This is a genomic window from Viridibacillus arvi, assembly GCF_001274945.1.
Taxonomy (GTDB): Bacteria; Bacillota; Bacilli; order Bacillales_A; family Planococcaceae; genus Viridibacillus; species Viridibacillus arvi.
Map to the genome: position 1 here is coordinate 453,977 of NZ_LILB01000001.1, position 57,671 is coordinate 511,647.

The 57,671-nt window shown below is 36.4% G+C and carries 58 protein-coding genes and 1 riboswitch (1 of these 59 cut by a window edge); of the genes, 10 read left to right on the top strand and 48 right to left on the bottom strand.

The features are described from left to right. Window positions 1-131 precede the first annotated feature (131 nt). The 8 genes from dut to AMD00_RS02165 all read right to left on the bottom strand — a co-directional run bounded on the left by dut (window position 132) and on the right by AMD00_RS02165 (window position 7,198). Window positions 132-569 carry a dUTP diphosphatase gene (gene dut, locus AMD00_RS02125; protein ID WP_053415449.1) on the bottom strand — a complete coding sequence of 146 codons (438 nt, stop codon included), beginning with the start codon at window positions 567-569 and terminating at the stop codon, window positions 132-134. 12 nt (window positions 570-581) lie between these two features. After that, on the bottom strand, window positions 582-1,550 hold the full coding sequence (gene nrdF / locus AMD00_RS02130) for a class 1b ribonucleoside-diphosphate reductase subunit beta (protein ID WP_053415450.1): 969 nt from the start codon (window positions 1,548-1,550) through the stop codon (window positions 582-584). After that, the gene (gene nrdE, locus AMD00_RS02135) at window positions 1,538-3,631 is read right to left on the bottom strand and encodes a class 1b ribonucleoside-diphosphate reductase subunit alpha (protein WP_053415451.1); all 2,094 of its coding nucleotides are present in this window, start codon (window positions 3,629-3,631) and stop codon (window positions 1,538-1,540) included. Before nrdE ends, nrdF begins: the two co-directional genes overlap by 13 nt. Further along, a complete protein-coding gene (gene nrdI / locus AMD00_RS02140; protein ID WP_053415452.1) occupies window positions 3,628-3,987 on the bottom strand; it encodes a class Ib ribonucleoside-diphosphate reductase assembly flavoprotein NrdI in 360 nt (119 codons plus the stop codon). The genes nrdE and nrdI overlap by 4 nt, the downstream gene beginning before the upstream one ends. Then, window positions 3,984-4,208, bottom strand: coding sequence for a glutaredoxin family protein (locus tag AMD00_RS02145; RefSeq protein WP_053415453.1), 225 nt, complete (start codon window positions 4,206-4,208; stop codon window positions 3,984-3,986). Before AMD00_RS02145 ends, nrdI begins: the two co-directional genes overlap by 4 nt. A 118-nt stretch (window positions 4,209-4,326) precedes the next feature. Next, a riboswitch (cobalamin riboswitch) is annotated at window positions 4,327-4,504 on the bottom strand. Window positions 4,505-5,030: 526 nt separating this feature from the next. Then, window positions 5,031-5,921: an aminoglycoside phosphotransferase family protein gene (locus AMD00_RS02155; RefSeq protein ID WP_053415455.1), complete on the bottom strand. Its 891-nt coding sequence runs from the start codon at window positions 5,919-5,921 to the stop codon at window positions 5,031-5,033. A gap of 18 nt (window positions 5,922-5,939) precedes the next feature. After that, window positions 5,940-6,569, bottom strand: a complete 630-nt coding sequence (locus AMD00_RS02160) for a hypothetical protein (RefSeq protein ID WP_053415456.1) — start codon at window positions 6,567-6,569, stop codon at window positions 5,940-5,942. A gap of 62 nt (window positions 6,570-6,631) precedes the next feature. After that, window positions 6,632-7,198 (bottom strand): hypothetical protein, encoded by a 567-nt coding sequence (locus AMD00_RS02165; RefSeq protein ID WP_053415457.1) that lies wholly within the window; start codon window positions 7,196-7,198, stop codon window positions 6,632-6,634. Between the two features lie 215 nt (window positions 7,199-7,413). Between AMD00_RS02165 and AMD00_RS02170 the strand changes: the two genes are divergently transcribed. Then, window positions 7,414-7,860: a hypothetical protein gene (locus AMD00_RS02170; RefSeq protein WP_083446172.1), complete on the top strand. Its 447-nt coding sequence runs from the start codon at window positions 7,414-7,416 to the stop codon at window positions 7,858-7,860. A 93-nt stretch (window positions 7,861-7,953) separates the two neighbouring features. Here AMD00_RS02170 and AMD00_RS02175 read toward each other — a convergent pair whose 3' ends face one another. From AMD00_RS02175 to parE, 4 genes are all read right to left on the bottom strand, one after another. Next, a complete protein-coding gene (locus tag AMD00_RS02175; RefSeq protein ID WP_053415458.1) occupies window positions 7,954-8,388 on the bottom strand; it encodes a hypothetical protein in 435 nt (144 codons plus the stop codon). Between the two features lie 92 nt (window positions 8,389-8,480). Beyond that, the gene (locus AMD00_RS02180) at window positions 8,481-9,689 is read right to left on the bottom strand and encodes an MFS transporter (protein ID WP_053415459.1); all 1,209 of its coding nucleotides are present in this window, start codon (window positions 9,687-9,689) and stop codon (window positions 8,481-8,483) included. A gap of 63 nt (window positions 9,690-9,752) precedes the next feature. Continuing rightward, window positions 9,753-12,179 (bottom strand): DNA topoisomerase IV subunit A, encoded by a 2,427-nt coding sequence (gene parC / locus AMD00_RS02185; protein WP_053415460.1) that lies wholly within the window; start codon window positions 12,177-12,179, stop codon window positions 9,753-9,755. After that, the gene (parE, locus tag AMD00_RS02190; protein WP_053416754.1) at window positions 12,176-14,128 is read right to left on the bottom strand and encodes a DNA topoisomerase IV subunit B; all 1,953 of its coding nucleotides are present in this window, start codon (window positions 14,126-14,128) and stop codon (window positions 12,176-12,178) included. The genes parC and parE overlap by 4 nt, the downstream gene beginning before the upstream one ends. A 255-nt stretch (window positions 14,129-14,383) precedes the next feature. Between parE and plsY the strand changes: the two genes are divergently transcribed. Together plsY and AMD00_RS02200 are read left to right on the top strand one after the other, a co-directional pair. Then, the gene (gene plsY / locus AMD00_RS02195) at window positions 14,384-14,986 is read left to right on the top strand and encodes a glycerol-3-phosphate 1-O-acyltransferase PlsY (RefSeq protein WP_227752069.1); all 603 of its coding nucleotides are present in this window, start codon (window positions 14,384-14,386) and stop codon (window positions 14,984-14,986) included. Window positions 14,987-15,007: 21 nt separating this feature from the next. Next, window positions 15,008-15,304 (top strand): HesB/YadR/YfhF family protein, encoded by a 297-nt coding sequence (locus AMD00_RS02200; protein ID WP_053415461.1) that lies wholly within the window; start codon window positions 15,008-15,010, stop codon window positions 15,302-15,304. Between the two features lie 43 nt (window positions 15,305-15,347). On the opposite strand, the gene AMD00_RS02205 is transcribed toward AMD00_RS02200, so the two are convergent. From AMD00_RS02205 to AMD00_RS02240, 8 genes are all read right to left on the bottom strand, one after another. Continuing rightward, complete coding sequence (locus tag AMD00_RS02205; RefSeq protein ID WP_053415462.1) at window positions 15,348-15,644, bottom strand: hypothetical protein; 297 nt, start codon at window positions 15,642-15,644, stop codon at window positions 15,348-15,350. After that, window positions 15,644-16,069 (bottom strand): acyl-CoA thioesterase, encoded by a 426-nt coding sequence (locus AMD00_RS02210; protein WP_053415463.1) that lies wholly within the window; start codon window positions 16,067-16,069, stop codon window positions 15,644-15,646. Before AMD00_RS02210 ends, AMD00_RS02205 begins: the two co-directional genes overlap by 1 nt. A gap of 143 nt (window positions 16,070-16,212) precedes the next feature. Further along, window positions 16,213-18,222, bottom strand: a complete 2,010-nt coding sequence (locus tag AMD00_RS02215) for a M14 family zinc carboxypeptidase (RefSeq protein WP_169786297.1) — start codon at window positions 18,220-18,222, stop codon at window positions 16,213-16,215. Window positions 18,223-18,380: 158 nt separating this feature from the next. Continuing rightward, on the bottom strand, window positions 18,381-21,086 hold the full coding sequence (gene acnA / locus AMD00_RS02220; protein ID WP_053415465.1) for an aconitate hydratase AcnA: 2,706 nt from the start codon (window positions 21,084-21,086) through the stop codon (window positions 18,381-18,383). 255 nt (window positions 21,087-21,341) lie between these two features. Beyond that, entirely contained in the window at window positions 21,342-22,052 is a 711-nt protein-coding gene (locus tag AMD00_RS02225; RefSeq protein ID WP_053415466.1) for a LutC/YkgG family protein, read from the bottom strand. Then, the gene (locus AMD00_RS02230; RefSeq protein ID WP_053415467.1) at window positions 22,049-23,479 is read right to left on the bottom strand and encodes a LutB/LldF family L-lactate oxidation iron-sulfur protein; all 1,431 of its coding nucleotides are present in this window, start codon (window positions 23,477-23,479) and stop codon (window positions 22,049-22,051) included. The genes AMD00_RS02225 and AMD00_RS02230 overlap by 4 nt, the downstream gene beginning before the upstream one ends. An 11-nt stretch (window positions 23,480-23,490) precedes the next feature. Continuing rightward, window positions 23,491-24,207, bottom strand: coding sequence for a (Fe-S)-binding protein (locus tag AMD00_RS02235; protein ID WP_053415468.1), 717 nt, complete (start codon window positions 24,205-24,207; stop codon window positions 23,491-23,493). 139 nt (window positions 24,208-24,346) lie between these two features. After that, entirely contained in the window at window positions 24,347-25,069 is a 723-nt protein-coding gene (locus AMD00_RS02240; RefSeq protein ID WP_053415469.1) for a FadR/GntR family transcriptional regulator, read from the bottom strand. Window positions 25,070-25,549: 480 nt separating this feature from the next. On the opposite strand from AMD00_RS02240, the gene AMD00_RS02245 reads away from it, so the two are divergent. From AMD00_RS02245 to AMD00_RS02255, 3 genes are read left to right on the top strand one after another with little or no spacing between them, the layout of a single operon-like run. Then, window positions 25,550-26,089, top strand: coding sequence for a TetR/AcrR family transcriptional regulator (locus AMD00_RS02245; RefSeq protein ID WP_053415470.1), 540 nt, complete (start codon window positions 25,550-25,552; stop codon window positions 26,087-26,089). A 12-nt stretch (window positions 26,090-26,101) separates the two neighbouring features. Further along, window positions 26,102-26,431, top strand: a complete 330-nt coding sequence (locus tag AMD00_RS02250; protein ID WP_053415471.1) for a DMT family transporter — start codon at window positions 26,102-26,104, stop codon at window positions 26,429-26,431. A gap of 26 nt (window positions 26,432-26,457) precedes the next feature. After that, on the top strand, window positions 26,458-26,805 hold the full coding sequence (locus AMD00_RS02255) for a DMT family transporter (RefSeq protein ID WP_053415472.1): 348 nt from the start codon (window positions 26,458-26,460) through the stop codon (window positions 26,803-26,805). Window positions 26,806-26,857: 52 nt separating this feature from the next. On the opposite strand, the gene AMD00_RS02260 is transcribed toward AMD00_RS02255, so the two are convergent. From AMD00_RS02260 to AMD00_RS02320, 13 genes are all read right to left on the bottom strand, one after another. After that, the gene (locus tag AMD00_RS02260) at window positions 26,858-27,259 is read right to left on the bottom strand and encodes a thiol-disulfide oxidoreductase DCC family protein (protein WP_053415473.1); all 402 of its coding nucleotides are present in this window, start codon (window positions 27,257-27,259) and stop codon (window positions 26,858-26,860) included. Between the two features lie 303 nt (window positions 27,260-27,562). After that, entirely contained in the window at window positions 27,563-28,099 is a 537-nt protein-coding gene (locus tag AMD00_RS02265; RefSeq protein ID WP_053415474.1) for a GNAT family N-acetyltransferase, read from the bottom strand. A gap of 114 nt (window positions 28,100-28,213) precedes the next feature. After that, complete coding sequence (gene leuD, locus AMD00_RS02270) at window positions 28,214-28,801, bottom strand: 3-isopropylmalate dehydratase small subunit (protein WP_053415475.1); 588 nt, start codon at window positions 28,799-28,801, stop codon at window positions 28,214-28,216. 14 nt (window positions 28,802-28,815) lie between these two features. Continuing rightward, on the bottom strand, window positions 28,816-30,225 hold the full coding sequence (gene leuC / locus AMD00_RS02275; RefSeq protein ID WP_053415476.1) for a 3-isopropylmalate dehydratase large subunit: 1,410 nt from the start codon (window positions 30,223-30,225) through the stop codon (window positions 28,816-28,818). A gap of 16 nt (window positions 30,226-30,241) precedes the next feature. Next, window positions 30,242-31,342 (bottom strand): 3-isopropylmalate dehydrogenase, encoded by a 1,101-nt coding sequence (gene leuB / locus AMD00_RS02280; RefSeq protein WP_053415477.1) that lies wholly within the window; start codon window positions 31,340-31,342, stop codon window positions 30,242-30,244. A 21-nt stretch (window positions 31,343-31,363) separates the two neighbouring features. Then, window positions 31,364-32,905 (bottom strand): 2-isopropylmalate synthase, encoded by a 1,542-nt coding sequence (locus tag AMD00_RS02285; protein ID WP_053415478.1) that lies wholly within the window; start codon window positions 32,903-32,905, stop codon window positions 31,364-31,366. Next, window positions 32,892-33,923 carry a ketol-acid reductoisomerase gene (gene ilvC / locus AMD00_RS02290; protein ID WP_053415479.1) on the bottom strand — a complete coding sequence of 344 codons (1,032 nt, stop codon included), beginning with the start codon at window positions 33,921-33,923 and terminating at the stop codon, window positions 32,892-32,894. Before ilvC ends, AMD00_RS02285 begins: the two co-directional genes overlap by 14 nt. Window positions 33,924-33,968: 45 nt before the next feature. Then, window positions 33,969-34,484 carry an acetolactate synthase small subunit gene (ilvN, locus tag AMD00_RS02295; protein ID WP_053415480.1) on the bottom strand — a complete coding sequence of 172 codons (516 nt, stop codon included), beginning with the start codon at window positions 34,482-34,484 and terminating at the stop codon, window positions 33,969-33,971. Next, complete coding sequence (ilvB, locus tag AMD00_RS02300) at window positions 34,481-36,235, bottom strand: biosynthetic-type acetolactate synthase large subunit (RefSeq protein WP_053416756.1); 1,755 nt, start codon at window positions 36,233-36,235, stop codon at window positions 34,481-34,483. The genes ilvN and ilvB overlap by 4 nt, the downstream gene beginning before the upstream one ends. Window positions 36,236-36,565: 330 nt before the next feature. After that, window positions 36,566-38,233 carry a dihydroxy-acid dehydratase gene (ilvD, locus tag AMD00_RS02305; RefSeq protein WP_053415481.1) on the bottom strand — a complete coding sequence of 556 codons (1,668 nt, stop codon included), beginning with the start codon at window positions 38,231-38,233 and terminating at the stop codon, window positions 36,566-36,568. A 15-nt stretch (window positions 38,234-38,248) separates the two neighbouring features. Continuing rightward, entirely contained in the window at window positions 38,249-39,148 is a 900-nt protein-coding gene (gene ilvE, locus AMD00_RS02310) for a branched-chain-amino-acid transaminase (protein ID WP_053415482.1), read from the bottom strand. A 300-nt stretch (window positions 39,149-39,448) separates the two neighbouring features. Then, entirely contained in the window at window positions 39,449-40,795 is a 1,347-nt protein-coding gene (locus AMD00_RS02315; RefSeq protein WP_053415483.1) for a D-arabinono-1,4-lactone oxidase, read from the bottom strand. Next, on the bottom strand, window positions 40,783-41,958 hold the full coding sequence (locus AMD00_RS02320; protein WP_053415484.1) for an alanine racemase: 1,176 nt from the start codon (window positions 41,956-41,958) through the stop codon (window positions 40,783-40,785). Before AMD00_RS02320 ends, AMD00_RS02315 begins: the two co-directional genes overlap by 13 nt. 381 nt (window positions 41,959-42,339) lie before the next feature. Here AMD00_RS02320 and AMD00_RS02325 point away from each other — a divergent pair, with 381 nt between their 5' ends. After that, window positions 42,340-42,900: a cysteine hydrolase family protein gene (locus AMD00_RS02325; protein ID WP_053415485.1), complete on the top strand. Its 561-nt coding sequence runs from the start codon at window positions 42,340-42,342 to the stop codon at window positions 42,898-42,900. 64 nt (window positions 42,901-42,964) lie between these two features. After that, window positions 42,965-43,213, top strand: a complete 249-nt coding sequence (locus tag AMD00_RS02330; RefSeq protein WP_053415486.1) for a GlsB/YeaQ/YmgE family stress response membrane protein — start codon at window positions 42,965-42,967, stop codon at window positions 43,211-43,213. Window positions 43,214-43,314: 101 nt separating this feature from the next. On the opposite strand, the gene AMD00_RS02335 is transcribed toward AMD00_RS02330, so the two are convergent. The 3 genes from AMD00_RS02335 to AMD00_RS02345 all read right to left on the bottom strand — a co-directional run bounded on the left by AMD00_RS02335 (window position 43,315) and on the right by AMD00_RS02345 (window position 46,301). Continuing rightward, window positions 43,315-43,875: an AAA family ATPase gene (locus AMD00_RS02335; RefSeq protein ID WP_053415487.1), complete on the bottom strand. Its 561-nt coding sequence runs from the start codon at window positions 43,873-43,875 to the stop codon at window positions 43,315-43,317. A 248-nt stretch (window positions 43,876-44,123) separates the two neighbouring features. Further along, window positions 44,124-44,819: a lytic transglycosylase domain-containing protein gene (locus tag AMD00_RS02340; RefSeq protein WP_053415488.1), complete on the bottom strand. Its 696-nt coding sequence runs from the start codon at window positions 44,817-44,819 to the stop codon at window positions 44,124-44,126. 42 nt (window positions 44,820-44,861) lie between these two features. Further along, entirely contained in the window at window positions 44,862-46,301 is a 1,440-nt protein-coding gene (locus tag AMD00_RS02345; RefSeq protein WP_053415489.1) for an MDR family MFS transporter, read from the bottom strand. Between the two features lie 207 nt (window positions 46,302-46,508). On the opposite strand from AMD00_RS02345, the gene mscL reads away from it, so the two are divergent. After that, window positions 46,509-46,883, top strand: a complete 375-nt coding sequence (gene mscL / locus AMD00_RS02350; protein WP_053415490.1) for a large conductance mechanosensitive channel protein MscL — start codon at window positions 46,509-46,511, stop codon at window positions 46,881-46,883. 45 nt (window positions 46,884-46,928) lie between these two features. On the opposite strand, the gene AMD00_RS02355 is transcribed toward mscL, so the two are convergent. The 4 genes from AMD00_RS02355 to AMD00_RS02365 form a co-directional block, all read right to left on the bottom strand. After that, window positions 46,929-47,525: an SCO family protein gene (locus AMD00_RS02355; RefSeq protein ID WP_053415491.1), complete on the bottom strand. Its 597-nt coding sequence runs from the start codon at window positions 47,523-47,525 to the stop codon at window positions 46,929-46,931. 94 nt (window positions 47,526-47,619) lie between these two features. Next, window positions 47,620-47,745, bottom strand: a complete 126-nt coding sequence (locus AMD00_RS22680) for a YvrJ family protein (protein WP_083446074.1) — start codon at window positions 47,743-47,745, stop codon at window positions 47,620-47,622. Window positions 47,746-47,817: 72 nt separating this feature from the next. Next, window positions 47,818-48,039, bottom strand: coding sequence for a DUF2922 domain-containing protein (locus tag AMD00_RS02360; RefSeq protein WP_053415492.1), 222 nt, complete (start codon window positions 48,037-48,039; stop codon window positions 47,818-47,820). A 23-nt stretch (window positions 48,040-48,062) separates the two neighbouring features. Beyond that, the gene (locus AMD00_RS02365) at window positions 48,063-48,284 is read right to left on the bottom strand and encodes a DUF1659 domain-containing protein (protein WP_053415493.1); all 222 of its coding nucleotides are present in this window, start codon (window positions 48,282-48,284) and stop codon (window positions 48,063-48,065) included. A gap of 116 nt (window positions 48,285-48,400) precedes the next feature. Between AMD00_RS02365 and AMD00_RS02370 the strand changes: the two genes are divergently transcribed. Beyond that, on the top strand, window positions 48,401-48,829 hold the full coding sequence (locus AMD00_RS02370) for a DUF2621 domain-containing protein (protein ID WP_053415494.1): 429 nt from the start codon (window positions 48,401-48,403) through the stop codon (window positions 48,827-48,829). A 49-nt stretch (window positions 48,830-48,878) separates the two neighbouring features. Here AMD00_RS02370 and AMD00_RS02375 read toward each other — a convergent pair whose 3' ends face one another. From AMD00_RS02375 to AMD00_RS02420, 8 genes are all read right to left on the bottom strand, one after another. Beyond that, window positions 48,879-49,370: a CcdC family protein gene (locus AMD00_RS02375; protein WP_053415495.1), complete on the bottom strand. Its 492-nt coding sequence runs from the start codon at window positions 49,368-49,370 to the stop codon at window positions 48,879-48,881. A gap of 22 nt (window positions 49,371-49,392) precedes the next feature. Beyond that, window positions 49,393-49,755, bottom strand: a complete 363-nt coding sequence (locus AMD00_RS02380) for a response regulator (RefSeq protein ID WP_157059155.1) — start codon at window positions 49,753-49,755, stop codon at window positions 49,393-49,395. A 60-nt stretch (window positions 49,756-49,815) separates the two neighbouring features. Continuing rightward, window positions 49,816-50,526: a cytochrome c biogenesis CcdA family protein gene (locus tag AMD00_RS02385; RefSeq protein WP_053415496.1), complete on the bottom strand. Its 711-nt coding sequence runs from the start codon at window positions 50,524-50,526 to the stop codon at window positions 49,816-49,818. 1,053 nt (window positions 50,527-51,579) lie between these two features. Next, window positions 51,580-53,367, bottom strand: coding sequence for an ABC transporter ATP-binding protein (locus AMD00_RS02400; protein WP_053415499.1), 1,788 nt, complete (start codon window positions 53,365-53,367; stop codon window positions 51,580-51,582). Beyond that, window positions 53,360-55,120: an ABC transporter transmembrane domain-containing protein gene (locus AMD00_RS02405; protein ID WP_053415500.1), complete on the bottom strand. Its 1,761-nt coding sequence runs from the start codon at window positions 55,118-55,120 to the stop codon at window positions 53,360-53,362. The genes AMD00_RS02400 and AMD00_RS02405 overlap by 8 nt, the downstream gene beginning before the upstream one ends. Before the next feature lie 234 nt (window positions 55,121-55,354). Then, a complete protein-coding gene (locus AMD00_RS02410) occupies window positions 55,355-56,467 on the bottom strand; it encodes a Ger(x)C family spore germination protein (RefSeq protein ID WP_053415501.1) in 1,113 nt (370 codons plus the stop codon). Then, window positions 56,464-57,519, bottom strand: a complete 1,056-nt coding sequence (locus AMD00_RS02415; RefSeq protein ID WP_407701109.1) for a GerAB/ArcD/ProY family transporter — start codon at window positions 57,517-57,519, stop codon at window positions 56,464-56,466. The genes AMD00_RS02410 and AMD00_RS02415 overlap by 4 nt, the downstream gene beginning before the upstream one ends. Before the next feature lie 53 nt (window positions 57,520-57,572). Further along, on the bottom strand, window positions 57,573-57,671 hold the end of the coding sequence (locus AMD00_RS02420; RefSeq protein WP_245639418.1) for a spore germination protein. The gene runs 1,356 nt beyond the window's last position; 99 of the gene's 1,455 nt are visible here — the last part of the coding sequence; its start codon lies beyond the right edge, outside the window — the gene reads right to left on this strand; its stop codon occupies window positions 57,573-57,575.

Sequence of the window (57,671 nt, forward strand, 5' to 3'; positions counted from 1 at the left end):
TGTTCAACTCGTACTTTTGCCATAAAAAAACCCCCGTAAAAGTTAGAATGGTGTCTAACTTTTACGGGGCAGTTCAATGACCTTTTGTGCTTTTACTTTTCTTGCTTTGGATTGTATGTTATATATTAATCCTATTTGGTACCACTGGCTCCAAAGCCAGATGCTCCACGGACCGTTTGAGATAATTCATTTACTTCAAGTAGTTGAATTGAAGGGACAAACTGGATAACCATTTGAGCAATACGCATTGATTTTTCTACTATAAATGTTTCTTTACCATGATTGATTAAAATAACACCGATTTCTCCTCGGTAGCCTTCATCAATTGTGCCTGGACTATTAAGAACAGTTACACTATGTTTTAATGCTAATCCACTTCTCGGACGAATTTGAGCTTCCGTTCCTTGTGGTAATTCAATTTGCAAACCTGTTTTAATTAGTTTGGCTTCTCCTGCTGGAATTTCTACTGCTTCAATTGAGTAAAGATCCATTCCTGCATCACCAGGATTGGCTTGCATTGGAAGCAATGCATCAGTGTGTATTCTTTTGATTTTTACGTCTAAATTCATTATTATTCATCCTTAACGATTAAAATTAAATGTGTCATCTGTAATAGGTGCTACTTTTGCTTTTGCATAGGTAGAACCCTTTTGTGAAAAGAAGTCATATGTGGAGCCTTCATTACGAATACCATTCATAACAATTGGATTAACTTCTTCTTCTGGGAACATTGATTCAAATCCGACATTCATTAACGCTTTATTGGCGTTATAGCGTACATATGCTTTTACCTCAGGAGATAAACCTGTTTCAGCATAGACATCATCGGTATAATTCATTTCATTTTGATATAAATCTAGTAATAATTCATATCCCCATAATTTTAACTCTTCTTGTTTTTCTTTTGAAAACTGCTTATATAAATTTTGAGCAAAGAATCCAACTGCCACACCATGAATAGATTCGTCGCGTAAAATAAGCGAAATGATTTCTGCACTATTTCTCAAGAAACCTTGTCCACCTAAATACAATGGGTAGAAAAAGCCAGAGTAAAATAGGAAAGATTCGAGCATTACGGACGAGAACATAGCTTTCCATAAACTCTCTGAATCTCCTTCTTCAATACTGTTATAAATATCCCCAATTTTATTTGCCTTATATTGTAGATATTCATTTTTCTTTACCCATTCAAATAGCTCATCTATTTCTTCGTTCGTACAAAGCGTTGTGAATATATAAGAATAGGATTTGGCATGTATCGCCTCAAAAGCATCAAAAACGGTTAGAACAGCCTTTTCTTGTAAATCAGTTGTATAAGCAGCAACACGATTCATCCCGATATTTGTCTGAACTGTATCGAGTAACGTTAATCCTGCAAATACTTTTTTATAAGTATCCTGATGCTCAAAACTTTGCCACTGTTTGACATCTTTACTTACTGCTATTTCTTCAGGAAACCAGATTTGCTTCCATTGCTGGTCCCAAAATACTTGTGCAAGTTCACTCGTTGGCTTATTCCAATTGACCGCCTCGTAGATTAAATTTGACATGCTACACACTCCTCTAAGCTTTGTAATCGTTGACGAACATAGTAAACGGACTTAATCCCTTTTGTCCATGCATAAATGTAAATTTTCGCTAATTGTTCTGTTGTCCAATTGTCAGTTACATAAAGCGTCATCGAAATACCTTGGTCTACGTGTTTTTGAGAAGCTGCGTATAAGTCGATTAGGTCATATGGATTAACATCGTATGCTTCTACATATAAATGACTATTTTCATTTGTTAAATGTGGCATTGGATAAATTGTTCGGCTATCCGCATAATCACGTACCTCTACACGCTCTGTACTTGGAGAAATTGAAGCCGTACAACTACGAATATATGAAATACTACCAGTTGGAGCAATGGCTAAGCGATATGAATGGAATAAACCGTATTGCATGACATCTTGCTTTAACGTTTCCCACATCTTTGTCGTAATAATTGGTACATTTCCAAGTGCTTTTAACACAGCAGGTGATACTTCTTCTTCGATTTTATTTACATATTGATCGAAATAGATACCTGAAGCGTAATCACTATCCTCAAATCGGTAGAATGATTCGCCATTTTCTTTGGCAATCTCCATCGATGATTTAAGAGAATAATAGTTCATCGCTTCCATAAAGCAATCCATAAAATCTACAGATTCCTTCGAGCCATACATAATTCCCTCGGTAACAAGATGGCCATGTAGATTCATGCAACCAAGCCCTACTGAATGCATTAATTTATTTGCTTTTGCAACAGAAGGTACATTCTTTATGTGAGTCATTTGAGACACATTCGTTAATAGGTGCATAGCTGTATCAACTAACTTTTCAAAATCCTTTACTTTACTCGCTGCATGGATATCAATTGAACCTAAGTTACAAGATACATCTAGACCGTATTCATTTGGTTTATCTTGGTCAGTTATAATACTTGTTTCCTGTACTTGTAAAATTTCTGTACATAAGTTTGACATTTTCACTCGACCGATATTTTTGAGTGGATGCACTTTATTAACATTATCATCAAAAATTTCAAACGGATAACCAGATTCAAATTGCGCTTTTTTTACTTCTGTATAAAGTTTACGCGCATTCAAACGTTTAATTTTACGTATATTTGGATTATCTAGTAACTCATAGTACATTTCTGTAATTGAAATCTCAGACATACGTTTACCATATTCTTTAAAAATATCGTACGGACTAAACAATACAATGTCTTTATCACGTTTCATAAGTTCAAAGAAAATACTTGGAATAATAATGCCTGTTGATAGAGTTGCTAGACGAATTTTATCATCCGCATTCGGTTTTTTTGATGAAATGAAATTTTCAATGTCTGCATGGAAAACATTTAGATAGACAACTCCCGAACCATTTCGTTGCCCAAGCTGATTCGAATAACTGAATGAATTTTCTAGTAGTTTGGCTACTGGAATTACACCGCTTGCACGATTTAAAATCTCTTTAATTGGATCCCCTAATGGACGTAAATCCGTTAAGTTCACCCCAACTCCACCACCTAGGCGTGAAAGTTCTAAACAATAACCAATATTTTCAGAAATACTATTCATGGAGTCATCCATTGATAATTTAAAACAGCTGACTAATTCGCCACGTGCTTTCTTCCCACTATTTAATGCTGTTGGCGTTGCAGGTTGATATGCTTCCATCATAGCTTCGACGGAACGTTCTGCTAGGACAGTGTCACCTTGTGCTAAATACAATGCAATAATAACAATGCGGTCCTCATATTTTTCTAAAATTTCTTCCCCGTCACGACTTTTCATTGCATAGCTATCGTAAAACTTGCTTGCACTCATGAAGGACGGGAAACGGAAATTATAATCGTATGCTTTTTTGTACAGCTGTTTAATAAATTCCATATCATACATATCGATAAATTCTTTCTCATAGTAACCTTCATCGACTAAGTAACGAATCTTTTCTTCGATATCAATAAAGTAACGTAAACGCACATTTACATATTCTAAAAAGTAACGGCGTGTTGCTTCACGATCTTTTTCTAACTCTAATTGACCTGTTGTGCTATAACTATTCAGTACATCATTATTAAGCTTTAAATATGTTTTCATCCCATCACCCTCGTTTCATAAAACGTTTGTATTGCTTCATAATCAGCTTGATATCCCCTTAAGTCTAATTTACGCACTAAGGGAACGTGATAAGTTGCTGCGATTTTCTCACCAGCACCTCCAAATACCGCATGTCCGAAGTTACTATTGCCACTGACGACTACTCCCTTACACAATTCCTTGTTTTCTTCTAAAAAACGAGTCACTTTTACAGGGATATCACCTAAACCGTCAGTATATGTAATTAATAGATAAGGCTCACTCAATAATAATCCCTCAGAGATTTCAATTGATTCTACCTTTAGTTTGGAGACTATATTTCGGACATTGCCAGTACGACTTGCATAAACAATCATTGTGCAATCAGCTCAATTTGAGAAACAATCTCCGTTACATCTCCTATAAATGTTTCGTTATATTCAAGAACAGGCACGCTTAAAAAGCCTGCATCAATAATTGTTTGCTTTGCTTGTTCATCGTGATCAATGTTCACAATTTCTGGTTCAAGTCCTGCACGTTGTAGTTCAGATTTTACCCAAAGACATTTAGGACAGATTGTTTTCGTATAAAGTTTCATATATATACCTCTTTTCATTATATAAAAAGGCTATCTCTAAGAGAGACAGCCTAAGATGGGAACGTTAAAAATATCTAAGAATGATTACGTTCCCACTTCTTATTCCCCGAAGAAATGATTGATTTGTTTTATATAGGCAGGTCTCCTGGCTTTGCTTCATTCTCTGATTCCCTTCCCATGCGAACGCACAGTGGCTTTAATCATCGTCAGCTTAACAGTTGCGGGGACAGCGTCGGTATTGCACCGAACTTCCCTTTTAAACTACATATAGTAGTACCTTAATAAAACGAACACAATATATTGTTATTCAACAGAACTAAGTGTACCATTCTTCAAATAAAAAGTAAATCTAGAATTGGGAATTTCTCAAAGTGAGATTATTCAATATTATCAGCTGAACAATTCGTCCTTATATTAGATATTCTAAGCAATAAACTGTTAATTCGTTGTTCTTATGTGAATACTTTTACACTCTAACTTTATTTTTTATTACTACTTACTAAGTGTTTTAAAATAAGGCTTAATATATTTTTTTATCAATATAATAATAAAAGCACATAATATGGTAATACCTATAAACCAGATGCCTAAAAAGACTAGTGGGGAACCATAACCTATAAAAGCGAATACCACATTCGTTTGAACAACAGGGTCGTATTCGTTTGTTATATTAGACTTGTAAAATTTTGCTTTAATATATCCCCATCCAAAGGTATAGCTGAAAAATATTATATGTATTAACAATGAACAAAAAAATGCTTGTATAATTGTCTTCATTACATCCCTACTTCTATTCGATTGATACTTAGGAAGGAAAGAAATTTAACGGTTTTTCTCTCTTTCGTAATCGTCTACGATGATATTAATAACATTATATGACTCTTCTGATATAGCTTTGTTAGAATTATCATGGCCATTATATGTTATTAAAGCCTTCCAGAGAGCCCAACCTCTTGCTCTATTCCACGTTTCTTTATCCATATTCAATGCATTTTTGAATGTCTTTCTACTCTTTTCATCAAAAAATGTCCAAGCCATTGCAGCATCACAAGCAGGATCTCCCACACCTAATATTCCAAAATCAATGACTGCGCAAAGCTTCCCGTCTTTAACTAATAAATTACCTGGCGCTACATCACCATGAACCCAAACTGCTTTTAAATTCCATTTAGTAGCCAAGGCCAGATTCCAAATCTCTATTAACAAGTGTTCATCAAAAACATCTTTATTACGCTCAATAGCATCTCTAGATTCTTCATCGTAAACAGCTAAAGATCCACCTCTATAAAAATTATGCTCGCCAGCTATAGGGCCTTTACTAGCATCAATCGATTGTAATTCAATTAAAAATGCTCCTAAGTCCTTTGCCAATTGATTATTGTCATGAATGTTTTTGTGAGTCAGTGACTCTCCCTCTATCCACTCATTGATAGACCATGGCCAAGGATATTCTTCACTAGGATTACCTTTAGCTAATGGTGTAGAAATTGGTAAAGAAAGATCTTTGCTTAAGATGGGTAGCCATTTTTGTTCTTTCTCCACTTGAGGAACATAGCTGGCCGCACTTGGCAACCTTACACTCATATGTTCACCTAAATGAAAAGTTCTATTGTCATGCCCACTAAATTTTACAGGTTTTATTGCTAGATTAGACCATTTGGAGAATTGTTCATTTATTAATTTTGCAACTAAATTCACGTTAATATTTTTCATTAAATACCTCTCCAAATGTTATTCAGAATAAGTTTGTTCAAACATTCTAAGTTTGTTTGACAATTCTTTTCCTTCTCCTTCAAGCCCTAGTTGTCTTTGTAAATGGTTTGGAAGTATACAAGTCAAATTTTTAACAATTTTAACAGTTATCTCTTCTTGATTTGTGTAACATGTAATTTCTTCACCTATCATTGCCAAATCAAATGGTGAATTGGCGAAAATGGTTTCTGCTAATCGCGTATATATCTCATCAATTTTATTCAACCATGGGTTTAACTCATATGTAAGGGGATATTTATATGGAAATAACTTTTCAAATGACGCTTGTGGTATAGCGATGTCTAACCAATCTGACTCATTCTCTATTCTTGTAACAAAAATAACACAAGGTAACTCAATACCATTTGAAAGAGATAATGTTCCGTAAAATTGGCTATTACTTTGATTTTCTATATGTACAGGTAAAGATATTGATTGGTTTGGGTAATCCCCTTTTTCTTTCCATAGACCTTTAACTAATGCATTTTTACATAATGCTTCGAGAGCTATATTGAGCCTTTTACTATCCCCTGAAGGAAAATATTCCATCGAAAGCTCATAAAAACCACCAATCCAAGTTTCAGGGTTATTGTAGTAATCATACTCCACTTTATTCTCAACTCCATTTAGATCTTCTCCTCCATTATATCATGATGCCTTCATCCAAATGGCTACTTTTCTAGCAAATAGCTTTTATATGATTGGTAGAAGGAAGTATATAAATCGAAGTTAGATATAAACTCCCCTTGGATGTTTCTAAATTGTCTAGTTAAAATACTCCTAGAATTATTTTGAGAATTTTGCAAATATCGAATCCTTTCTTCAAGATCTAAGCAACTTTTTATACTTGCTTTCAGATAATCCTTTGTTTCATGAGAATAGGTTTCTCGGAAAGCTAGTTCAAGTAATATCTCTCTTGTTTCTTTTACCTCCATTATGATGGCTTCTAAGTCATTCATTTTCAACTTTACAGGCTTTTTACTTATTAACCATTCCTGTTCATACATTTGAAGAATATATTGTGTGCGTTCTGTAGTTAAATTAAACTCAGGACTAAACTCATAGTTTTTCGCAAAATCATTTAATTCTTCCGTATATGCCTCAACAACAATATTATCAGCATCAAATGAAAGTGCCTTTTGAACGCTAAGAAAAGAATAAGGATAAAACCAATTTACACCTATTAGAAAAAGGATTGCCACACATACCCAAACATTAATTCTTGTTTTTTTCTGCATATAAACCTCTCTTTATAAATATTTTATTATCTTTAACAATAATTTCATAGTTAGAAAAATTATTCAATTATAATTTCAGAAGAGAGATTTTTAAAAGTGATAAATTGCACTATTAATTCCCGACTATACAAGTTCTGTTTATATATAAATGGAAATTAAAGGTTTTTATAAATTAGAAGAGAATATAATTATCAAATGAGGGAGGTGGAATATTGGTGCTAAAAAAGAGTTTAATTATGATCTTTGTTATATTTACTATCTTAACAATCATTGGTTGTAATAAGAAGGATGTTTGGAAAGAAAGTTCTTTATTTGAGTCTGGTGGATATACGATGATTGGCGAAAAAGAAAAACTGGGCTTTATATACGATGATAGTGAAGTAGTTAAGTTTTATCCAGATAAAATTCAAAAGTATATGTGGCATTTTTGGGGAACAAAGGAAGAGCTAGAACGTCCATTAAAAGTATTAGCTACCCATGAAGATGGTGGTGATCCAATTGTATTAATTGGGGGCAAAAATTCTGTAGAACCTCATAACGGTGCTGATATGAGTATGCCATCGAATATGTCGCTACCGGAAAGTGGTATGTGGAAAATGGATGCTTATTTTGATGACAATTTGTTTGGTACTGTATATGTAAAGGTGCATGAAAAGAAATAGATGATTGGTACTTTATTATTGAATGCAGTTTGAATTTAAAAAAGCATTTCAACAGAAATGCTTTTTTTAATACCTTCATTCACACTTACATAGTTATTCAGTCATTACAGTAGTTCTATTAATAGACAAACCTTTCAATTGTTCAACGGGTACACCAGTTTCAGTATAACTTCTAACATGTTTCCAACGATTGTTTTTAAAGCGGAAAGTTTCAAAAAACAAATTAGCTGGTAGCGGACTTCGACCTTCGAGTAAAATCGTTGCTGAAAGTATTGCCATGCATTCATCTTTACCTAAAGGAACTATGCCTATTTCTCTTACATCCCATTTTGCTTCCTTACTTTTCACAAAATTAAACCCTTGAGCCCAACCTTCTAACGATTCACTATAACCATAATCAGCTATCCCATTTTGAGTAACCTCTCGTGCTTGATAGTCTTTGGAAATAAGTGCTTTCATCTCTTCAAATGAACATGTTCTCCAGATTTCTAAATAGCTATCTAAAAACTGTCTAAATGTTTGGGGCAAAGTAATCCTCCTTACAGATTATAGTCTTCTTCAAGAATTCTATGAAAAAAGAAAAAATCCTTTTAAATATAGAGAATTAATTTTTACTTTTGCTATATTTGCTCAGCTTCAATCTGAACCCCACCACGTCTAATCTGTAACCAATAATAGGACGTTGTCAGTACACTAATAGCGCCGAATACTAGTACCATGAATTGCAGGCCAATAAAATCTAGTAGAGCGCCTGTGGACAATAAGACGATTTGAAACATAATCCGATCTAGCATATTTCTGAAAGAAAAGAAGCGTCCGTGGAATTCTTTTGGTACTTGTTTTTGAAATATCGTCATTACTGTTGGGAAGAAACAGCCTAAGGAGAATCCAAAGAGCGCAAATGTTATTAATGTAAGGAACGAACTGCCAGCAAAATACAACAGCATTTCCCCACTTCCAATGACAATGAGACAAACAAATAAGATTCGCTCTATACTCCATTTCTCCCCAATATATTTGATGGCAAAGGAACCAACCATAAAGGAAATGCCCTCAACAGTATAAATCATCCCTTTAATCATCGCAGAATCTTGTAATTCACTTATCTTAATGACTAATAAATTAAATGAACCTAAAAATAAGAGAGGTATAAACGATAAAATAAACGTCATTTTCACACTCAAATTAGCTTGTAGCATTGGGAATACTTCTTTAAAGCCACTACCCTTTTTAGTATTCTCATCAGATTGAATGGTCCTTTGAGATTCTTCTTTTGGGATTTTTAACATAAAAGTAAAGAGAAGTATTGCAATATAAGCGACGAATGAGAGCAAATAAAGTATACCTATAGCCGAATATACTAATATCAAACCCGCTAAGGCGGTTCCTGCAACACGAGCAATTGTAGAAACATTCATATCCCAACCATTTAATTGCAATAAATCCTTCTCACCAACAATTAATGGTAAAGTAGCTTGAAGTGCTGGAAAGTAAAAAGAGGCAGAAATTTGTAAAAGTACTAAGAAGACAACCATCCACCAAATAGATCCTGTCGCTAATGCTATAAACATAAAGACAACACTTACAACACGCCCGGCACTCGAGTAAATTAACACAGTTTTTTTACGGGATTGATCGATAACACGTCCAGCTAATGGTCCCACAAGCACTCCAGCTAGTAAACCACTTGATAGAATAAGAGACTTAACAAAGTCAGAAGGTACTTTTTCTTGCATGAACTCTAAATTACCAATAATACTTGCCCATAATCCAAGCCCTGCAATTAGTTCTCCAATTAAAATAATCCAAACATTCCGATTTTTCCACATATTATTCTCCTTAAAAAGAAAGGAGCTAATATGAGCTCCTTTCTACCTGTAAAGTTACATATATTATTTTGTAGGCTTCATTTTCACAACTCTTGTAAGTTCACCGTCAGTATCAATATCAACTACAAATGAACCATTTGAGTAACGGTCTGCATTACGATAATTATCTTCATGCACTTGCTCTTGAACACCTTTTTCAGTTTCTACAAGTAAAACGTCACCTTTATGAACATAAATGACTGTAAAGACGCGATGTGGATTCTTTTTCAATTCACGTACAGTTACTACTCCGCGTTTTGGTCGACCGCTCACTTCAATTTCAGAGACATCCATTTTCTTCACTGCACCACGATGTGTAACAAGCATTAAATCACCTTTATCATTTTCAGGGATTATATTTGCAGCAACAATGTAATCTTCTTCTTTTAAGTTAATGGCTTTAACGCCAGCAGTTTTAACACCAGTAACAGGTACATCTTCCATTGGGAATCGAACGGAATAACTGAAATGAGTAGTCAAGATGATTTCATCTGTAATCGACACAAGATCTGCATAAATTACCTCGTCACCTTTTTTCACATTCATTGTTTTAATTGGTTTTGAATAACGTTGAACTACATATTCATTCAGTGGTGAGCGTTTAATTTGTCCACCTTTAGTGATTGTCATAACAAATACATCCGGGTCAAATGTTTCTACCCCTCGTGCATTGATGATCACTTCATCCGAATCAATAGGCACAATACTTGAGATGTGCTGACCTAAATCTTTCCAACGTATATCTGGTAGCTCATGTACAGGTTGATAAATATAATGTCCTTTGCTTGTAAATAGCAATAGATGTTGTTGCGTATTAATTTGGGATTCGTACAATAGATGATCGGAATCCTTCATCGCAAAGTCTTTACCATTCGAAGCATTGTAAGAACGCTGACTTGTACGTTTCACATAACCGTCTTTAGTAACTGTAACAACAACGTCTTCACTTGGAATTAAAACTTCTAAATTCAGTTTTATTTCTTCAATTTCAGCTTCAATAATTGAGCGACGTGGTTCAGCAAAACGTTTACGTACATCTTGTAGTTCTTTTCTAATAACACTTATTAGTTTTGCTTCGCTTTCTAAAATGCTTTGTAATTCAGCAATTTTCGCTTTTAGTTCTTCTTCTTCCTCACGTAATTCCGTGATATCGGTATTAGTTAAACGATATAGCTGTAATGAAACAATTGCTTCAGCTTGAATTTCTGTGAATTTGAATTTTAACATCAAATTGTTTTTAGCATCTCTTTTATCTTTTGACTGACGGATTGTATGAATAACTTCATCTAAAATTGATAATGCCTTCATCAATCCTTCTACGATATGTAGGCGATCTTTCGCTTTCTTCAAGTCAAATTGAGAACGTCTTGTTACTACTTCTTTTTGATGATCGATATATGCATCTAATAATAATGGCAATGTCATCATCGTTGGACGACGTTTATAAATCGCAATCATATTAAAGTTATACGTAATTTGAAGGTCTGTATTTTTATATAAATATTGCAGAATTGGTTTTCCGGGAACTTCTTTTTTTAGTTCAATGACCATTCGTAAACCTGTACGATCTGATTCATCACGGACTTCTGCAATGCCTTCAAGACGTTTATCTAAACGCATTTCGTCAATTTTTTTGACTAAGTTTGCTTTATTAACGTCATATGGTATTTCAGTGACAACAATTTGCTCCTTGCCACCTTTAAGCTCCTCAATTTCCGCTTTTGCGCGAACAATAATTTTACCTCTACCTGTTTCATATGCTTTTTTGATACCTTCCACACCTTGGATAATACCGCCGGTTGGAAAATCCGGGCCTTTTATAACGGTCATAAGCTCATCAACAGTCGCATTTGGGTTTTTCAAACGCATTAAAACAGCGTCTAATACTTCATGTAATGCATGTGGAGGAATATCTGTTGCGTAACCTGCGGATATACCAGTAGAGCCGTTAACTAGCAGATTTGGGAATCTTGCTGGTAAAACAGTAGGCTCCATGTCTTGGTCATCAAAGTTTGGTACAAGATCTACTGTCTCTTTCTGAATGTCACGAAGCATTTCAGCCGCAATAGCAGATAGACGTGCTTCTGTATAACGCATTGCAGCCGCTGAATCACCGTCGACAGAACCGTTATTACCATGCATTTCAATTAGCATATGACGCGCTTTCCAGTCTTGGCTCATACGTACCATAGCTTCATAAACAGAACTATCACCATGTGGGTGGTAGTTACCGATTACGTTACCGACAGTTTTTGCTGATTTACGGAAGGGTTTATCATGTGTATTACCTCCCATAAACATTGCATATAATATACGGCGTTGTACAGGTTTTAAACCGTCACGAGCATCAGGTAAGGCACGATCTTGAATGATGTACTTACTGTATCGACCAAACCGATCGCCGATGACTTCTTCTAGTGGTAAATCTTGATAACTTTCGGTCTGTGTCATACTAGGTCCTCCTCATTTTGAATGAATTCATTGTCAAGAATATTGGAGTCTTCTTCTAGACCAAAATCAACGTTTGATTCTATCCATTTACGACGTGGTTCTACTTTATCGCCCATTAGCGTTGTAACACGGCGTTCAGCTCGCGCACCATCGTCGATTTTAACACGGATTAATGTTCTTGTTTCTGGATTCATTGTTGTATCCCATAATTGGTCGGCATTCATCTCACCAAGACCTTTATAGCGTTGTAAAATATAGCCTTTACCAATTTTATCAATCGCTTGTTGTAAATCTTTTTCTGTCCAAGCATATTCCATTACTTCTTTTTTACCTACCCCTTTTGAAACTTTATAAAGTGGTGGTAGTGCAATATATACTTTACCCGCTTCAATTAACGGTTTCATGTAGCGATAGAAGAATGTCAGTAATAAGACTTGGATATGAGCACCATCTGTATCGGCATCGGTCATGATGATGACTTTATCATATGCAGCATCATCAATAGTGAAGTCAGCTCCTACACCTGCACCAACTGCATGAATAATCGTAGCGATTTCTTCATTTTTTAAGATATCTTGTAATTTTGCTTTTTCAGTGTTGATGACTTTACCACGCAATGGCAAAATCGCTTGGAATGTTCGGTCACGGCCTTGTTTTGCTGAACCGCCCGCAGAATCACCTTCGACAAGATATAATTCGTTTTTAGCAGCGTTACGAGACTGTGCTGGAGTTAGCTTTCCAGATAATAGTGCACTCGATTTTTTGTTTTTCTTACCGTTACGAGCGTCTTCACGTGCTTTACGCGCAGCTTCACGTACTTGTTGCGCTCGAATTGCTTTACGTACAAGGGAAGCACTTAGTTCTGCGTTTTCCTCTAACACGTATAGTAATTTCTCAGACACAACTGAATCCACGACGCTTCTCGCTTCACTAGTACCTAGCTTTCCTTTCGTTTGTCCTTCAAACTGTAGTAAGTTTTCAGGAATACGAACGGAAATAATAGCCGCTAAGCCTTCACGAATATCTGAGCCGTCTAAGTTCTTGTCTTTTTCTTTTAATAAGCCAATTTTACGTGCATATTCATTGAATACACGTGTCATGGCTGCTTTGGCACCGGTTTCATGTGTGCCCCCGTCACGAGTACGAACGTTGTTAACGAAAGATAAAATTGTTTCTGAATAGCCGTCGTTGAATTGGAACGCGAATTCGACTGCAATTTCGTCTTGTGATCCTTCAACATACTTGACTGGGTGTAGAACGTCTTTTTCTTCGTTTAAGTATGCAACGAATGCCTCGATACCGTTTTCGTAATGATACGTTTCATGATTGCCTGTTTGTTCTTCAATTAGCTCGATTTTTAACCCTTTTAATAAAAAGGCAGATTCTCGTAACCGTTCAGCAAGGGTGTCAAAATTATACTTTGTCGCTGAAAATATAGTGTCATCTGGTAGGAAATGTATACATGTTCCTGACTCTTTTGTTGTACCTATTTTCTCTAATGTAGTAGCGGGTTTACCACCATTTTCAAAGCGCATTCTATATTTTGTGCCGTCACGGTGAATAGTGACTTCAAGCCATGAGGATAGTGCATTTACTACGGAAGCACCTACACCGTGCAATCCTCCACTTGTTTTGTAGCCACCTTGTCCAAATTTACCGCCTGCATGCAGAATGGTAAAAATAACTTCCGGTGTTGGTTTACCTGTTTTGTGAGTACCTGTTGGCATACCTCGACCGTAGTCACGTACACTTATACTTTGATCCTCGTGAATTTTCACAATGATATGTGAACCAAAGCCGGCTAACGCTTCATCGACTGCATTGTCGACAATTTCATAAACAAGATGATGTAATCCTCGGCTATCAGTCGAACCGATATACATACCTGGACGTTTACGAACAGCTTCTAATCCTTCCAGTACTTGTATTGCATCATCATTGTAAGACATGACTGTTTGTTTATCTGTCAAAAAAATTCCCCCTAAATACAAACACCCGTTCCACTTAAAATTATATTACGCACTTTCTCTTTTACTGTCAACAAGCGGTAATTTAATTTCATATAGAGTTTATTGTACCAATACGTTGAATCTAAAGCAAAATAAGAATAAGATATTAATCTAAGAAGATGAGTATATTGTGTACCAATATAGTATTATGATAAACTATTAGTACCAACTACTAAAATAAGAAGGAGTTTTTTTATGAATATGATTCTATTAATCATTTTGACATACTTGATAGGTTCAATTCCTTCAGGTTTATGGATCGGTAAATTATTTTATAAAACCGATATCCGCGATCACGGCAGCGGAAACTTAGGTGCTACGAATACCTTCCGAATTCTCGGTAAAAAAGCAGGTATTGTTGTAACACTTATGGATATCTTAAAAGGAACGATAGCGACGCTATTGCCAACACTTGCTTACTTTGCAGATAGTGGCATTCATCCTCTGATTGCAGGAGCAATTGCAGTTGTTGGTCATATGTTCCCTGTTTTCGCAAAATTCCGTGGCGGTAAAGCGGTGGCCACATCAGCTGGTGTAGTTCTAGGTTACCATTGGCCAATTTTCATCATCTTATTTATTGCATTCATACTTTGCTTAAAAGTATCCAAAATGGTCAGCTTTTCTTCTATGTTTGCTTCTGTAGTAGCTTTTGTTTATGCTATTATATATACGTTCTTTGAGCAAGACTATTTTTTATTAATCATCATTACAATATTAGCTGTCTTTATTTTTTATAGACATCGTTCGAACATTGTACGTATTAAAGCAGGCACTGAGCCTAAGGTAAAATGGTTGTAAACTACAAGGAGTGTACATCACATGAAAATTATCGTATCAGATGAAGCACTAGAATGGTTTGAAAAAGAAATGGATTTAGAAGACGGGGACCAAATTCGTTTTTATGCTCGCTATGGTGGCTCTAGCCCTTTTCATGAAGGTTTTTCACTAGGTATGAATCGTGAACAGTCTACGAATCCTGCGGTTGAATTAAAAAAAAATAACACACTTTTCTACATCGAAGAAGATGATTTGTGGTTTTTCGACAATCACGATCTACATATATTGGTGGATGAAACACTTAATGAAATTAAATACGATTATACAAAAGAAGCTTAATAAAACAAACGAAAAGCATGGCGCCAAGTGCGCCATGCTTTTGTTATGCATAAAAGCGATTGTACTGCTGTAATTGCCCTTCATTTAACAAAATCCGGCGTTCAAAGTCGCCAAAAAGGTCGAAATGCGGGTAATGCTTATAATCGATCCATTCAGGTTTTAAACCATAGCTTGCTCCCCATTTGATGAGTTTTTCGATGTCAGCACAACCTGCTTTTGTCACAGTTTTACAACCTGGGAAACGCTCGTCCTTCCAATAATGCGTAAGAAAAGCGATTTCACCAGCTATCACACGCTCTTTCCATAATTCCAGCTCAGCTCTAGTGACACCTAATGCCATTAAGCTTCTTTTCTTTCAATTTCTTTATATTTTTTATCCCATATAGGGTCTACTTTCCCTAAAGAAACCGGTCTAAAACTTTCTTTTTTCACTAAAATATGTTCTGATTTTGCGGTTACCGCTACAGTGCCATCTTCATGAAGAACCTCATAGCCATATACTGTACGTAACTTCCCGTGGGATTCAATCCAAGTTCGAACTGTCGCAACTTGACCATATCTCATCGCAGCTTTGTATTGAATGGAAATATCCATCACTGGCGATACATAACCATCTGCTTCAAGTTGGGTCACTGAAAATCCTAAATCATGGATTAACTGTGTACGTCCCAATTCAAGCCAAATGATATAATTTGAGTGGTATACCACACCCATTTGGTCCGTTTCCGCATAACGGATTTCTATCTCTTTATTACTAACAAACATTTAATTCACCTCATAACTCTATTATACAGAAGTCTAGCTGAAATTACTCACAAAAGCCTTATATATAGCATAATTCGACATCAAACTATTAATTTTATATCCTTCTATAACAAAAAGACGAAGCCATTAGCTTCGCCTTTTTGTTATCGTTTACTGGCTTCTTTTGATGCTAACAAACCAATTGATTTGTTTTTATTCCATACATTATTCCAATGTTTATGGGATACTGGACCTTCACCTGCATATGGTGCAATTTCAACAGTAATACCAGGTTTTTTCTGTGACATGATAAACCAATCAGCAGAAGATCCACTACCTCGAACATAAAGAGGTGGGATGATTGAATACCCAGTTACACGACTAATTTGACGTGTTAACGCTAAATCACGCTTATAGTTAGCGCTGTTTTGGAAGTTAAACCAATATAGAATTTGACCAGATGAGTGATATGAAATATCAGACTTAAATTTGTGACGTTCGACAAAAGCTTTTAGTGCTTGCGCTTCAGGTTCTGAGAATACACGCGGACCTTTGTATCCTTTATAGGTTTTTGAAGTAAAAGGTACATATTTCCATTCACCATCGAAATTTCGATTTAAATCGACACCACGAGCATTAGCTTTCCAACGTTTGTAATTTGAGCTTTTATTAATCTGCTTAATCAGATTCTTATTTGCCATACTATTTATACCATTTTGTACTAATGTCACACCGTCCGGATTAATCATAGGTACAAACCAAATGCTTGTTGTATCAAGGGTTTGACGCACATTATAACCTGCAAAGCTTGTCTTTTTGTTGTAGCTATAAGAGTAGTTATCTATCATTTCCATTACTACATTTGTAGTCATATGTTCACGAGCATGAATGGCTGCGTCTACTAAGATTTCTTTCTTACCATTCCCTACTCTTAATGCATAAATTGCTCTTCCCTCTACAGATTCACCAATTTTCTCTAAGGATGTAAATTCAGGATACAATTTAGCGAAAACTTTCACATAGTACGAGTATGCCTTATAAGTGACGCTTTTTGTCGGATTAACGAGGTTTTTGTGATAATAATTAGCTAAATCGACATACCCAGATTGGCCTAAATATTCAATTATACCGTGACCTTTAGATATACCTTTTAAATGTACAGTTTGTCCTTTGTTTAAAGAACCGATTTTGATACCATTTTGATCATACACAGCTGAGGTTTTTTCTGCATACAAAGTGATTGGATAAATCGCTGATTTAAGCGTGGCTAAAGAGTTTGCTTTCTTAGTAGGCATAGTACCAGTAATTGGAACGGCATATTGTTTGCCACTTTTCTTAATGTAATGGTACTTACTAGTTGTTTTTGTCGGTTTAAAAATTGCACCTTTTGTTAATGTACCGATTTTTTTGAACTTACTATTTACGACTGTATATAGTGTCACTGATTTGTTTGCAATTTCGACTTTATCTGACGATTTAAACAATAATTCGACATCTTTAAATGCGATATAACCTGTTTGATTTCCTACGTTTACAACGAAGTAATTGTCGACAATATTGATTGTTTTTAACTTTGTTGCTTGTGAGCCTTTCGCTAATACTGTCGAAGTTGTGCTTGGATTGTTATAGATTTTGAAGGATTTTTTAGTTGTAATACTAACTGTCTTTTTCACTTCAGGAACAACAATTTCTATGTTTGCTTCACTTAGGTTTTCACGAGCAACCCAATATGTACTTTGACCAATTGATAATTCATACCAATTATCGTTATCTGTACGATTCACATGGTAAATAGTTGATGCATCAGTTAATTGTAACAGAGCTTTTGTAGTTTTATTTGGTTCGAATAATAAACTGCCTGCATTCACTGTTACATATGTATATATAACCTCTGGTGATTCTACAATCGTTTCTTCTTCGGATGTTTCAGTTTTTTTTGGAGTTTCTACAGATGTTTGTTTTTCTTGTATTTCGGGTTCATATTTATCCGAAGTTTCTTCTATTGTAATTACTTCTTGTGGTACAACCGTCTCATCTATTTCAGCTTCCTCATTGTCCTCTTGTTGTTGCTCTGATGGTGCTGCATGAACTGTATTTAAGTATGCAAACGGCACATTAAGAGCAAGAATGAAGGCAAGTGAAGTCCCTAAAAGTTGAAGACTTTTCTTTTTCATAAATTCCAATTGGTACACCTCTACTATTTTTTTCTCAATTTGACTCAAAAAACCCTTTATCTTCCATATAAAAACAGAAAAATACATGTGTAGCATACTAATAAGATACGCTACACATGTATACAAGTAAGGAATATTCTTAAAGAATCAAACCTAACTTATTTTGTTAATTTGTTACGAAGTACCATTTGTAGGATACCACCGTTACGGTAGTAGTCTACTTCTACTTCTGAGTCGAAACGTGCAAGAGCTTTGAATTCTTTAACAGAACCGTCTTCAGCTTTAGCAGTTACAGTTAAGATATCTTGAGGTTTTACACCTTCAGCGATATTAACTGAGATTTCTTCTTTACCAGTTAAGCCTAAAGATTCAGCGTTTTGTCCATCAACATATTGTAATGGAAGAACACCCATCATTACTAGGTTTGAACGGTGAATACGTTCGTAAGATTCAGCGATAACTGTTTTAACGCCTAAAAGGTTAGTACCTTTCGCAGCCCAGTCACGTGAAGAACCCATACCGTAATCTTTTCCAGCAAGTACAGCTAAACCAGTGCCATTTTCAGCGTATTTCATAGCTGCATCGTAAATGTACTCAACTTCGCCTGTTGGCCAGTAAGTAGTGTAACCACCTTCTGTACCTGGAGCAACTTGGTTACGGATACGGATGTTAGCGAAAGTACCGCGCATCATAACTTCGTGGTTACCACGACGAGAACCGTAAGAGTTGAAGTTACGAGGTTCTACACCGTTAGCACGTAAGTATTGACCAGCTGGTGTATCTTTACCGATCGCACCTGCAGGAGAGATGTGGTCAGTTGTGATAGAGTCACCGAACTTCGCAAGTACACGTAAGCCAGAAAGTCCTTTAATGTCTTCTGGTTTTGGTGCAAGGTTTTGGAAGAATGGTGGGTTTTGAATGTAAGTTGATTTTTCATCAAATGTGTATAGAGAATCAGTTGATGTTTCAATTTCATTCCATTTTTCGTTCTCGTCGAATACGCGAGCATATTCTTTTTGGAATAGATCACGAGTTACAACTTTGTTAAGAACATTGTTGATTTCTTCAGTTGAAGGCCAGATATCAGCGAAGAATACATCGTTGCCATCTTTGTCTTTACCGAATGAATCATTTTGAAGATCTACGTCTACAGTACCAGCTAATGCATAAGCAACAACAAGTGGTGGTGATGCTAGGTAGTTAGCTTTAACTAGTGGGTGTACACGACCTTCGAAGTTACGGTTACCTGAAAGTACAGAAGTTACGAATAAATCATTTGAAGTAATCGCTTCTTCGATTTCAGGAAGTAATGGACCTGAGTTACCGATACATGTAGTACAGCCGTAACCTACAGTGTTGAAACCGATTTCGTCCAAGTAAGAAGTTAGACCAGAATCGTTTAAGTATCCAGTAACAACTTTTGAACCTGGTGCTAATGAAGTTTTAACCCATTTAGGAACAGTTAAACCTTTTTCAACAGCTTTTTTAGCTACTAAACCAGCAGCAATTAATACGTAAGGGTTAGATGTATTTGTACATGAAGTGATTGCAGCGATTGCTACAGCACCTGCAGGAATTTCTACATCGCCTTCAGCGAATTTAGCAGTTGCAGTTTTATCGAATTCTTTTTCAGTTAAACCAAAACCTTGTACACCAGAAGGAGCTACTACTACTTCGTGGTAACGTTTTTTCATGTTTGAAAGTGGAATTAAATCTTGCGGACGTTTAGGACCTGATAAGTTAGGTTCGATTTCAGCAAGGTTAATTTCAACAACGTCTGTGTAAACTGGTTCTAATTCAGGATCAAAGAACATGTTGTTTTCTTTTAAGTATTTTTCAACAACTTGGATGTGTTCTTCGTCACGACCAGTTAAACGCATATAGTTTAACGATTCTTCATCAATTGCGAAGTAACCACATGTAGCACCATATTCTGGAGCCATGTTTGAAATTGTTGCACGGTCAGCTAATGGTAATTGAGGAATCCCAGGACCGAAGAACTCAACAAATTTATTTACTACACCTTTAGCACGTAGTACTTGAGTTACTTTAAGAGCTAAGTCAGTAGCTGTAGTTCCGTTTGGAAGATCGCCTGTTAATTTAACACCGATTACTTCTGGAACTGGGAAGTATGAAGGTTGACCTAACATACCTGCTTCAGCTTCGATACCACCTACACCCCATCCAAGTACGCCGATACCGTTGATCATTGTAGTATGTGAGTCAGTACCAACCACTGAATCTGGGAATGTTTCGAAAGTTCCGTCTGCATTTTCATTCACGTGTACAACTGGAGCTAAGTACTCAAGGTTAACTTGGTGAACGATACCAGTTGCTGGAGGTACAGCACGGAAGTTGTCATAAGCTGTTTGAGCCCATTTTAAGAAGTTGTAACGCTCAGCATTACGTTCGAATTCAAGGTCCATGTTAGCTTGTAAAGCTGTTGCAGTACCGTATTTGTCAACTTGTACTGAGTGATCAATTACAAGGTCAACTGGAATTGCAGGGTTAATTTCGTTAGCGTCTCCGCCCATTTCTTTCATAGCAGAACGTAGAGATGCTAAGTCAACAACTACTGGTACACCAGTGAAATCTTGTAATACTACGCGTGATGGTTTGAAAGGAACTTCAGCGTTAGGGTCTACATCTGCGCCCCATTTTGCTAATTGATCAACATGATCCTCTTTGATTACATAGCCGTCGTATTGACGTAAAACAGATTCTAATAAAACTTTGATTGAATAAGGAAGGCGTGATACTTTTGCGATACCAGCTTCTTCGATAGCAGCTAAACGGTAGAAGTTATACTGTTTACCATTTACCTCGAATGAAGCACGGCTGTTATGCAAGTTTTTGATTGCCATAGGTTGGTTCCCCCTCTAATTAACTAATGAAAAGGCTTTTATAATAGCTTCTTTTCTCCACCAACAATAATATACTAATTAGATACATAAGTAAATTACATTAATATTATAGTATGTGATAAGTTATATTTATGACCTTTTTCTAAATGCCATAAGTACTCTCGAAAATGTTGTTTTTTCATCTCTATACAGAATACATCAAATTTTATGAAATTAAAAACATGTCTACAAATGTAACTGTAGGCATGTTTTTAATTATCGATCTTCTACTATTATATAAGTTGCTTTTATTGGTCCGTGAACACCAACTACCAGATTCATCTCAATATCTGCCGAATTACTTGGTCCAGAAATGAAATTAATACATGGTGGTACTGTTTCCCCATTTTGCACTTTTTTAGAAATGATTTGTGCTGCTTGCGTCATCCTTGGAACAATTGTGCTTTTTGGAATAATTGCAATATAGGTTTGTGGAAGTAAACTGACTGATCGCCCTTGACCACCTGTTGAAAATAAAACAACTGTTGCAGACTCGGCAAGTGTTATATCACTAAATGTAATACCCACATTCGCTTTTTCTGCAAGTTTAATATTGTCATCTCCATTTTCTACAGTCCATTCATTCACTTCAACACTTGCTTGTGGCCACTCTTCTTCCAGTAGATTACGTAGACCGAATGTGTCAAATCGTTCATCTTGCCAGATAGAAACAGGACCACCTCCATACATATCTACACGATTTGCTAACACTTCTTTTAATTGTTCTGCAGTTGTTTCAATATAGTCTGTATGAATATTGTTACATTGTTTCTGAAACACTTGCACTAGCTCATCTTGGGATAAATCAGCAAGTGTTTTTGCTTGCGGATTGTACTTCCAGTGTCGTTCAGGCTTTTTTGTTGTATTCATTTCACGACCAAGTGCTGTTGCGATATTTTTTATAAATGGTGCACGCTGTTGAATCATTTCTTGTCTCCTCCTTCACGGTTTTTATACCAGTCGCGGAAACGTTCATTTTTTGGTGCAGGGAATTCGCGAATCATCGTCCATTCTTTTAATGGCCCCGGTCCTTTAGATATAAATTCTTTGTCTTTCATAAAAGGCTTCATAACTTTTGTTGCGAGTTTCGTTCCTGTTGTATATAGCGGATTAGAGGCTGCCCCAATACCAAATGCTTTCATCATCAAACCTTCAGAAATCGGTGCTTTACCTTCTTTTTCAACTATTATTTGTCGATGCTTGTGAAGTAACTCATGCAACGGAATCTTCACTGGGCATGCTTCCGTACAAGCACCACATAATGTAGAAGCGTAAGGTAATTCTTTAAAGTCATCATATCCTGCAAGTAACGGAGTCAATACAGCTCCTATTGGTCCTGGATAAATTGAGTTATATGAATGACCTCCAATATGCCGATATACAGGACATACATTTATACATGCTGCACAACGAATACATTGTAATACTGATTGGAATTCTGTACCTAGAATGTTTGAACGACCATTATCTACGATGACTAGATGGAATTCTTCAGGACCATCAGCATCACCTTCACGGCGTGGACCTGATAATACCGTGATATAACTCGTTAGTTTTTGCCCAACAGCACTTCGAGTCAACAAACTGACAAGTACTTCTAATTCTTCGAACGTAGGTACAATGCGCTCCATACCCATAACCGTAATTTGCGTTTTTGGCACAGTCGTTGCTAAACGAGCATTCCCTTCATTTGTTACTAAACTAATCGAACCAGATTCAGCAATAGCGAAGTTACAACCTGTAATTCCAACATCCGCTGTTAAAAATTCGTTACGTAATGTTTCCCGTGCATGCCTTGCCAATTCTGTTGGATCATTAGATTTTTTATAATTAATCTTCTCTTCGAACACCTTACGAATCTGTTCTTTATTTTTATGTAATGCAGGTGCGACTATATGGGATGGCGGGTCGTGTTCGTCAAGTTGTAAAATGTATTCCCCTAAATCTGTCTCAATCACAGTACAACCAGCCTTTTCTAATACTGCATTTAGGCCGATTTCTTCAGTAACCATTGATTTTGATTTGACGATTTTTTTTGCTTCTTTCTTTTTAACAACTTCTTCAATATAACGATTAGCGTCATCAGCAGTTTGTGCAAAGAAAACGTGACCACCAAGCTTTTGGACGTTGTCTGAAAGCTCTTGTAAATAATAATCGAGATTTTCAAGTACATGTTGGCGAATTTCTTCTCCGTGAGAGCGCCATTCTTCCCAGTTCCCAAGTTCTTCAGCGTTTTCTAATCGGCGAGAACGAAGGCGATCCTGTGCACCAGACACCGCACCGCGCATAAAGTCATCTTGTAAATTATCTTTTACTTTGTCTTTAAAATTTCCATCCGTAATTTTTACAGCCATATGCTCACCCCTTAATGTGAATTTAATACTTCAGCAATATGCATTACTTTCACTGGTACCTGCCTACGTTGCATTCGTCCTGCAATGTTCATAATGCATCCGCCATCAGATGCTACTAAAATTTGAGCATTTGTAGACATTGCCGCATCTACTTTTTCATCAACCATTTGTTCCGAAATATTCCCCATTTTGACAGAGAACGTCCCCCCGAAGCCACAGCAATTATACGCATACGGTAAGGGTTTCATTTCTAGTCCATCTACGTTCGATAAAAGTGTATATGGTGCATCTTTAATTCCTAATAAGCGTGTCATATGGCATGAAGGATGATAAGTTGCTACTCCAGTTAACTTAGCACCGACATTTTCTACCTTTAATACATTGACAATAAAATCTGTCAGTTCGTACGTTTTTTCAGCCAATAATCTTGCACGTGCAGACCAACCTGGTTCATCTTTTAAAATTCCCGGATATTCATGAAACATTGTTGCGCACGACCCTGATGGAGTGACAACAACCTCCGCTGCTTCAAATGTTTCTATCATTTTTTTAATAGCTGCTTTTGTATGCTCAACATACCCTGAATTGTAAGATGGTTGACCACAGCATACTTGAGCTGTAGGAAAATCAATTTCACAACCAAGCCGCTCCAATAACTCCACTGTTGCTTTCCCCACATTTGTTTCGAACATATCTACAAGACATGTTACAAATAGTGTTACCTTCATGTACATACCCCCCTCAAAGATATGGTCATCTGATGACTTGTTTTTTACTAATGATACAGGAATAAACAATTCTTTTCCATTCTTTTTATTGAAAATACGAATTTTTCTGTTAATTAAATAAAGAAGAATGACCTACAGTTCAGTCATTTTCCTCTTGAATATATTGCGCTAATACTGACTCTACAAATTGCAAATGCGACTTCATCGCCTTTGCAGCACCCTCAGCATCTTGTGCTTCGATTTGTTTGTAAATCAAATGATGTTGTTCGTTTAAAAGATCTAATGTTTGTTTTTCATCATATAAACAAATGCGGCGTGTTTCACGCATAGATTCAGACATTAAATCAGACACATGTTGCATTAATGTGCTAAGTAGTACATTATCCGCAGACTTTGCAATGGCTAAGTGGAAGGCTAAGTCAGCTCGCTCCCCTAGATCAGTGTTTTTTGTGTGATTGATCATTTCTTTTAAATGAACACGCATCACTTCCAAATCTTCTGCTGTTCTTTTTTGAGTAGCACTTGCGACAATACCTGTCTCTAAAATTTGACGTACTTCTAATAACTCTTGAATGTTTTTATTCGTCATGAGCATTGCACTTTGTATGGGATAAGCTAGATTATCTGCCGTGAATGTTTTCACGAATGTCCCTTCCCCTTGTCGCATTTCAATAAGTCCCATTGCTCTTAAGGAAGTTAGTGCTTCACGAATTGCTGATCTTCCGACTTGAAAATTGATTGCTAACTCTTGCACAGAGTCTAATTGGTCTCCCGGTTTCAATTGACCATCTTTAATCATTTCTAATAAGATATCAGCAACTTCTTCATAAATCTTTTTACGGGTAATCTTTTTATAGTTCAATTGTATATCACCTCTATTCTATTATAACCATTGGAAATACTATTTTAATAACTAATGTTAAATAATTATTGTGGATCATCTTAAACTATATATAGTTGCTTTGTTGTCTATGCTATAGGTTATAGGAGAAATTTCTATTAAAAATAATCAGAATAGCATTGTTTTCTTTCGAAGTTGTGATAAACTTTCTTATTTATTTGGTGGTAGAAGTATATAAGAGTTAATGATAAATTTGAGGAGCAGTGATGTAGTTATAATATAGACTAACGAGGTTTATATATATACTATTTTTAATTGTATAGTATAAAAAACATAGTTATTTTAGAAAAAATGTAGTCAAAATTAAATGTTCAAATGCTACAACTTCCTTTTATCAATTAATCATAGCTTTATATATTGACAACAAAACCGTCTGGACGGTACAATAAAAACACAAAAAAAGACCGTCTGGACGGTTTTGTTGAAAGTGAGGTTTCACACATGGAATCAAAAGCAACAATTAAGCGCAAACATATTCTGAAATCTGCTAAAGACTATATTTTGGACAATGATATAAACTCACTAACTTTAGATGCAGTCGCAAAGCAAGCTGGGATTAGTAAAGGTGGTTTATTGTATCACTTTCCAAATAAAGAAGCATTATTATTGGAAGTAACTCAATATATCTTCGAAGATTTCACTTCACTATTTAATGAGCACGCTATGAATGACTCGGTAGATAAGGGTAGATGGAGCCGCGCTTTAATTGAAGCAACAAAAGAGGATTTGAATCACAATGCTGAATTAAATGTAGGACTACTTGCTTCTTCTATGTTAAATCCAGATTTATTAACAAACATGTCTCAAAGCTATCAGTATATGCAAAATAAAGTGGAGCAAGATAGGATCGACCCAGTAACAGCAACTATTATTCGATTAGCAATAGATGGGCTTTACTACTCAGAACTATTTAATATAGCTCCATTAGATAAGAAATTGCGTGAAAATGTAATACAAGAATTAATCAACATGACAAAGTAGGGGGTATTCATCTTGAATCCATATATCATTTTGGCAGTAGCCATTATTAGTGAAGTATTTGGTAGTTCTATGTTAAAAGTTTCAAACGGTTTTAAAAAGCTGTACCCTTCTATTGGCGTAGTTATTGGAATGTTTTCAGCTTTTTACTGCTTATCTTTATCACTTAAAACCATTCCACTAGGCACAGCTTATGCAATTTGGTCAGGGGTAGGTACAGCCTTAACCGCATTAGTTGGTGTACTCGTGTATAAAGAAAATTTTAATTTTAAAAAAGCATTAGGATTAGTGCTCATCATCGGTGGAGTTGTTGTATTAAAACTCTCAAGTGGTAGCGTACATTAATCATTAGATAATCGGGGGTTAATAGTATGAAAGGTTATATAGCTTTAGGTATTTCCATCATTAGCGAAATATTTGGTACAACAATGTTAAAATTATCAGAAGGTTTTACAATTATACTCCCTTCTATTGGTGTAGTAATTGGTTTTGGGATAGCATTTTATTGCTTATCACTATGTCTTAAAACCATTCCATTAAGTTTAGCTTACGCTATTTGGGCCGGAATAGGGACTGCTATAACAGCGGTTATTGGTGTATTGTTATGGGATGATCCTTTTAGCATCATGACATTCCTTGGCATAGTATTAATAATTGGAGGAGTAGTTTTATTAAATGCTTCAAATAGTCCGGAAAAAGTAGAAAAACCATCAAGTTAAAAGCTTGATGGTTTTTCTTTATTCCATTTAAAGTGATACCAAATAAATCGAATTACGGTAATAATCTTTTGCGTTCATCTACACTTGGTAAATGACAACTAGCTGGTGCTTTCATTAGCTTATGACGATTGCGAGCTACTAAACGATATACTGGATTTCGTACGAACAAGGGAAGTAATTTAAAAATAGCGAACAAAGAAAAAGGTGCTTTTAAATATGGAAGTAGAAAAAATACCGCCTCTGATTCAGTCATTATGCCATTGGAACTTTTCACTACAACTGAATCGAGGCTCTCTGTAAGATTTGGTGACAATGTGTTTTTTGCAGTTTCACCCTGTAAAGGAGCAAAAAGAATATCATGATTCCGTTCATGTTTTAAGACGAACTGTACTGCCCACTGACAGAATCCGCAACTACCGTCATAAAAGAGAATTGGATTTTGATGACTGGTCATTACGCTCCCCTCATTTCTATATGTATTACTATTAATTGTACAATATCTAAGGCATATTAACAAAAAACGATTAGAATTTGAGATGATCCAACAATAATTCTACGACCCCAAAAAATAAAAAGCGAATTGATTATATCTTAGCAATTCGCTTGATAACTTTAAATTATTTTCAGAAAATTCACTTCTGTTATATCTGATTTCCCAGGCAATATGGTCAAGATAACTCTCATATCAGTGCACTTATCCCATTTAAAAGCTCTCAAATTACGATCTTGAATTATATTTCCTGCCTCATTTAGTTTACTAGATGGATTTATCATTTAGTAAAGAGTAAATATTAGTATTATGTGGAACACCATCTTGATACATATAATTTCTCAAAACTCCTTCTTTTTCAAAGCCTAATTTCTCCAATAACTTATTCGAAGAAGTATTTTCCACAAAAACAACCGCTCCAATACGCTTTATGCCAAGATTTTCGAAACCGTAAGTAATTACTTTCTTAACAACTTCCGTTGCATATCCACTTCCCCAATGTTCAGGAGAAAGTGCGTAGCTTATATCTGCTCTCTTATGTTCATGGGACCACTCTTGGAATCCAATTGTCCCAATAATTCCATCCACACCTTCTCGCTCAATTCCCCATTTGATGCCTGCTTTTTTCTCGTAATTATTAGAAAAATTACTGATAATTTGTTTCACCTGATCTAAACTTGTTAGTGAATTTTGCCCATAAAAACGTAATACATCAACATTTGAGAAGCAATCTAATATAGCCTGTGCATCATCTTCAACTAGTTCTCTCAAAATTAAACGTTCCGTCTTTAAAGTTGGAAACATTATGAAACACCCCTTTTCAAAAATTAACTAAAAAAACCAAACAATTTAACGTCACCGAGAATTGCAAAAAACTACCTAATGCCAAACTAGACACTAGGTAGTTTATATACTTATTTAAAACACTTTGCGAGTTGCTTCATATTTCGTAATTTGTTCATCATATTGGAATGTTAAAGAAATCTCATCCCAGCCATTTAGTAGCATTTGTTTATAGTAAGGATCAATCGTAAAATTGTATACTTTACCATTTGCTGTTACAGTTTGAGCTTCTAAATTTACTTCTGTTTCAAGTGGTGAAGTTTCGCCTGTTGCAAGCAATTCTTCTACTTCAGAAATCGTTAACTTAATAGGTAAAATACCGTTTTTGAAACAGTTATTGTGGAAAATATCCGCAAAACTCGGTGCGATAACTACATTGAATCCGTAATCTAAAATCGCCCATGGTGCATGTTCACGTGATGATCCACATCCAAAGTTTTCATGCGCCACTAAAATTTTAGAGCCTTGATATTGTGGTTGATTTAAAACGAAATCTTCAATTGGTTGATCATTTTGATCGAAGCGCCAGTGGTAAAAAACAAATTGACCAAAACCTGTACGTTCGATGCGTTTTAAAAATTCTTTAGAAATAATTTGATCAGTATCAACATTTTTTCGGTTAAGTGGTGTTAGTACACTATTCACTACATTAATTGGTTCCATCCTCTACGCCTCCATTACACAGGTACATTTAAAATTTCGCGAACATCTACGAAATGTCCAGCGATTGCGGCAGCTGCTGCCATTTGTGGGCTTACAAGATGTGTACGAGAACCAGCACCTTGGCGCCCTTCGAAGTTACGATTAGATGTTGAAGCACATCTTTCTCCAGCTGGAACAACATCCTCGTTCATCGCAAGACACATACTGCATCCTGATTCACGCCATTCAAAGCCCGCCTCCAAGAAGATTTTATCTAAACCCTCTTCCTCTGCTTGCTTCTTAACTGTCACTGAACCTGGAACAACAATTGCTTTTACATTTTCACTTACTTTCTTACCTTCAATAACTGCTGCTGCAGAACGTAAATCATGTAGTCGTGAATTCGTACATGACCCAATGAATACATGTTGAATAGCAATATCAGTTAAAGGTGTACCCTCTTGTAAATCCATATATTGTAGTGCTTTTTTAAGTGCTTGTTTATCTGATTCATCTTCGAAATCAGCTGCATAAGGTACGTGAGTTGATATCCCTGATCCCATTGAAGGATTTGTACCCCAAGTGACAAATGGTTCGATTTCATTTGAATCGATTTCAAGAACACGATCATATGTAGCATCAGAATCCGAAGCTAATGATAGCCAATACTCAGTTGCTTCCTCGAATGCATCGCCTTGTGGAGCATAGTCACGACCTTTAATATAATCAACAGTAATCTGATCCGGACTGATTAAGCCCGCTTTTGCACCTGCTTCAATTGACATATTACATATCGTCATACGTTCTTCCATCGATAATTGATGAATTGCATCGCCCGTAAATTCAACGATATGACCAGTTCCTACATCAATACCAAACTTCGCAATGATTGCTAAAATGATATCTTTTGCTGTTACGCCAAAGCCAAGTTCACCGTTTACACGAATTTCCATCGTTTTTGGTTTGTTTTGCCATAATGTTTGAGTTGATAATACATGTTCTACTTCACTTGTACCGATTCCAAATGCAATTGCACCAAATGCACCGTGAGTAGATGTATGTGAGTCACCACAAACGATAGTTTTACCTGGTTGTGTTAAACCAAGTTGAGGACCGATTACGTGTACAATCCCTTGATCCGGATGTCCCATATCTGCTAATTTAACGCCAAATTCTGCACAGTTTTCAGCTAATGTGTTAATTTGTTTTTTAGCGATTGGGTCATTAATCGTCGTTAAATTCTTTGTCGGTACATTATGATCCATCGTTGCAAAGCATAGGTCAGGACGACGTACTTTACGATTGTTTAAACGAAGCCCTTCAAACGCTTGTGGAGATGTTACTTCGTGAATTAAATGCAAGTCGATATAAAGCAAATCTGGTTTCCCGTCCTCTTGATATACGACATGTTGATCCCATACTTTTTCGATTATATTTTTCGCCATATAATATCACCTTTTCTTAGATATATGATGTCATAATGCTATCTGAAACGAAGCTAGTGTCTAGTTCATTGATGACTTTTTCTGTCCACTCAGCTGTTGTTAATACGCGACTTCCTGGAGTTGCAAGATCTCCTGTGAAATAACCATCTTCGAATACTGCAGCTACAGCACGTTCAATTTCAGCAGCTTCTTCATTTAAGCCAAATGAATATTTCAACATCATCGCAACAGATAAAATCGTTGCAGCTGGGTTCGCAATGCCTAACCCTGCGATTTCTGGAGCTGAACCGTGGACAGGCTCATACAATCCAAAATTATCAGAACGAATACTAGCAGAAGGTAACACACCAAGTGAACCTGTAATTACTGAAGCTTCATCACTTAGAATATCTCCAAACATATTTTCCGTTACAACAACGTCATACGCTGCCGGGTTCGTTATTAATTTCATTGCAGTAGAATCAACTAAACTATGTTCTACTTCAACATCTGGATAACCAGCCTTCTTTTCATCCACAATTTGGCGCCATAGTCTTGAAGATTCAAGAACGTTTGCTTTATCAACAGACGTTAATTTCCCTCTACGTACGCGCGCTAATTGGAAAGCACTATCAACGATACGTTCAATCTCAAATCGTGTGTACACTAATGTATCTAAAGCTGCTTTTTCTGTACGTTGACGTGGTTCGCCAAAATATAAACCACCAGTTAATTCACGAACAATTAGTAAATCAACATCTTTCACAATATCTTCTTTTAGAGGAGAAGCTTTCAATAGTGACGGAATTGCTTGCACAGGACGTAAGTTTGAGAATAAATCAAAATGCTTACGAATGCGAAGTAATCCTTTTTCTGGTCGCAATTCAGCTGGGTTTTGATCCCATTTAGGACCCCCAACTGCTCCAAGTAGAATTGCATCACTTTGTTCGCAAAGAGCAATTGTTTCTTGAGGTAACGGATCGTTATGTTGATCGATTGCTGAGCCACCTATAGCACCATAAGCGATGTGGAATGTATGATGATATCTTTTACCGACTGATTGTAATACTGACACTGCCGAAGCAACAACTTCGGGGCCAATGCCATCACCCGGTAGTACTGTAATTTTCTTTTCCATAAAAACTCCTCCTCTATATGATTAACGAATTAACTCTTTAGCTCTTAAACCTGATTGAATTATCTGTCTATTAATAGCATTTAAATACGCTTTTGCCGAAGCTTCCAAGACATCTTGAGCTGCATCACGGCCAGTAACTTTTTGGTCATTGTACGTTAAGTTTACAACCGCTTCTCCTAATGCATCACGACCCTTACCTACAGAAGTTACACGGTAGTCTAAAATCTCGACCTTAGAATTAACAAGTAATTCCAAAGTATTGAAGATTGCTTCAACAGAACCCGAACCAGTTGAAGCTACTGTTACTTCTTCACCATCTGGTTGAATTACTTGCACCGTTGCAGTTGGAATGTTCTCAGTACCGTATTGAACTTGAACGCTTTTTAGTTCATAAACTGGTATTTCTTCATATTGAATTTGTTGATCTGTTAGTAAAGTTAATAAATCTTCTTCAGTAATTTCCTTCTTTCGATCAGCTAACTTTTTGAATTCCGCGAATGCGCGATTAATTTTATCGTCGCTTAAGTCAAAGCCCATCGTTTCAGCACGGTCTTTGAAGGCGTGTCTTCCGGAGTGTTTACCTAATACGAGAGGAACCGCACTTTCTCCAATTAAAGCAGGTGTAATAATTTCATATGTTTCAGGATTCTTTAACATACCGTCTTGATGAATACCTGATTCATGAGCGAAGGCATTCTTACCTACGATTGCTTTATTTGGTTGAATAACGACACCTGTAAGTTTACTGACGAGTTGACTCGTACGTTTAATTTCTTGCAAGTTAATGCCAGTTTCGATTCCGTAAATGTCTTTACGGATGTGCATTGCAACAGCTATTTCTTCTAATGCTGCATTCCCAGCACGTTCACCGATTCCATTAATTGTACCTTCAACTTGATTGGCGCCATTTTCAATTGCTGCGATTGAGTTTGCAACGGCCATGCCTAAATCATCATGACAGTGAGCGGAGAAGTTTACTTTGTCACTACCTGTGACATTTTCTCTTAAATATTTAAATAGTGCACCATATTCGGCAGGGCTTGCATAACCTACTGTATCTGGAATGTTAATAGTAGTTGCACCAGCTTTTATTACTTCATTAATAATACGTACTAGGAAATCACGGTCAGAACGGAAAGCGTCTTCTGCAGACCATTGAACTAGTGGAAATGTATTTTTTGCATATTTGACAGCTTCTACAGCTGCTTCTACAACTTGATCTGGTGTTTTATTAAGTTTGTATTGCATATGAATCGGACTTGTAGCAAGGAATACATGAATATGTGGTTGTTCCGCTTTTTTTAGAGCGTCCCAAGTAATATCAATATCCTTTTTAATTGCTCTTGCAAGACCTGTAACGATTGAGTTTTTAACTGTACCTGCAATACGTTGTACAGCTTCGAAATCGCCAGGGGATGAAGCAGGAAAACCTGCTTCAATAATAGATGCCCCAAAGCGTTCTAGCTGTTTCGCAATTTCAAGCTTCTCAGCGGTATTTAGGTTAATACCCGCTGATTGCTCTCCATCACGAAGTGTAGTATCAAAAATTTCAATTTTGCGCACTATGAACCACTTCTTTCTCAATCTTTTTACCGTTATTTACGAAAGGCATCATTTCACGAAGTTTATCTCCAACTACTTCGATTTGGTGCTCAGATTCTGCTTTTTTAATAGCATTGTATTTAGGACGGTTTGTTTCGTTTTCGTTAATCCATTCTTTTGCGAATTTACCTTCTTGGATATCTGTTAAAACGTCTTTCATGCGTTCTTTTACAGATGCATCAATTACACGTGGACCAGATACGAAATCTCCCCATTCTGCTGTATCTGAGATTGAGTAGCGCATGTTAGCTAGACCGCCTTCATACATCAAGTCAACGATAAGTTTTAGTTCATGCATACATTCGAAGTAAGCAATTTCTGGTTGGTAACCTGCTTCTACTAAAGTTTCGAAACCTGCTTTTACTAGAGCTGTTGTACCTCCACAAAGAACTGCTTGCTCTCCGAATAGATCTGTTTCTGTTTCTTCTTTGAAAGTAGTTTCGATTACTCCAGCACGTGCTGCACCGATACCTTTTGCATAAGCTAGCGCTAAATCTTTTGCGTTTCCAGTTGCATCTTGGAAAATACCGAATAATGCTGGTACTCCTGCGCCAGCTTCGTATGTGCGGCGTACTAAGTGTCCTGGGCCTTTAGGAGCTACTAAAAATACGTCTACATCAGCTGGTGGAACGATTTGGCCAAAGTGTACATTGAAACCATGTGCAAATACTAGTGAATTTCCAGCTTGTAATCCTGGTGCGATTTCTTCTTCATAAACAGCTTTTTGGCGTTCATCTGGAAGTAAGATCATGATAACGTCTGCTTCTGCAGCTGCTTCTTTTACAGTTTTAACTTTTAAGCCATCTTGCTCAGCTTTATCGAAAGATTTCCCTGGACGGATACCAACTGTAACGTCGAAGCCTGATTCATTTAGGTTTTGAGCGTGTGCATGACCTTGTGAACCGTAACCGATTACTGCAATTTTTTTACCTTGTAAAGTTGCCTCGTTGATATCGTTGTTATAGTACATTTTTGCCATTTTAAATTCCCCCTGATTGGTTTAGTAGTTTTTTTGAAAAGCTTTTTATTGTAAAATCGAAAGTTGCGCTGTTGGTTTTACCTGTGCATCACGTACAAATGCTGTTACACCAGTACGTGTCAGCTCTTTAATACCATATGGTTGGATCAACTCAATGAATGCGTCAATTTTTTCTGGGTTACCGACGATTTGATAAGTTACAACATTTTTACCCATATCGATGATAGAACCACGGAAAGGTTCAACAATTGAGTTAATCTCCATGCGCAAATTCGGTGGAGCCACAATTTTAATTAGTGCAAGCTCACGTATAACAATTGATTTGTCAGTGATATCATTTACTTTGATCACATCAATTTGTTTTGAAAGCTGTTTGACCAATTGTTCAATTTTGTTTTCATCTTCTACATGTACGATGAAAGTCATTTTAGAGATACCCGGTTGTTCTGTATGACCAACCGTGATACTTTCGATGTTAAACTGTCTTTTCATGAGTAAACCTGTAACGCGATTTAAGACACCACTTTGGTTAATCACAGTTACTGTAATAACTCTTTTCATCCTTTTTTCACCCCAATCATTTCATCTAATCCTTTACCAGGTGCTACCATTGGATTAACAACTTCAAGTTGTTTTACACGACAATCGATTAGTACTGGCTCATCTGACAATAGTGCTTCAGTCAGTATATCTTCAGCCTCATGGATTGTATTAATGCGGTAACCCTTCACACCGTAAGCTTCAGCTAGTTTCACGAAATCTGGCTGAACTGGCATTAAAGAAGATGAATAACGCTCTTCATAGAACGTTTCTTGCCATTGACGAACCATCCCTAGACAGCTGTTATTTAAAATAACAATTTTCACTGGTAAGTTAAATTCTTTCAATAAAGCAAGTTCTTGAGATGTCATTTGGAAGCCTGCATCACCTACAATAGAGATTACTCTTTGATCAGGTTTAGCAAATTGCGCTCCAATTGCAGCTGGGAAACCAAAGCCCATTGTTCCAAGTCCGCCAGACGTTACCCAATTGTGGTCGGTTTTAAATTTGTAGTATTGTGCTGTCCACATTTGATGTTGCCCTACATCTGTTGTAACGATTGCTTCACCATTTGTAATACGATTAATTAGTTCCACAGCTTGTTGCGGATAAACTGTATCTGGCTCTTTTGCGTCATACCATAATGGGAATTCCGCTAAACATTCAGCCAAATACTCGTGCCAAAGCAACGTATCAGGTGTTTCAATCTCTTGCTTCAATAGCGCTTTTAATGCTTCTTTTGCATCTGCAACAATTGGAATATCAGTTGGAACGTTTTTGCCAATTTCGGCTGGGTCAATATCGATATGAATTATTTTCGCTTTTTGAGCGAACTTGCTTAGATCTCCTGTAAGACGGTCATCGAAGCGTGCCCCTATATTGATAAGTAAATCACAGTTACTAATCGCCATATTAGACGTAAATGTACCGTGCATTCCTGCCATCCCTAGGAAAAGCTCGTGTTCACCGTTAATACTGCCAAGTCCAAGCAAAGTATTCGTTACCGGAATATTGTGTTTTTCAGCAAATTCAGTTAATTCAACTGATGCATCTGCAGCTAGAATTCCCGCACCAGCTAAGATCAAAGGTTGTTTTGCTTCACCGATTGCTTTCACAGCCTTTTGGATTTGCAAAAAGTTCGGATGCAATGTCGGCTGATAACCTGGTAAATCAATCGGAGCATTATCATCTACTTCTGATTCAAAGATCGTGTTTGCGATATCTTTTGGAATATCAACCAGTACTGGTCCTTTACGACCAGTTGAAGCAATGTGGAATGCTTCCTTTACGATTCTTGGAATATCATTAATGTTCTTCACTTGATAATTATGCTTTGTAATCGGTTGTGTAATGCCAACAATATCAGCTTCTTGGAAAGCATCTGTCCCAACGACTGTTGTTGCAACTTGACCTGTAAATACCACAAGTGGAAGAGAATCCATCATCGCATCTGTAATACCTGTGACAAGGTTTGTAGCTCCCGGTCCAGATGTAGCAATAACTACGCCTGCTTTGCCTGATACGCGAGCATAACCTTCTGCAGCGTGAATTGCTCCTTGCTCATGTCTGGCGAGTATATGTTTAATCGGGTCTTTGTATAGTGCGTCATATAATGGTAAGACAGCACCACCTGGATATCCGAAAATAATTTCAACATTTTGTTTCTTTAACGATTCGATGAATAATGCAGCACCATTTTGTTGCTTTTTAATTTCTTGTTTGGCCTCTTCCGGTGCTGATTCTCTACTCTTTACTGGAACTTGTGCATTCATCATATAACTCCTCCCTAAATTTTTATATAAAAAAAGCCCATTTCTCCGCACGCAAAGAAAACCTTTACGTAGGGATGAAAATAAGCTTTTCATGGTACCACCCTTGTTCATAGTCAAAAGACTACCTCTTGAATAGACGAATCTATTCTTTATCTAACGAGCGCAATTGGTTGCGCCCGGGGTTACCTAATTACTTAAGTGTTTAGCAACCCACTCCGAGGGGATGTCGGATATAGTTGTATTACCGGCTCCCAGCACTACCGGCTCTCTGTGAATACTAAAATCTATAACCTTTAACCTCATCAACGATTTCTATATTTGATTGTCAAACTAAATTTTCATTACGCCACCCGTAGAAGCGCTCGTTACTAGCTTAGAATATCTTGCTAAGTAACCTTTTTTAATCTTTGGTTCAAAAGGTTTTAAGTTTTGCTTTCTTTCAGCTAAAATTTCAGCGGAAACTTGTAATTCTATCGAACGGTTTGTTAGATCAATAGATATTGTGTCACCATTCTCTACTAATGCAATCGGTCCACCATCAGCAGCTTCTGGAGAGATGTGCCCGATTGAGATACCGCGTGATGCACCTGAGAAACGACCATCTGTAATAAGTGCTACCTCTTTACCTAGACCACGCCCCATAATAGCGGAAGTTGGTGCAAGCATTTCAGGCATTCCCGGTCCGCCTTTAGGTCCTTCATAACGAATAACCACTACATGACCTGCTTGAACTGTACCATTATCGATGTTTTCTTGAGCTTCCTCTTGAGAATCAAAGACAATAGCTTCACCTGTGAACTCCTTGATAGAAGGATCAACAGCACCTACTTTAATAACAGCCCCTTCAGGAGCAATGTTACCGAATAGTACTGATAAACCACCTACAGGACTATATGGATTATCTTTTGTACGTATGACATCTGTATTTGTAATTTCATACCCTGCTACATCTTCAGCAATTGTTTTACCTGTTATAGTGATTCGATCTTTATGAATGGCCCCATCAATTTTACAAAGCTCATTGACGATTGCACTAACACCACCTGCAAGATGAACATCATGCATTGAATAATTTGAAGCTGGCATGATTTTCGATAAATATGGTACCCGTTCAGCAACCTTATTAATGTCTTCTATGTTGTAATCAATTTCTGCTTCATGAGCGATTGCTAATGTATGTAAAACAGTATTAGTTGAACCTCCCATTGCCATATCAAGAGCAAAAGCATCATCGATTGTTTCTTTCGTAATGATATCGCGCGGCTTTACATCATCCTTAATCATCTGGACTAAATGTTTTGCAGCGTCTTTGATCAATTGATGACGTGCATCAGAAGTTGCTAAGATCGTACCGTTTCCTGGTAAAGCCATTCCTAGCATTTCCATAAGAGAGTTCATAGAGTTAGCAGTGAACATCCCTGAGCATGAACCACAAGTCGGACACGCGTTATCTTCAATATCCTTTAATTGCTCTGCAGTCATTTGACCACTTTTATAAGCACCAACGCCTTCAAATACAGAAGTTAATGAAAGTTGCTCTCCTGTAGAAGAAACACCTGCTTCCATCGGGCCACCTGATACAAATACTGAAGGAACATTCGTACGAACTGCTGCCATCAACATGCCTGGTGTGATTTTGTCACAGTTTGGAATGTAGAATACACCATCAAACCAGTGTGCATTAATAACTGTTTCTGCTGAATCTGCGATTAGTTCGCGGCTTGGTAATGAATAGCGCATTCCGATATGACCCATAGCAATCCCATCATCTACACCGATTGTATTGAATTCGAATGGAATCCCGCCCGCTTCTCGAATGGCTTCTTTTACAACTTCTGCAAACTTTTGAAGATGAACATGACCTGGAATAATATCAATATAAGAATTACAAACTCCTATAAATGGTTTATCTAAATCTTTTGTTTTAACACCTGTTGCATATAGTAAACTTCTATGCGGAGCACGATCGACTCCCTTTTTTATCATGTCACTTCTCATTTTAAACGCCCCTCATTACACTACTGTAGTTTTTTCGTCGTATGCTTTCACGCCATCTTGTTCAACGATTGCACGGAAACCCTCTAGAATGTCATTTGTCACTTTACCAGGAGTACCGTCGCCTATGACTCGGCCGTCTACCTTTACTACAGCGATTACTTCAACAGCTGTACCTGTTAAGAATACTTCATCAGCTACATATACATCATGTCTAGTAAACACACCTTCAATTGCTTCGTACCCTTTATTAGCAGCAACTTCTAAGATCGCATTTCGCGTAATCCCTTCTAAAGCACCGATATAACCTGGAGGTGTGATTAATTTATTGTCTTTAATGATAAAGATATTATCGCTTGAACCTTCAGCTACATAACCTTCACCATTCATCATTAACGCTTCAGAAACACCTGCTAAGTTAGCTTCTATTTTAACTAAAATATTATTCAAATAGTTTAATGTTTTCGTTTTTGGACTTAATACATCAGAACGGTTACGACGGCTTGAAGCTGAAACAATCTCAATACCAGTTTCGTAAAGCTCTGCTGGGAATAAAGCTAGTGGCTCAGCGATTACAATTACGCTTGCTTGCTTACAACTTCTAGGATCAATTCCTAAGTTTCCAACGCCACGTGAAACGATTAAACGGATATAAGCACTTTGTAGAGAATTTACTTTTATTGTTTCTTTCACTACTTCAGTCATTTCTTCGATTGTGTATGGAATTTCTAGTAAAATGGATTTTGCTGATTCATAGAGTCTTACTAAGTGTTCTTCTAAACGAAAGATGTTTCCGTTATATGAACGAATACCTTCAAACACTCCGTCACCATATAAAAAGCCGTGATCATAAACTGATACTTTCGCATCTTCCTTCTTAACAAAATCTCCATCAAGATAAATTAACTGGTTTCCCATACCTATCACTCTTTCTTTAAATAACATAGTCACGTTTTTGAATGTTGTCTCAAACGTTTTTTTAAATTGTTGCTATCATAGTACGTATTTGAACCCACGTCAACCTTATTTTTTGAATTGTTTATCAATTTAAAATATTTAATTATTACTGTATGCGTTTTCATTCCCTTTTAGTTTGGTTTTTGCTGATTTATGAACACTTTTTAAATTTTTTGAAAAATTTATAAATTGTATTAATTTAGATATTAAAATAGCCCCATCCCATTGAAATGTTACGAATGGAATGGAGCTAAGAAGATGTTACATTATTAGACTTTCGCACTCTACTTTTGTAAATAACGTCTTAAAATAAGCTGTCATGAAAACGTTATTTGGATCATATTTGTCACGTTGATCTAAAAATTTCGGTAAATTCGGATACAATTCTAGCATTCTTTCAGCAGATAATGCATTTACTTTTCCAAAATGAGGTCGACCGTTATACTTCGTCATTAGATGTTGTACCCATCTAAAATAAGGCTTCTCATCCATTCCTTTATACATATGGAATGCTAAAAATGCTGATTCTACTCCTCCTGTTGGACTTAGATAGCCCATTTCACCTGCCGCCGTTCTGCATTCAATCGGAAAATGTACACGGAATGGATGTGATAGTAACGTATAATGTATCTCTTCCATACATGCTTCAAAGTGTTCTAATGGTATCGCATATTCACTTTCTAAAAACTTAACATGACGGGGTGTTGGGAAAATTTCGTAACTAAGTCCAGTTTTAACACCGTTTGGCACACTAGAAGCAGAAATTTTACTAACGAGCGCTGTTCTTTTTGGCTGTTTGCGGCACAGCTCTGACATCAAATAAAACAAACCATTTTCTACAAATTGATTTTTAACGCTTTCAATGACTTTAGATGACTTTGATTGTTCAATTATCGGTATCATGTTCATCATTTTCACTTGCACTTTCTCACTACCTGGGAAGTAAAACCATTCTAAATGGCGATTCTCTCGTATCATTTGTGACCAATCCTGTAATGCCACTGGTAAAATAGCTTGTGTTGAAACACATTTCAAGCTATATAATGGCACTGTTTGAAGTGTCACTTGAACAAGTACTCCTAATAATCCTAATGATAGATGTAAGGAATTCGACAATTCATCATCTGCCCTCTTATGTTCATGATATTCTCCTAGTCCGTCTACAAACCCCCATGCGATCACCTGATTTGAAATGGATCCTAGTGTGATGCCTGTACCATGTGTTCCAGTTGAAACAGCTCCTGCTATTGTTTGATCCTGAATATCCCCCATATTCTGAAGCGCTAGTCCATATTCCTTTAGCAACGGCCCAATTTCATATAAATAGGTACCTGCCCATAAAGTTACTTCTCCTGATGCCTGATCGACATTGATTAATCCTCGCATATTGTGTAGAGATACAGCTATATCATCAGGCATTGCTACAGGGCTAAAAGAATGTCCAGCACCGGTTACTCGAAGCGTTTGCCCATTTTCACTCACTTTTTTTATTATTTGCGAAAGATGTTCAGTAGAAAGTGGCAATAAGGATCTAGTTGGTTTACTGACCACGTTGCCTGACCAATTTGTCCATTCTTTTTGATCAATCCAATCCTTTACAGAAAACATTTCCCGTCCCCCCTATAAGTTGCAAAACTATCAATATATCGATCTTTTCGTTTCGCTTCCAAACTAAGAAAGCGCTCACATAACTCTCCTGCCTTCGCATGACGAAAATAGACCTTATCCCCGATTTTTATTTGATGACCACTTTGTGTATGAAGAGGCGTTTGCACCTCACCTGCACCTTCTAAATCAAAAAAAATATAATTTTGTGCGTCATAAGGCACTGGTTGTTTGTCCTTGCCTATTGCACCAGAAGCGATATATCCTCCTCCATGACAAACAACGATATTCGGTGCAGGATTTCTCGTGACACGTAACGCAAAACCTGCTGCTGGCTTTAAATTCAACGTATGATAATGATCAAAAAGTGCAGGTGCAAAAAATGCAGATCCTACTGTCACCTCTGTCACTTCTTCTTGAGCAGCTGTGTATTGTAAGCTCCCTGAACCTCCACCATTAACAATTTTTATTGCTGAAAAACGTGACAATAGCTCATTCACAGCTTGTTTACGAAAAACAGCCAACTTTTTCTTCGAGTTATTTTTCAAAAATCGTATCATCGGTGCTTGCCATTTTCGTAATGGTTTATCGATTACACCAGCAATTTGCGCCTCGTAGCCCATCAAGCCCTTCACTACAATATTTGAGAAACGAGATACTTGAGATAAAAATTGTGTTAATAGTGGTAAAGAATGTAGCGATGAACGCCTTGTCCCAAAGTAAATAAAGGGGGTTTTCATTGAAAGATTGATATCGATACAAATATGTAAAGATGTGTCGCATTCACTTGCAATGTCTTGCAAAAATTGAATTTGTCTCACATCATCTACCATAAAGGTAATGTCCTTTCCATCTTTCACGTGTGTAACTAGCTTTCTAGTACTCGTCGGTTCTAATACGGGGTAGCCAATAAGAAAATGATCAAACCCCTCATTTAGCAAATACAACGTCTCTTCAGCAGTAAATGTCATCCATCCTGAAAAAGTTTGTAACTTTGAAGCAATATACGTAAGAAGATCTTTCGAGCGAATCGATTTTGTTGCAATTCGAATGTTTTTTCCGTTTGTGTGTTGATTTATAAAATCGATATTTGCATCAAGTGCATCTAAATCAATCCACGCAAATGGGCACTCTAAATGTTCAAAGGCACGATCAAACGTTGACATTGCCTCACACCCTATCTATATAGTAAAAAACAAAAAATGCCCCTTTAGCGAGAAACCCATCTAATAATGATGTTTTACTTTTCCTGCTAAAAGGACATTTGAATAATCATAATCATTTTTAACTTGACAGCGACTAACGAATCTCCCATAAATCAACAACAAGATTTAAGAAGAAAATTGTGTGTATTAGAACAAATACCAATCCTTGTTTATTAAATCTCTTCTTTAAGGTTTGATTCATAAGTACTTCCCCCTTCTTTTTCCATATTATAATCACAATCAACTTATTTTGCAAAAAATTCAAACTTATAAGTTTTATATGACAATTCCACCTCTCTATGTAATGATATATGTAAAGACATATTTGGAGGTCATTATAATATGAATAAAGCTTTACTTGTAATTGATTATACGAATGATTTTGTAGCTAATGATGGAGCTTTAACTTGTGGAAAAGCTGGTCAAGCAATCGAACAAACCCTTGCTTCACTAACAGAACAATTTATAAAAGATGGAGAGTTCATCGTTTTTTCTTGTGATCTACATGAAGAAAATGATGAATATCATCCGGAGTCTAAATTGTTCCCTCCTCATAATATTCGAGATACTGAAGGAAGAGAACTATTTGGTTCATTACAAAATATTTTCAAAGATCATCAAGATCAAAATAACATTCTATGGATGGATAAAACACGCTACAGCTCATTTGCTGGTACAAACTTAGCTCAACTTTTAGCTGAAAGAGGCATTCAAGAAATTCACTTAGTCGGTGTTTGCACAGATATTTGTGTACTACATACTGCAGTAGATGCATACAACAAAGGATTCAAAACTTATATCTACGAAAATGGTGTTGCAAGCTTTGACGAAAAAGGTCACAAATGGGCGTTAAAGCACTTCAAAAACACACTTGGTGCAGAGGTAATAGCATTTAAATCATAAAAAAGGTTTAAATTCACTCTAATAGGGCTATACGAATACTATACATCTAAAGGAGTGATCATAAATGAGTGTTATTTTATATTTAATCGTCGGTGGATTAATTGGCTGGGTTGCTGGATTAATTTTAGGTAAAGATATACCCGGAGGAATCATAGGTAATATGGTAGCTGGGATTTTAGGTTCTTGGCTTGGTGGGAAATTGCTTGGTTCATGGGGATGGGAAATTCAAGGCTTTTACGTATTCCCTTCCATTATCGGTGGCGTAATTTTAGTTTTCGTCGCTAGTTTAATCTTAAGAGGCATGAACAAGTAATGAGCACATGAAAAGGATAGACGAGGCAAACTATATTTGCCCTATCTATCCTTTTTGTATTTAATATCTTCTTTAATTACAAATGTTTTTCCAAGGATATTTTATAGATTGAATCTATCTTTAATAATTGCAGCAACTTTTTCAGCACTCATATTTGTATTATTAATTTTTATGTAATGTTCCTTCTTGATTTCACCTGCTACTGAATTCAACCTGTAATTTTCCATTGTTCTTCTTAAATCAGTTTCAGATTCCTCTATATTTCTTTTTGTAGGTTTATTTTGTAGTCTGTAAGGGCTTTTGTTTCGGTCAATTCTTTCTTCTAAATCCGCTTCTAATTCTACGAAGTAAACCATACCACCTTTAGATTCGAAAAGCTGACAGATTTCCTGTACGTAATCCCAGTCTGCTTTAAGATCAAAAGCCCACACGTAGGTGAAAATCAGACCATACAGATTACTTTTAGATACTCCTTCAAATATTTCCTGTCGAAATAATTTTACTAATCTATTCCCTTCTTTAGTTCCGTATTCAAAAAAAGGATTAACCAATTCTATAGTCATATGATTATGAAAAAGTTTTAAGTCAGTCACTTTTTCTAATTCATACCCTACTGTCATTTTGCCAACTGCTTGTGGTCCGAATATCAGAACAAATTTCATAATTCACCTTCCCTAACTGAAAAAATACATTCCCTATTCTTTATAAAGAAACTTAGTACTTAATTTCTTCAATCATACTACATTCAACATTCACCAAAAAAAACCTTTTAATTTATTAATCTATTTCAAATTCCCTAAATACCAATGTTCACCAACTTATATCTTTTATACAAAAAAAGCACACCACTTTATAAACAGCGGTGTACTCTTTTTAGTTTATTTTTTTAGAAGAGCTAATTCTACTAGCTCTATTTTTTTGAAGCCTCTAAAGCGATTTTACTATTAAAAACGAGCTCTTTTTTATGTTTATCATAGAGTTTGTAATAATAGAGTACATTCTCTACGTATTCGTCATCATGATTATAATGATATACAGCCTTTTTTATCTTACCATTTGCTGCGCCGCTAGCTGCTAAATAATTGGCAGCACTATAAATAGCATCTTCAATATTATATGGATCTGCTAGTCCGTCCCCATTTGCATCTACTCCATAACCACCATAACTATTAATGATTTTAGGATCAGTCAATTCCTTCTTTTGAATATTGCCTTTTCCAAGGTCTTTACAAGAAGGATGTTTCCAGCCAACAAAAGTACAAGGCATAAATTGCATATGACCTACAGCGCCAACAGGTGATTCTAGCGTTTTCATTGTCGAAAATCGTGTTTCGATGCGATGATGTGCCGCAAGTAGCGTCCAAGGAATATTGTATTTTTTTGCTGCCTTCTGATAAATCGGAATATATTTATTTGGAATTTCGATATCAAATGCTGGTATATCTTTCATATCTTCAGCACCAAGTTTTTTAATAATCGGCAATTCTTTTAACTGCTGCCACATGATGATTGTCGTTGTATAAAGTGCAATCGATACCGGGATTAGTAAAATGATCAGCCAGAGCTTCAATTTCATATGTAATTGTTGCTTCTTTTTATTTACCATTTTCTAAACACCTATCATCACATTATTAAGGAATATTATCGACTATTGGATTGGTTTCTTATTAGCAATAAAGAACGCTAAAACAAATGCGATAATCGCAAATGCAAAAGAACCTGAATATACGACACGAATACCATTAGCTATTATATCGACCAGTTGGCCAATTTCTTCACTAGAAAATATATTTGTATCGAAATGACCATTTAAATTGATGTCACCTTTACCAAAGCTAGCAAGTTTTTCGCTTGTTGCTAGATTAAACAACATACCAAAAATTGCTGCCCCAACGGATTGACTAAATGTATTAATAAAGGAATTCAAGCCAATCGATGTACCAAGCTGGTCTCTATTAGCAGAAGTTTGTACTGCAATGATTAACATTGGTGCTATTAAACCCATACCAACACCTAATAACCCTGTACCAACGTAAACAAGTATCTCATTTGAGTCAGAAGATAAAGTGGTTAAGATAAATGTAGCGATTACTAACAACCCTGTACCGATTTGAATAATCGTCTTAGAAGTTAGGCGCCCTATTAAATTCCCACCTAAAATTGCCCCTACTGTCCACATAACTGATAATGGTGTCAACATTAAACCCGCTTGCGTAGCATTCTTACCGAAAACAGATTGCGCAAAAATAGGTAAGTAAGCCGAAATACTAATGACAATCGCCATTACAAATAACGTTAAACCATTTACTATATTTAAGCGACGATTTCTAAATAAAGAAAGTGGTACAATGGGTTCTTCTGCCTTTAGCTCCACTCGAACAAATATCAATAGTGCAATTGCTGCTACTGCATATAAAATAATCGATTTAGAGCCGAACCAATTTTGTGTATTGCTTCCCTCAATAATCGTATAGAGTAATGCAACCATCCCAATTGAGAAAAATAGCGCTCCAGCATAATCGATTTTACGCTTCGCAGTTTGTACTTCTTCCTCGTAGTATTTCGCAATCATGAAAATAGATCCTAAACCAAACGGTATATTTAATAAGAAAATATAATGCCAAGTTAACTGGTCAACGATAAAGCCACCAACAAGTGGTCCTATTACACCCGATACGCCCCAGACCATACTAATCCACCCTTGGCCTTTTGCACGTTTTTTCTCAGTATCAAATAGTTCTCCGACAATCGTTAATGTAATCGGTAAAATCGAACCTGCACCAATCCCTTGAATTGCACGGAATACGATTAACTGCTCCATCGACTGTGCCAGACCACATAATAATGAGCCTAATAAGAAAATAGATATCCCGATAATGATCATCTTTTTTCGACCAAATAAGTCTGCTAATTTACCGAAAATAATCGTCGCAATAGCTGATGTTAGTAAATAAGCTGAGTAGATCCAGCTAATTAACTCAACACCTGACAAATCCGTAGTAATGCTTGGAATTGCCGTTGCCACAATCGTTCCTTCTATCGCTGCTAGAGCAGTTGCAAGTAATACGGCGATAAATACTTTATTCATATAAAACCTCAATTCTAAAAATGTAATACAGTTATACTAAACAAAATATTATAACACGAAATCAAAGAATTACCTATATGAGTAATTTTTCGCTAGTTTATGACAAAGAGGTTTGATACTATAAAAAAATGGGTATTAGTAGAAATGGACATAAAAACCATTTAAACTTTCAATTTGTTTACTCAATTATTTAGGAGGTACATATACATGTGGGAAGATTTTAAAAAGTTCGCTTTAAAAGGCAACGTAATAGATTTGGCTGTCGGGGTTGTAATCGGTGGTGCATTCGGTAAGATCGTAACTTCGTTAGTAAGTGATATTATTACTCCGATCGTTTCTTTATTACTTGGCACTGTGTCATTCACTGATTTACATTACAAAGATATAAAATACGGTAATTTTATACAAAGTGCACTCGACTTCTTCATCATTGCTTTCTCAATTTTCATGTTCATTCGAATCATTTCTAAATTGAGTCTTAAGAAGAAAAAAGAAGAAGTTGTTGTTGAAGCACCACCAGCACCTACTACTGAAGAATTATTAAAAGATATTCGTGATTTATTAAAAGAAAAGCAAGCATAATATAGAAAACAAAAACGAGCGATTCTATACGAATCGCTCGTTTTATTATTTACCATCTTCAATTAATGTTTCCATATCGACAGCAATTGTATCAAAAGGTACATCTTTTGCACCACTATAGTTTTTAACAACAACACCATTTTGATCAACTAAGAAAAAGCTTGTACCGTGGATCACTTGGCCATCTGCAGGATTATCTTTTACTAATGTTTTAAATGATTTTAAAGCAAAATCTGCAATTTCATCTTGTGAATAACCAGTCAAAAATTCCCATTTAGAACTATCTGGAACTGGGTAGCTATTCAAGTATTTATTTAAAACTTTCGGCTTATCTACTTCAGGGTCAACGCTAAATCCAACAATTTTATAGTCCTCTAACCCTTTGTCTTGGAAGGATTTTTGAATATCTGTCATATTCATCGTCATCGGTGGACAGACAGTAGTACAATTTGTGAAAATGAACATACCTAACCAAGGTTTACCTTTTAAAGAATCTAATGAAACTTTTTCATTGTGTTGGTTGGTATATTCAAACGGTTCTATTTTCCAGTCTGTATCCGCTTTAAATTTCCCGTTGCCACAAGCAGATAATACTAATACAAATATTAATAATAATGGCAATGTTAAATATCTTTTTTTCATGGGTGATTCACTCCTTCATACAAACAATCTTAACGAATTGTATACAATAACACAAGAAGGCTGTAGTATTCGTTTAAGACAAATTTGTGAAGAATTATGCTTTTAAAGAGACTAGCACATCATGAATCGATTCCAGTTTAGACTCTACACGGTGCATCAAGTAGAATGATACAACAATTGGAAAGCCCACTTCCTGTATAAACGTCAGCCATTGCTCCATCTCATTCCCCCCTTTACAAATAGAAAAGATTGCCCCATCAGCCTTGATGGCGGACGAGACAATCTGCTCTTTTTATGCTTGTACTAGATATTCCGTCACTTGGCGATCTACTATTTGCGCTCCTTTAATCGTTGCTATAGGCTCGCCGCGTACTAAAAATACTTCACTGTCGATTATTGCAACCATCGCATTACTAATTTCCTGCTCGGTCAGTGAGTCCTTTGGTGCATCGACGCTTAGTGTATAATTTTTGTCACTTGCAGTTTTAAATTGCAACTGTAATACTTTTACCATTATTATTCCCTCCCTTTCTTAAATTAGTTACTCAGTACTTCTTGTAATTCATTAAACTCGACTTTACTCATAGTATTGCCTGTTAAACCTGCAATTACATTTGACACTGTTACTAGAGACTCTACTTGTACACCTTTTTTAATATTGTTGTACGTTTTCTTCTTTTCTACTGGTTCTCCTTTGTCATTTGTACCTACTACAAATGACAAGCGCAGTGTTGCGTTACTAAAATTGAAAGTTGCCATGTTGTTCACCCCCTTTCACTAATTAAATAGATATTTTTAAAAGAAAAGGAGACAACAGGTGAATTTTTTACAACTTCCTTTTATAATGGTATAAGAGTATAGAAGAGGTGAGAGGTTTGTTAACTGGCTGGTTTTTGTGGTTTATATTAATTTGGGTAGTTTTATTCATAGGCTTGATGGCAATTGGCGGATTCTTTATGTTCCGTAAGTTTTTAAAAAGGATGCCTAAAGAAGATGGTAAATCTGCTATGGATTGGGAAGAACATTATGTTGGAGAGACAATCCATTTATGGGGTGACGACTCTAAAGCTTTATTAACTGAGCTTGTAAGTCCTGTTCCTGATTTATTTAGACCTGTTGCAAAGCAAAAAATAGCAGGCAAAATTGGAGAGCTGGCATTAGAAGAAAAAGCGTCATCTATTACATTTGATCTAATTATTAGAGGATATATCATCGCCTCACCTAAACGAGATCATAAATTTTTACGTAAAAAATTAAATCAAATGAAAATCGATACAACACCGTACGAACATCTTCTAGATTAAGTAATACATAAAAAGGCTCTTCTCCATTTCGCATAGAGAAGAACCTTTTTTATTTTGAATGCAATTGTTTTTCAAGCTTTTTATAACGAACTAACATCGCAATTCGCCATGGAACAATCATTGAAAATGCCAAAATCCAGAACATACCGCCAAGTTCACCTAAATGGAATGCACCACTTAGATAAATTTTCGCTACTGTACGGATAATCAATAAACCAGCTAAAATAAAGAAAAATGCTTTAGATGGCTTTAGATAAATGTCATCTTCAACAATATGAAATTTCGATGTCGCGATTAATACAGTTGAAAAAATAATTCCTACTATAATTGCTTCTAACACTTGTGGCAAAGGTACTCTGAAATATTCAAAGCAAAACATTAAAGCACCAGTAGACATTGCAATTGGTGGGATAATGATTTTCTTAGCACTAGCAGGTTTTTTAGCCGATTTAGCTCTCACTGTCATCGCCATAATCCCCATAAAGACAACAGCCACAGTTGAACCTATGACCATATATTGAGAAGGAATTGAACTCAACATAATAGACCCTCTCCTCACATAACTAATATTCCACTACTTTTACAATCGTAGACATTAAGCGTTGCTGATCAAAAGGTTTCGTAATAAAATCCTTAGCACCAAGCGAGAGTGCCTGTAAAATCATCTTTTGCTGTCCTAATGCACTAATTACAATAATTTTCGCATCAGGAAACTCTTCGATGATCACTTTTGTTGCATCTAAACCCGACATAACCGGCATTGTTACATCCATCGTTACAACATCTGGTAATAATTCGCGATACTTTTCAATTGCTTCTCTACCATTAATTGCTTCGCCAACGACTTCATAACTTGAGTCGGCTAACATCGTTTTTATAGCATGACGCATGAACAATGTGTCATCTACTACTAATACCTTCGTCAAACACTCAACCCCTAATTTGAAACTAAAAATACTATACTACTAATAAGTGTAGTAAGCCAATTAAAAACCGATAAAATCACCGAAAATTGGTTGGAATAGTCTAATAATCAGTGTCATTCCATCAAAGTACAATAACACCCCAACGACTATCATTACATAACCGCCGACTTTAACGATTTTCTGACTATGATTACGAATCCAACTTAATTTTGTCATAAAGAATGATAAAAGGAAGAATGGAATAGAGAAACCTAGACTATAAGTAAGTAAATACCAAATACCTGACCCAGGATTTGTACCCGCTAATGACAGAATACCACCTAAGATTGGTCCAGTACAGGGCGTCCACCCCGCAGCAAATGCTAAACCAATTAAGAAAGAACCGAGAAAACCAGCTGGTCTATTTTTAAATTGGAATTTACGATCTTTCATTAAAAAGTCCGGTGTAAAGACGCCAATAATCATTAATCCAAAAATAACAATTAATATCCCACCAACTTGACGAATCAAATCATCATATCGGAAGAAGAACCCTGAAAGATAAGATGTAGTTAGTCCTAAAATAAGGAAGATCATTGTAAATCCTAGTAAGAAAAACAATGTGTGCAAAATAGCCGTTTTTTGGAGCATTCCCTTGTCATTCTTTAACTTATCAAATGACACGCCTGTTATGTATGATAGAAATGCTGGATAAAGCGGCAACGTACATGGTGAGATAAAACTAAGAATACCTGCACCAAAAGCTAAAAAATAGTTAAAATCAGTATTCATATTTTGTTGTCGCTCCTTAAAGTTTCTGTACCCATCGTACCAAACTTTTCAAGAAATATCTTTTCTTTTGTCTGTGAATTTTTCATGACAAAATTTTGCAATGATAATAGCGACAGTTATTATTTAGAATATGCTTTTTAAATATGAGATACGACTTGTTTGAGGGGGGTGGTGTTTGGATTCTTTGGCGCTGCTCGGGGTTCCTTTGGCGCTACTCAGGAATCCTTTGGCGTTACTCGCGCTTCTTTTGGCGTTACTCGAGCTCTCTTTGGCCCTACTCACGCTCATTGGCGCTACTCGGGTTACTTTTGGCGCTATTCGGACTCCCTTTGGCGCTGCTCGGACTCCTTTTGGCGCTACTCGAGCTCCCTTTTGCGCTACTCAGGCTCTCTTTTGCCCTACTCACGCTCATTGGCGCTACTCGAGCTCCCTTTAGCGCTACTCGGGCTCCTTTTGGCGCTACTCGCGCTCTTTAGCGCTGCTCACGCTCTCTTTGGCCCTACTCGAAACCCCTTTAGCACTACTCGCGCTCCTTTTGGCGCTACTCGAGCTCCCTTTGGCGCTACTCAGGCTCTCTTTTGCCCTACTCACGCTCATTGGCGCTACTCGAGCTCCCTTTTGCGCTACTCGGGCTCCTTTTGGCGCTATTCGGACTCCCTTTGGCGCTACTCGCGCTTCCTTTAGCGCTACTCGGGCTCCCTTTGGCGCTACTCGCGCTCTTTAGCGCTGCTCACGCTCTCTTTGGCGCTACTCGAAACCCCTTTAGCGCTACTCAGGCTCTCTTTTGCCCTACTCACGCTCATTGGCGCTACTCGGGCTCCTTTTGGCGCTATTCGGGCTCCTTTTGGCGCTACTCGCGCTTCCTTTAGCGCTACTCGGGCTCCCTTTTGCGCTACTCGCGCTCTTTGGCGCTACTCGAAACCCCTTTGGCGCTACTCGAGCTCCCTTTAGCCCTACTCTCCCCTTTTTACCGCCCCCCATAATCCCCACAAACAAAAAAATCCCCAAAAAGCCGCTATCCAACAACGGCTTCCCGGAGATTCTCTCTCATCATTACCCTACTTCTTGAACTAATCCATTTTGTAACTGATACATTTTATGATACAAGCCATTTTTAGCTAATAACTCTTGATGTGTACCTCGCTCGACGATCTCACCGTGATGGAGCACTAATATTTGCTCTGCATCTTGTATCGTACTTAGGCGATGCGCGATGGCAATTGTTGTGCGGCCTTGACGCATTTTGTCGAGACTGGCTTGAATGGCTACTTCCGTTTCCGTATCGATTGTTGCTGTTGCTTCATCTAAAACGAGCACTTTCGGGTTTGTCGCAATAGTTCTCGCAAAAGCTATGAGCTGCCGCTGCCCACTTGAGAATGTAGATCCGCGTTCAGATACTAAATGTTTATAGCCATTTGGCATGGATTCTATAAATTGATCTGCTTGCACAAACTCTGCTGCAGCCTTGACATCTTCTTCAGACATATTTTCATTAAAGAGTTTGATATTACTTTCGATATTTCCGTAAAATAAGAACGGATCTTGTAGTACTAAACCCATTTGCTGTCTCAGCGTTTGTTTCGGGAAATTTTTAATCGACTGGCCATCTATTAAAATTTCTCCTCTCTCAAACTCGTAGAAGCGCATCAATAGGTTAATAATTGAACTTTTCCCGCTTCCAGTATGACCGACAAGTGCTACCGTCTCACCAGGTTTAACGGTAAATGAAATATCTTTTAACACATCAGTTTTGCCATCATATGAAAATGTTACATTACTGAATTCAATGTGACCGTCTGACATTTTCACTGAAGGGTCATCTAGCTGCTGTGGATCTAATTCTTTGTCGTCCAATAATGTAAAGACACGAGATGCAGAAACAATCGCTTGCTGGAAAATTGAAAGTCTTTGCATGACTTGGTTAATCGGTTCAAAAAAGCGATTAATATAGCTGACAAATGCATAAATGACACCGATTTCTACCGGTTCACTAAAGGATGTTATCCCAAAAAAGCTTAGCATTAAAATCAGACCAAACGCATATACCAAGTCAATTACAGGTCTTAACAACAAACCATCTAGCTTAATACTACTCATTACTGCTTTATAGTGCTTTTCATTTATCTCGTCAAACTCATCTCGGAAACGTTTTTCCTGACGAAAAGCTTGCACAATTGACATACCAGATAATGATTCTGCTAATTTGGCATTTAATTGACTTAGTCGCTCACGCATATCCATATAATAAAAGGCACTATATTTTCTGTAGATATAGACAATACAGAATAGAATAGGCAGTAAAATAACAGTTGCTAATGCCAATTTCCAGTTTAATGCAAACATCGCAATATAAACTCCGATAACTAAAAAGCCACTTTGCACGAAGCCAATTAACACACTAACGAACATTTCCATAATAGCTTCCGTATCATTCGTAACACGAGATACGATACTTCCCGCTGGTGTTTTGTCAAAATAGCGCATACCTAGCTTATGAACTTTCGAATAGACATCTATTCGTAGCTGCTGTATTACCTTTAAAGCTAGTATATTGAAACGAAGCATCTGTAAATAACTAATGACCGAATTCAATATTTGAATGCCAATGTATGTCGTAGCTAAGATGACTAACGTATTTGTTGGAAAATGACGTGGTGTTAAATAATCATCCATAAATATTTTTATTAACAATGGTCCTACGATATCTCCTAGAACAGTAATTAAGAGTAACATTAATGCAATTACAATAGACTTTTTATGTGGTTTCAAATATGTAAGGAGTCGTTTTAATACATGCCATTGTTCCTTACCTGTTAGGGTGATTTTTTGTTCTTCATTCATGTTGACTCACCCCCTCTTCAACCTGTTGTTCTAGTTGTTGCAATTGATACATTTCGAAATAACGACCTTTAAGCGCCATTAACTCGTCATGTGTCCCCTTTTCTACGACTGCCCCTTCATGTAAAACAATGATGAGATGCGCATGGACAAGCGCACTTAGTCGGTGGGACGTAATAATCGTCGTAGCGTCTGTTCTAGCCTCTTTTAATGACTCTAAAATGGCTTCTTCTGTCTTCGCATCAACCGCTGATAAAGAGTCATCTAAAATGAGCAGTTCTGGTTTCATTAACAACGCTCGTGCTATCGAAATCCGCTGTTTTTGTCCTCCTGAAAGTGATACACCACGTTCACCGACGACAGTATTGTAACCCTCCGTAAAGCGTAATATATCATCATGAATCTGTGCGATTCGTGCTGCATTTGTCACTTCATCTTCACCAACATCAGGGTTTGTAAAAGCGATATTTTGATATAAGGATGCCGAGAATAAGAAATGCTCTTGTGGTACATAGCCAATTGCTTCGCGTAATTTTATTGCTTGGTAATCACCAATAACATGGTCTCCGTAACGAATCTCACCATCATAGCCGTCAAATTCACGCATTAATAATTTTAGTATCGCAGTTTTACCTGCGCCCGTCTTGCCGACAACACCGAGTGTTTCACCACGTTTCAGCGTGAACTGTACATCTTTTAATGCCGGTGTTTCATCACCAGGGAATGTAAATGAATTAATATTAAACTCGATATCCCCCTGTGGTCGTATGGATAAAGCATCTTCTTTATCTTCAACATCCATTTTCTCAGCTAAAAGATTTTGAATCCGGTCATAAGACGCACTGCCTCGCTCCATAATGTTGAAAAGTAAACCAAATGCCAGCATTGGCCATACAAGCAGACCTAAGTACGATGTAAACGACACTAAATCACCAAGGGTCATATCGCCAGCTACAACGAATTTAGCACCAAATATAATCGTTAAGAAAAATGATATACCTACTACAAGTGAAATTGTTGGATCAAATAGTGAATCCACCTTAGCCACTCGTGTATTTTTAGCAACAACTTCGTCAGATAAACGTTTAAAATCTGCGATATCCTCTTTATCTTGACCAAATGTCTTCATCACTTTGATCCCAGTAATACTTTCCTGCGTTTTATCATTCAAGTCCGAAAACGCGGCTTGCGCATGATGAAAACGTGCATGTAAAAGTTTACCGTAATAATTCGTTGATAGCGCCATAAATGGCATTGGAATTAAAGCGATTAGCGTTAGCTTCCAATCGATCGTAATGGCCATTGCCAAGATTACAAAGCCCCCTGTTGTAATAGAATCTACAAGGGTTAAAACACCATTACCCGCTGTTTGCTGCACAGCTGATACATCATTTGTTGCATGTGCCATTAAATCTCCGATACGACGCTTTTGATAAAAGGACGGTGCCATCGACGTAAAATGATGAAATAATTTTGCACGTAGCCTTTTAGCTAGTGTCATAGACGAACCAAAAATCATAATTCGCCAATAATAGCGAATCACATACATCAAAATTGCAGAAGCAGCTAATAGACTCAACCATTTAACAAGAGAGCCAACAGTTAAGCTGCCACCACCAATTTCATCAACGACTACACCTATAATTTTTGGCGGTACTAACTGTAACATTGCCACCATGATTAAGAGCGAAATTCCCACTAAGTATTGCTTCTTACGCTCTTTAAAGAACCAACCTAATTCAAAAAACACCTTCATCTCTATTCACCTTCTTTTCTTCACAAATATCAGTTTATCAAATATTCCGAAATGATTGAAGATAAAAAATAAAATAATTTCGTTTTACTAAATGTTTTTGATTTTTACAGTAATTTTAAAAATACCCCATAAAAAAATAACCCTCTACGATTTATCGAATCCTAAAGGGTTTACTTATTGCTTTTATGTTATTTAGTTATTTCAATTTATATTCTCTCAAAAAACGTTTCAAATTTATTTTAAAGTACCTGTACTAATAATAGACGTTTTAACATGGACATCTACTTTTAACTTAGCAATCGTTGCATCCGTTAGTTTATCATTCCATTTTCCTTTGTAATACATTCGAAAATTTTCACTTAGACCAATTGGGTCAATCTTTAACCCTTTAAGCTTCTTCAAAAATTCTTCAATGTCTTTTCTAAGTTGTTTATTAATATCATCTTCTAGAATTGCTATACTTTTTGGAGTATTCAATTCATGCTCTCTTTTTCCTTGGTATTCGCTAAGCGTTCCTTTGATATTTAATACGATATTAAGCTTAGGAGATTTATGATTTTTATTACTTTTTATTTTTACCTTGCTTTCAATTAAATCGAGCATGACTATTTCTTTGCCATTACCTTTATTTAAATCTAATGGTAATGGTGCCAGTTTCTTTTTACCTTGCAATGCTTGAATAATGAGTGCTTCACTTGGTGTTATACTCTCGATCATATGTTTATTTTTGAACAAAGCGACTCCTTTAATCTCGATTTTATCATCAATTTTTTCTATTATTGGTAGGATTGGATCAAATACTGGATTTGTTACTGTGTAGATAAAATCATGAATATTGGTATTCGGGTTAAAAGCAGTATTAATACTAGGCAGTAATAAATCATTTAAATAAAAGTTGATATTTGGTTTATCGAGATATTGTCCTTTTAACAATTCTTCTCCATTACCATTAACTACTGCAATAAGTACTTTATTTCCTACTTCAGAATCTCTATATAGATTCTGAATCACTTTCTCCACTCTTCCCTTACGTGCATATTCCTCATTAATAAGAACAACACGTAATTGGTTTAAAATAACTTTTTTATCTGAAAGTTTCTCAATTTTAACAATCCCCTTAGAAACTAAGTCAGTTTTCACTGAGAAAATCTGTGTATTACGTTTCGCTTCAGGAGAATATTGTGGAATCGCTACAGTTAATTTAGTTGTATCTTCATCTATATAGTCAAATGCCATTATACCAACCATACCTACTTCTTCTAATGGTACTTTTACCTCTTTCTCTGAACAACCTACCAAAAAAAGGAGAACAAAAAGAGTAAACATTAATTTAAATTTTCTGTTCATGTTTGCACCTGCTTTTTCCTAAGTAGATGTACTATAGCCAAAAAAATCGGCCAAACTAATATCACATATCCAACATAACTGCTTGCTGAAAATAATTTTTCTTGGAATTCTTGAGAAAATGGCATCTTAATAATCAGGAATACGATTAGTGCAAGAATGTAAATATAGTTTTTTCTTTCTTTAGAAAGTAATGAATCCATCCCTCTTTTCGCACACCATAAATACGCTGTAACTGTAGACAAGATGAGAAAGACCCACAGCGTCATTCCAATAATATCGATTCGTTCAATAAAAGAAAATTCCCCAGCTTTAAACAAATTTAATACTGAAAACTCTACATATTTTAACTGCCATTCTGAAAAATACATCACACTTACTGCAGTGGTAATAAGACAAAGAACTATGCTTATCCAAATTCCTATTAATGCATGTTTATATGCTTTTTTTTGATCTATAATATTCGGGAAATAAAACATAATTAATTCATAGCCTAAGATAGATAAATAACCTTTTTTCATGGCATCATAAAATTCCTTGCCATTATAATTGAAGAAAGGAAGAAAGTGACTCATTTCTCCTTTTTCAATTGCCCAAAGAAGAAAATAAAGCATAGGTATAGTAATAAAGAAAGTCATGATACAAAACCTTGCTACAGATCTAATACCTCCACGGACTATATATACAAGTAATAAAATAAAAAAGAAAGCAGGTGCTGTAATAGTTTGCTCTGGAAGTGCTGTGCTTTGTATAAGATGCATATAACTACTGATAATCCCCGATGAAAAAACTAAAAATTGCAAGACAATAAATAGATTTACACCCTTCCCTAACCATTTCCCTAATAAGATTTCATTGATCCGAAATAGGTTTTCGTTAGGATACTTACTATTCATCCAAATCATCGGTAATAATGTTAGACTTGCAATTACCCCAAAAAGGATAGGGAAAAGTGTTTGACTATAACCGACACTACTCAGTTTTTGAGGTAGAGTGAGAATTCCAGTACCAACCATTGCGCTTTGGACTAAAAAGATAACATGATATCTATTCAAAAATTTCTGTTTGTTTGTACTCAACTTAAACTACCTCAATTCTTTTGAGACATTTACTTTTTCTGTGATTTTGAAATACCCGTCTTACTTTTTAATAATGCAGTCGGAAATCTTATAATACTATCCAACAAATCTGAAGCCTTTCTAGGAAT

Bases quoted from the DNA above. Each gene is read 5' to 3' on its own strand.
- dut (WP_053415449.1), bottom strand. From the start codon at position 569: ATGAATTTAGACGTAAAAATCAAAAGAATACACACTGATGCATTGCTT.
- nrdF (WP_053415450.1), bottom strand. From the start codon at position 1,550: ATGTCAAATTTAATCTACGAGGCGGTCAATTGGAATAAGCCAACGAGT.
- nrdE (WP_053415451.1), bottom strand. From the start codon at position 3,631: ATGAAAACATATTTAAAGCTTAATAATGATGTACTGAATAGTTATAGC.
- nrdI (WP_053415452.1), bottom strand. From the start codon at position 3,987: ATGATTGTTTATGCAAGTCGTACTGGCAATGTCCGAAATATAGTCTCC.
- AMD00_RS02145 (WP_053415453.1), bottom strand. From the start codon at position 4,208: ATGAAACTTTATACGAAAACAATCTGTCCTAAATGTCTTTGGGTAAAA.
- AMD00_RS02155 (WP_053415455.1), bottom strand. From the start codon at position 5,921: ATGAAAAATATTAACGTGAATTTAGTTGCAAAATTAATAAATGAACAA.
- AMD00_RS02165 (WP_053415457.1), bottom strand. From the start codon at position 7,198: ATGCAGAAAAAAACAAGAATTAATGTTTGGGTATGTGTGGCAATCCTT.
- AMD00_RS02180 (WP_053415459.1), bottom strand. From the start codon at position 9,689: ATGTGGAAAAATCGGAATGTTTGGATTATTTTAATTGGAGAACTAATT.
- parC (WP_053415460.1), bottom strand. From the start codon at position 12,179: ATGACACAGACCGAAAGTTATCAAGATTTACCACTAGAAGAAGTCATC.
- parE (WP_053416754.1), bottom strand. From the start codon at position 14,128: ATGTCTTACAATGATGATGCAATACAAGTACTGGAAGGATTAGAAGCT.
- plsY (WP_227752069.1), top strand. From the start codon at position 14,384: ATGAATATGATTCTATTAATCATTTTGACATACTTGATAGGTTCAATT.
- AMD00_RS02200 (WP_053415461.1), top strand. From the start codon at position 15,008: ATGAAAATTATCGTATCAGATGAAGCACTAGAATGGTTTGAAAAAGAA.
- AMD00_RS02205 (WP_053415462.1), bottom strand. From the start codon at position 15,644: ATGGCATTAGGTGTCACTAGAGCTGAGCTGGAATTATGGAAAGAGCGT.
- AMD00_RS02210 (WP_053415463.1), bottom strand. From the start codon at position 16,069: ATGTTTGTTAGTAATAAAGAGATAGAAATCCGTTATGCGGAAACGGAC.
- AMD00_RS02215 (WP_169786297.1), bottom strand. From the start codon at position 18,222: ATGAAAAAGAAAAGTCTTCAACTTTTAGGGACTTCACTTGCCTTCATT.
- acnA (WP_053415465.1), bottom strand. From the start codon at position 21,086: ATGGCAATCAAAAACTTGCATAACAGCCGTGCTTCATTCGAGGTAAAT.
- AMD00_RS02225 (WP_053415466.1), bottom strand. From the start codon at position 22,052: ATGATTCAACAGCGTGCACCATTTATAAAAAATATCGCAACAGCACTT.
- AMD00_RS02230 (WP_053415467.1), bottom strand. From the start codon at position 23,479: ATGGCTGTAAAAATTACGGATGGAAATTTTAAAGACAAAGTAAAAGAT.
- AMD00_RS02235 (WP_053415468.1), bottom strand. From the start codon at position 24,207: ATGAAGGTAACACTATTTGTAACATGTCTTGTAGATATGTTCGAAACA.
- AMD00_RS02245 (WP_053415470.1), top strand. From the start codon at position 25,550: ATGGAATCAAAAGCAACAATTAAGCGCAAACATATTCTGAAATCTGCT.
- AMD00_RS02255 (WP_053415472.1), top strand. From the start codon at position 26,458: ATGAAAGGTTATATAGCTTTAGGTATTTCCATCATTAGCGAAATATTT.
- AMD00_RS02260 (WP_053415473.1), bottom strand. From the start codon at position 27,259: ATGACCAGTCATCAAAATCCAATTCTCTTTTATGACGGTAGTTGCGGA.
- AMD00_RS02265 (WP_053415474.1), bottom strand. From the start codon at position 28,099: ATGTTTCCAACTTTAAAGACGGAACGTTTAATTTTGAGAGAACTAGTT.
- leuD (WP_053415475.1), bottom strand. From the start codon at position 28,801: ATGGAACCAATTAATGTAGTGAATAGTGTACTAACACCACTTAACCGA.
- leuC (WP_053415476.1), bottom strand. From the start codon at position 30,225: ATGGCGAAAAATATAATCGAAAAAGTATGGGATCAACATGTCGTATAT.
- leuB (WP_053415477.1), bottom strand. From the start codon at position 31,342: ATGGAAAAGAAAATTACAGTACTACCGGGTGATGGCATTGGCCCCGAA.
- ilvC (WP_053415479.1), bottom strand. From the start codon at position 33,923: ATGGCAAAAATGTACTATAACAACGATATCAACGAGGCAACTTTACAA.
- ilvN (WP_053415480.1), bottom strand. From the start codon at position 34,484: ATGAAAAGAGTTATTACAGTAACTGTGATTAACCAAAGTGGTGTCTTA.
- ilvB (WP_053416756.1), bottom strand. From the start codon at position 36,235: ATGAATGCACAAGTTCCAGTAAAGAGTAGAGAATCAGCACCGGAAGAG.
- ilvD (WP_053415481.1), bottom strand. From the start codon at position 38,233: ATGAGAAGTGACATGATAAAAAAGGGAGTCGATCGTGCTCCGCATAGA.
- ilvE (WP_053415482.1), bottom strand. From the start codon at position 39,148: ATGGGAAACCAGTTAATTTATCTTGATGGAGATTTTGTTAAGAAGGAA.
- AMD00_RS02315 (WP_053415483.1), bottom strand. From the start codon at position 40,795: ATGTTTTCTGTAAAGGATTGGATTGATCAAAAAGAATGGACAAATTGG.
- AMD00_RS02320 (WP_053415484.1), bottom strand. From the start codon at position 41,958: ATGTCAACGTTTGATCGTGCCTTTGAACATTTAGAGTGCCCATTTGCG.
- AMD00_RS02325 (WP_053415485.1), top strand. From the start codon at position 42,340: ATGAATAAAGCTTTACTTGTAATTGATTATACGAATGATTTTGTAGCT.
- AMD00_RS02330 (WP_053415486.1), top strand. From the start codon at position 42,965: ATGAGTGTTATTTTATATTTAATCGTCGGTGGATTAATTGGCTGGGTT.
- AMD00_RS02335 (WP_053415487.1), bottom strand. From the start codon at position 43,875: ATGAAATTTGTTCTGATATTCGGACCACAAGCAGTTGGCAAAATGACA.
- AMD00_RS02340 (WP_053415488.1), bottom strand. From the start codon at position 44,819: ATGGTAAATAAAAAGAAGCAACAATTACATATGAAATTGAAGCTCTGG.
- AMD00_RS02345 (WP_053415489.1), bottom strand. From the start codon at position 46,301: ATGAATAAAGTATTTATCGCCGTATTACTTGCAACTGCTCTAGCAGCG.
- mscL (WP_053415490.1), top strand. From the start codon at position 46,509: ATGTGGGAAGATTTTAAAAAGTTCGCTTTAAAAGGCAACGTAATAGAT.
- AMD00_RS02355 (WP_053415491.1), bottom strand. From the start codon at position 47,525: ATGAAAAAAAGATATTTAACATTGCCATTATTATTAATATTTGTATTA.
- AMD00_RS22680 (WP_083446074.1), bottom strand. From the start codon at position 47,745: ATGGAGCAATGGCTGACGTTTATACAGGAAGTGGGCTTTCCAATTGTT.
- AMD00_RS02360 (WP_053415492.1), bottom strand. From the start codon at position 48,039: ATGGTAAAAGTATTACAGTTGCAATTTAAAACTGCAAGTGACAAAAAT.
- AMD00_RS02365 (WP_053415493.1), bottom strand. From the start codon at position 48,284: ATGGCAACTTTCAATTTTAGTAACGCAACACTGCGCTTGTCATTTGTA.
- AMD00_RS02375 (WP_053415495.1), bottom strand. From the start codon at position 49,370: ATGTTGAGTTCAATTCCTTCTCAATATATGGTCATAGGTTCAACTGTG.
- AMD00_RS02385 (WP_053415496.1), bottom strand. From the start codon at position 50,526: ATGAATACTGATTTTAACTATTTTTTAGCTTTTGGTGCAGGTATTCTT.
- AMD00_RS02400 (WP_053415499.1), bottom strand. From the start codon at position 53,367: ATGAATGAAGAACAAAAAATCACCCTAACAGGTAAGGAACAATGGCAT.
- AMD00_RS02405 (WP_053415500.1), bottom strand. From the start codon at position 55,120: ATGAAGGTGTTTTTTGAATTAGGTTGGTTCTTTAAAGAGCGTAAGAAG.
- AMD00_RS02410 (WP_053415501.1), bottom strand. From the start codon at position 56,467: ATGAACAGAAAATTTAAATTAATGTTTACTCTTTTTGTTCTCCTTTTT.